Here is a 57,671-nt window from a genome sequence, read left to right as displayed (position 1 = left end):
CCTGTATTATACCGCTCCCGAAAAAATTCTGCTTACCTGGCAGGTTCGTAGTCCGCAATTAAACCTGGCAGAGTTTTTGGGATTTTTAAATCGCCGCCAACCCGCCGTGCAAATTAAATCGCCTGGCAAAAGAACCAATGTCAACAGCGCCCTGAGTACTGCTTTTGAAAAAGGGACGGCCGAGATTCACCTGAGGGTTGATAAAGTATATTACAAAAACTTTTTAGCTACAGATGCCACTGCCAATTTTTTAATGGCCGATAACATCATCAGGGTTAATAATGTAAGCGTGAAAAACGCCGGAGGTTCATTAAAATTAAATGGCAACCTGGTACAAAAAGGTAATGTAAATAACTTCACCATCAATACTAAGATTGACAATGTAAACACCAGTAATTTCTTTTACTCGTTCAATAATTTTGGCATGAAAAATTTTACGTCGAAAAACCTAACGGGTTTTCTATCGGCCCAGGCACACCTAACCGGCGGGATAAACAGCCGGGGAGATATAGTTCCCAGATCATTGAAAGGAGTGGTTACCGTTAACCTTAAAAAAGGGGCGCTGCTTAACTTTAGCCCCATTACCAGCGTAGGGAAGTTCGCGTTCCCTTTCCGCGATCTTAAAAACATCAGGTTTGCCAACATGGATATGAAGTTTGATATTGATGGAGATAAGATCAACATAAGCCCTATGCAAATCAATTCAAGCGCTATTAATATGGATGTTGCGGGGGTTTACTCATTATCAAAGGGAACCAGCATTGCTATGGATATCCCTTTGCGCAACCCAAAAAACGATAGTGCTATTGTTGATGTAACCAAACGCAATAAAAAACGCATGAAGGGTATAGTATTGCATATACTGGCCGCTGATGGCGACGATGGAAAAATAAAAATAAAATGGAACAAAAACAGAGATAAAAAAGATGATAAAGACAAAAAAGATAGGGACGAGAATGCACCCGACGAAAAAGGAACAGAATAGTTACAATAAATGCCTTTATATGCCTCATTTTAAGTACCAAATACTTGCATTTTTGACATAATAATAGCAATTGAATGCGTATCTTTGTGAATCCATTTAAGAGATATCACATTTGATTACACTTTTACCGGTCGCTGCACTTTATTTCAATATTTTAGATACCGCGCATCCTAATGCTATAATGTCAAAAGCCAACCCTCGTTTTGTAAATATTCCGGGTTTAGAAAAATTCATAGGAGCACCGTTTAATTCATGATATTTTTATACTGCAGGTTAACCAACCGTGTAAAATCTTATTGGACTTATAATTAGCTGAAAAAAAATCTATTCAAAAAAATGAGACAACTCAAAATATCCCAATCCATTACCAATCGTGAATCTCAATCGCTTGAAAAATACCTTCACGAGATAGGTAAAGTAGATTTAATAACCGCGCAGGAAGAAGTGATCCTGGCGCAGAAGATTCGTGAGGGCGACCAGGCTGCATTAGAAAGGTTGACAAAAACCAACCTGCGTTTTGTGGTATCGGTAGCAAAGCAATACCAAAACCAGGGCCTTACATTAGGCGACCTGATAAACGAAGGAAACTTAGGCTTAATTAAAGCGGCAAAACGTTTTGATGAAACAAAAGGCTTTAAATTTATTTCATATGCAGTATGGTGGATCCGTCAATCCATATTATCTGCCGTTGCCGAACAATCACGTATTGTACGTTTACCTTTGAACCAGATAGGTTCATTGAGTAAAATACACAAAGCTGCATCTAAATTAGAGCAGGAATTTGAAAGACAACCAACGCCGGAAGAACTGGCCGAAGACCTGGAAATATCTGTTGACAAAATTGCTGATTCATTAAGCAATGCCGGTCGCCAGGTATCAATGGACGCGCCATTTATACAAGGTGAAGAAAATACTTTGCTTGACGTTTTGCAAAGCACTGATGCAGCAACTGATACCGAACTGATGATGGATTCATTATCGCAGGAAATTAAACGCTCATTAGGCATCCTTGCCGAACGTGACCGCGAGGTTATTATCCTGTTTTTTGGTTTAGGTGGTTATGCCGCCCATTCTTTAGAAGAAATTGGCGAGAAATTTAACCTTACCCGCGAACGTGTACGCCAGTTAAAAGATAAAGCGTTGATGCGTTTACGTCACAACTCAAAATCAAATCTTTTACAGTCATACTTGAACTAAGAGATTAGCTGGATGTAACTACATCCAAACATATATTTGAAACGCGAATGGTAAAAATCATCCGCGTTTTTTTTTGTGTTGGATAAATATTATTATACCTATTTTTAAAGAATATCCATCTAATAAAACCAGTTTCTTTACCATTGATCTACAATTTTATGATTAGTATTTCTTCCGAACTTACCGACTATTGTTTACAGAAATTATCTTTCGATCAAACAACTAATGAAGAAAATTACTCCTGTTTACCTTTGTGTGTAATTGATTCAATATTTTCAATCGGGGTTAGATATGAAGGAGTTAGAAATGTGATTAAGAGAGTCTCATCAACTTTTCATATCCCTACATTCTTGGAAAATAAAACAATATTAAGTCAACGGGAAGAGTTTAGCACTTCTGATTTCTTAGAAAGAATAGAAAATAAAACTGCTGAAGATCTGACAAATACCATATTTAATAAACAACGTACATCATCAAAAAATGGTATTCTAAAAGTTGATGCTGTTTTGCAATTCTTGAAAGTGCTAAAAAATTATAACGTTGAGTTGCTCAAAGATGTAAATGAGATAGCTGATCGGAAAAGTTTCGAAACTTCAATTAAAAATATTACCGGGCAATCAAGTGGGATTTCGTTAAAGTATTTTTACATGCTAACAGGTAATGAAGATTTAATAAAACCTGATCGGATGATTCTCCGGTTTCTTAAAAACGCTACAGGCAAAGAAGTAAATCAAGATGAAGCACAGAAATTATTATTTGATACCGCTTTGGAAATAAGTAAAAAATTGAGCCGCAAAATTACTGCATCTCAGTTAGACAATATAATTTGGCAATATCAGCGTTATCTAAAATTAGACAATCTAACTACTTGCCTTCCCTGACATTTTGTAACTATTCATTACCATAAATCAATTAAAAATTCTGAATTCTTTAATTTTGAGATTCCGGTTCGGACAAATTTGCGTTAGGGACAATAATGGATACCGGCCTCGCGCCTAATGCCTTGTGCGCGTATGAATGGATGGCCCGGCCGCAGGCAACGCCCTTAGTATTGCCCATTTTCTACTTACTAAGCGGACTCGCATCGTTCGCGGTTGCCGCGCTGCGCTCACAATGACATAATTATAAGCATTCAAAAAAATATACCCACAAAAAAAAGCATCTGCCCATTGTGGAGCAGATGCTTGTACGATTCTTTATATAATAGTTAGTTTTAACCTACTTTTACATTTACCGCATTTAAGCCTTTTTTACCTTGTTCTACATCGTAGGTAACACTGTCGTTTTCACGGATTGTGTCGATAAGGCCTGAGGCGTGTACAAAAACTTCGGCACCACCATTTGTAGGTGTAATAAATCCGAAACCTTTGCTTTCATTGAAAAATTTTACTGTTCCTTGCATTATATTTTTATTTAATTAAGCAAATGTACGGTTAATAAACCAACAATCTATTATAAATAAGGCGATTAAGTTATTTTATTAAAAAGCCCGTCAATAATAAAGGCTCCGGAATACGCCCGAAGCCTTTATTATTAGCATGTTACCCTCGGTTAATGAGCCAAAGCAGTGCTGCTGTACACATGATATTCGCCAGGTGCAAGCGTTATTGAATAGCTTGGCGAGGCAACATTTATACTTGCACCGGTTAAAGCATCGGTATAAGTACCTGTAGCCGGGAAGGTGATATTTACTGTTTGCGATGCTACATCAAAATTACCCACCACTTCAACATTGGCACCGGCATCCTTTAGCTGAATTGTTTTAACAGCACCCGAAAGATTGTAAACATAATCTGTAGTTGCAAACACCGCGTTCTTTTTCCGCAGGTTTATCAATTGTGAATATATGCTGTACAAATGCCTCCGCAACGGATCAGCATTGTAATTCCACAGTATAGGTTTATTACCCGTGCGGCCGTTAAGGTCAATAGTTTTATCATAGCCAAGCTCGCCAAACTGCCATATCATTTTAGGGCCAGGTACTGATAACAGGAATGCGGCAGCCATTTCTTCGCGCTTTAAGCCGGTTGGTATTTCTTTTACACTATAACTGCCGGCTGCGTTGCCGTAGGCTTCATTTTTAAACATCAGGCGCTCCTCGTCGTGGCTTTCAAAATAGCCTACCAGCTGGTAAGGCAGGGTAAATGTATGCTGATCATAAAATATTCCCTGGAAATTTGAATTAGTTAACCAGCCCATAGTGGCTTCATTGGCATTATAATTTAAATTGTTCCACAACATCATCCCTTCCCCAGCCAGCTCCTTCTCTTCCTGGTTGGCGGCAAAGTGCTCCAGTATCACATAAAAGTTATTATTGTCGATGCTTTTAATGTAGTTATTGTACTCTTTCCAGATAGCCACCCGGCTGGCATCATACTGCCCCCAGGCACCAACAGCGGCATCGCTGGTGCCGTAATTAACCTGTGTAAAGCCTTTGGAAAGGTCGAAACGGAAGCCATCTATTTTATACTCCTGCATCCAGAACTTTATTACATTTTTTACAAAATATTTGGTGGGCGCACTCTCATGGTTAAACTGGTACCCTACGTTATAAGGATGCGTGGGATCAACATTATACCATGGGTTATTGGCAGCAGGTTTGCCGGCAGCTGTATTGAAATACATTTGTACCATTGGCGATTGCCCAAATGAATGATTAAGCACCATATCCTGGATAACCGCGATGCCTCGTGAATGGCACTCATCAATAAATGCCTTTAATGCATTCTTAGTACCGTAGTATTTATCGGGCGCAAAGTAAAACGATGGATTATATCCCCATGAAAGGTTACCTTCAAACTCGTTGATGGGCATCAGCTCAATGGCATTTACACCAAGGTTTGCCAGGTAGTTTAGGGTATCCTTTAAGGTTTGGTAATTGTGTTTATCGATAAAATCGCGCACAAGGAGTTCATAAATAACAAGTTTCTTTTTTTCGGGACGGGCGAAGGTTGTATTTTTCCAACTATAGGCTGGCTGGTTGGCCTGCAGCACGCTTACATTGCCGGTTGTTTTCCCGGTTGGATAAGCTTTTAAGCCCGGATAGGTATCGGCGGTTAAATATTTATCGTTATCCGGGTCGAGCACCTTTTCGGTATATGGATCGGCCACTTTAAGGCTGCCGTCAATTAAATACTGGTAAGCATATTCTGTATTGGCATCCAGGTTATCAACCTGTATCCACCAGCGCTTGCCATCCGGGGTATGGTTCATGGCATATTTGGCACTTGCCGCCCAATTGTTAAAATCGCCAATTACGCTTACTGATGTTTTTGATGGAGCATATAAATTAAAAATAACTGATTTACCGGAATTTATATAGGTAACTCCATCTACAGCCCCCGCCGGCAATGCCTTTCCACCGCTCACCACCGTATCACCGGGAACGTTCCCGGAACCTCCAGTAGAAGGAGATGTTTTTTTGCATGCAGTAAAACTGATCAGCAGCAAGCCAACCAGCAAAAAGTAAAAATTTTTGATTATCATATATGATGTGTTTATAAAATTGGTTCTATAAAAGTAGTCTGAATTTTTTATTTAAGTACAGAAATACTCAAAATAAAATTCCCAGGATGTTAGCACCTAAGCAGCGCCCTGCAGTTGAGCTATACCAACAAAAGCTTTAACGATGCAAATAACATTCAATATTGTTTTTGGGGTTAAGCTATAAATAAAATGGCCTCCTGATTATAGCGGGAGGCCATTTTTTAGTTATATTGATATTTATATCATTTAACATATTTTTTTACAACGTTTACCAGTTCTGTAAGATCGAACGGCTTCTTCAGGTATCCATCGGCATTACCTTCTTTTGTAATCTCTTCAATATTATTTACTGCCGATACAATAATCACCGGAATACCATTGGTAGCGGGATTACTTTTAAGTTCTTTACTCAGTTGTTGCCCGCTGGCATCACTTTTCCAGTCGGTAAGCCAATTATCCAGCAGGATCAGGTCGGGATCTATCTCGGTCAGTCTTTTCAGGATGCGGGCATTATCAGAAGCTATAACTTCGTAATCTTCTTCTTCCAGAACATACACAATGGTATCCCGAATATCCTTATCATCTTCGATCACTAAAATTTTCTTCGCCATAGCGTGCTCATAGTTAGGACCGAATATAAGCAATTTAATTAAAAATTATAAAATTTACCTATAATTCATAACCTAATTTCTATATCCGCTCAAAAGAATAACACACAAGGGATCACCTTTTGTTTTACCTGATTCATTTAATGAAGAAAAAAATTACGGAAATTAAAAATTAGCTGTTATAGCAAACACGGCACCGGGGTTCGTAACTTTCTTTTTCGCCCAATAATATTTTACTTTCATCGGGCACCAGGCGGTACGAGTATAAAGCCGGATTACCGCATTGAACGCATACGGCATGTAATTTGGTAACAGACTCGGCAATGGCCATTATCGCCGGCATAGGACCAAAAGGACGACCTTTAAAATCCATATCAAGCCCTGCCACAATAACACGGATACCCCTATTGGCCAGTATAGTACAAACATCGGGCAGTTGGTCGTCAAAAAACTGGGCCTCATCAATACCAATTACATGGGCATCATTGGCCAGCAGCAATATAGCCGAAGCGCTATCCACCGGGGTTGAAGAAAATTTGCTGGCGTTGTGCGAAATAATCGCTCCTTCGCCATAGCGGGTATCTGCTTTCGGGCTGAAGATCTCTACCTTTAACCTGGCAATACGGGCGCGATTAAGCCTCCTGATCAGTTCCTCGGTTTTACCCGAAAACATCGATCCGCAAATCAGTTCAATACTGCCGCCAAATTCACTCTTCCGCCTAAAAACATCCTCGTGGTATACCATTATATCAATAAACTCTAAAAATCAAATTATTAAACACTATATCCCGAATGCAAAATCGATGCTAATTCCCTGCCTGCATTTACGATAGGTAACTTATAACAAAACGTCAAATATCAGAATTTTATCCTATTTTTGATAAGCATTTTTCTAACATTGAAGCCATGAAGCAAATGGATGTATTTAAAAAGATCGGTGGCATTTTACAAGAGCTTAATGACCAATATGATTACCTTAAAGCCGACAGTAGCGACCTGAATGAACTTGAACTGGAGCTTTTTGTAGCCAACGCACATTTTTTAAAAGACCATGCCGAAATATTGCGTAAAATTCATGAACGCAATACACCGCCTGCCGAAAAACAGGAAGTTGTTGTAAAACCTGAACCTGTTATTGAAAAACCTCAACCGGCAACTACTCCCATATCCAAACAGGAACCCATACACGAACGCAGGTTTTTTGAGCCTGTTGTACAGCAGAAGCCTGTTGTTGAAGCTAAACTTGAGCTAAGCAATGAAGCTGAGTTACCTGTTCAACCGCCTTATAACCCTGTAAAACCCGAAATAGCCAACCTTATAACGGTTAAGGATGAGCCTGAGCCTGTAATTGATACTGAGTTAGAGAGCACAGCTGATTCATATACATTTGAACAGCGAGAACCCGAAAGCATTAGCGCCGAATTGGTAACAGCGGAAGTAAGCATCCCCCAGGAGGAAGCAAAGGTGGCCGAACCTGCGACAATAGTTGAACAGCAGGTGCAAGTGGCAACAGAGGAACCAATGGTTGAAAAAACAGAACCAGTAGCCCAGTCAGAACTATTTAAACCGATGATTGCGAAACCAGAAATTGCGAAAGCCGAAAGCGATCAGATACTTACCTTTAATCAAAAAATGTCGGCACAAAAAGCCGAGAGGGAAAATGGCTTGTCGGCACAGGTAAACGCCTTGCCTGTTACCGATCTTAAATCGGCCATTAACCTGAATGATAAGCTGCTTTATATTAAAGATCTTTTTAACGGCTACAGCCTTGCCTATAGCGAAGCTATTGAAATAGTGAACCGTTTTAACTCCTTTGAAGAAGCCGAACGCTTTTTAAAAACCAACTATGTTGCCAAAAACAACTGGGATGGCAAAGCCTCAACCGCCGAAAAGTTTTACGCTCTTTTAAGGAGACGATATCCTACGGTTTAGTCATTAGTCAACTAACTTCCTTAAAACGTCATTGCGAGGCACGAAGCAATCCCCTAAGTACAGAGCGGCTCTGTATAGTTGGGGATTGCTTCGTGCCTCGCAATGACGGATATTTTTAGTCCCATTTTATTTACAAGGTCGATCCCTGTTTCTTTCCTTCTGCAGCCTCACCGCCGGTAGCTACATTTCCTCCCCTGCCTTTAGGGTCAAAGGCACGGAACTTTATCTCTCCTCCTTTATAATCAACCGGTCCGGTGTAAACTTTGCTGCCGGCATCCGGGTCTTTGCCGTTGGTGGTATAACGTATGGTTAAACCGGGAAATTCCACATTACTTGAATATTTACCATCTTGCAGGCTGATACCAGGTTTTGGTACACGGTAGTTATAACCGCCGTTATAATAGCTCAAACGCGGCATTTCCCTTTTACCCAATACATTTAAAAAGGATGACCATGCCAACTGGTATTCCTGCTGAGCTTTTATAGGATCCTTCTCGGTAGCCCAGGCAGGGTCCTGTGCCCAGGCACGTTCGGCCAGGCCAAACAGGCGTGGAAAAATCATATAATCCATACGCGCGGGGCCTTTCACAGTTTCGGCCCATAGTGCGCCTTGCAAACCAATAATATTGCTTTTACCATAATCGGTAAGGCGTTGCTTGCCTAAAAATATGGCCCTGTTTATGGGTGCTCCATTTTTGTCTACATCGGCGTTTTTAAAGTAGTCATAAGGAATAAAAGAATAAAACTTATCAATCCCCAAAAACGCACCCCAATAATAGCCTGGCTCATCAAATGATTTATAGTTGGCCATATCAAAATATAAGTTGGTAACGCAGGTGAGCACTACTTTGTAGCCGCCGTTTGCAAGCTTGTAAGCCAGGTCCTCCTGGCCACCGCCCAAAACATTGTTCCATACATCGGCCTGCAGATGCTCGCCGGTAAAATCGGGGTTGGGCACATAGGTATCGTTACCATCAACCTTGGTTTTGCGCAGGGCCATTTCTTCCCAGCCGGATAGGCGGATGCCTTTAGCTTTCAATACCTGGTTAACGCGTGCGTAAAAATAATACCACAGATCACCGGTACTTTGTATTTCGGGATGTGTAGCCTTTAAGGCGATGTAAGCAGGCGATTTTTCCCATACATGCGGCGGCACTTCATCTCCACCAAAATGAATGGTTGGCAATGGTGCTCCGGCTTCTTTATAAATGCTGATAAGGTCATCAACAACCCTTTCAACAAAAGTATAAGTTGACGGCAACGACACATTAATCACGTTATCATTCCAATACTGAACAGAGCGGTATTCGGATTTATCATCCAGGTCGCGCAATAAATATTTAGTGGCTTCGTCTTTTTTACCCCCGGCCATCAGTCTGTCATAACGGGCATCCATAGCTTTGATAGCTGCACGGGCATGACCCGGAGTTTCTATTTCGGGGATTACGGTAATATGGCGATCTGTAGCGTATTTTAAAATTTCGATATACTCAGCCTTCGTATAAAAGCCGGTACCATAAGGATTATCCACATCCGGCCCCGAACCATGCGATGCCGGCAAATGATTTTTGCTATCCAAAGTATGCCCACGTTTTGACCCTACAGAAGTAAGTTCGGGTAACGATGGAATCTCTATTCTCCATCCTTCATCATCTGTTAAATGCAGGTGCAGTACATTCAGTTTATAAAGGCTCATCGCCTCCAGCAGTTTGATCACCTGCTTTTGGGTTTGAAAGTTACGGGCTACATCAAGCATCACCGCGCGATGCGGGAAGCGGGGGGCATCTTTTACATCAACACAAGCAATTTTGATACCTTTTTGAGCCTTAGTAATAGTTGGTGGAATCAATGTGTTTAAGGATTGTATTCCGTAAAAAACGCCCGCTGAAGTTGACGCATTAATAGTAACAGATTGGGGCGTTACTTTAAGTTCATATCCTTCGATGCTAATACCATCAACCTTTTTCAGGTAAATAGCCGGGCCCGGTGTATTTGTGGCAATTGTTAATGGTTTACCAACTAATGCGCCAATATTTGCAGATGTATAGTTTGCTTCTTTTGCAAATTCCTTATCTGTAATAACTGCTGTTTTTCCATCAATTGTAAAGGTTCCGCCTGTTTCCTTGTAACTTGCAGGGGTAGGCAAAATTTTAGGCAGCTGATCGGCCGGGATATCGGTAACGGTTTTATTCCTGTCGTAAACAATTTCGGGCGTAACTAAGCCTGCATAGGTAGGCTTATAGGGTTTTATATCAAAAGAGCCAATACTGTAACCCTTTTCGGGCTGTGCATCCCACACCAGGTAAATACCCTCGGGGGCATCAGTAATGTTTACCACGGGGTCGTCATTCACATATTCAATACGTGCAGATTCGCCGGCTTTTAGTTCTTTAAACCCGGTAGTCGGGGTAATGCTGTACAAGTCGCCGTTAACCTGGTTTATTTTAGCGTTACCACTTACCGCGTTCTCGGTAAACCCACGGCCCGAATTAAAGTAAAACTTCCATCCCCCGGCAGGCAATACATCTTTACCACTGTTGGTGATCACCAGCACGGTCAATGCTTCATTTTTACCCTGGTAGTTATCGTCCATTACTTCCCAGCTAATGCGCAAATCAGCGGCATTAAATTTTATTGCATCGGCAGTTTTAAAAGCGGTACCTATAAAAAATGCCCCGAGAAGCACCAGGTTAAAAATTTTACGCATATAATTTTAGTGTTTGATAATATTGGACACGTAAATATATGTAACTTTTTAAATAATTTTAATAAGTTGAAATTTTATTATCAGATTGATTTGTTTACAGCCATCGGGGCATAAAATTCGGGAACTCTGAAGGGGAGAATGACAAAGCGACGAGATTAGAAAGCTAAGTTAGGTAAGTACGATTGGCGGCAAACCTTACATGCCAAACTTAATCCATCCTTCACCCTCGTAGCCAAAGGCAAATTGTTTGGGACGGATGATTTCGGCCAGGATCTCGATAGAATCAACAATACGCGGACCGGGGCGGTTAAAGTATTGGTTGCCATCGGCAATGTATAACTGGTTATTTTTTACAGCTTTCATATCAGCAAAGCCGGGCAGCTGCATTAAAATATCTATTTCTTTTAAAGTACGCTCTATAGAGAAACCGCAGGGCATTACAACTATGATTTCGGGATTTTGCCCGCGAATATCGTCCCAGCTTACATAAGGTGAGTGCTCGCCCTCCCGGGCCAGGATAGGTGTACCACCGGCAATACTTACCAGGCCGGGCACCCAATTACCGGATACCATCATCGGATCGAGCCATTCGATACAGGCTACGGTTGGTCTGTTATCGGCAAATTTTAATTTGTGTTTGATGATATCCACCCGTTCGTTTAACAACTCCAGCAGATTGGCACCAGCCTGGGGCACATTCAAAGCGCTGGCTAAGGTGGCTATATCGTTAAAAATATCTTCCAGGCTGTTTGGCTGCAGGGAAATAATGCCGGCTTTTTTCTCCAGGTAATTATCCAAAGCAAGCATTACATCAGTTAGTGATACGGCACAAACTTCGCACCTATCCTGCGTAATCACTACATCGGGGGCCAGTTGCTTTATCTGTTCACGCTTTACCGTGTACACCGATAAAGCATCGGCAATAATTTCCTTTACTTTCACATCAATATCCGCGCTGCTTAAACCATCGGGAAAATTTGCCTCAGTACAAACCGGCAATTGTTTTATCGATTCGGGATAGTCGCACTCATGCGAACGCCCCACGAGGTTATCCTGGAGCCCCAGGGCGCATACTATTTCGGTGGCAGATGGTAGTAAGGAAATTATTTTATCAGCTGGCATGGTGGTGCAAATGTACGGAAGATTGATTTGAAGATTTGAAAATTAAAAAAGAAAGGCGCCCCATTTTCAAATCATCACATCTTCAAATTTCAAATTAACAACATATCTTTGCCGCAATGATATTTCTTACCTTTTTCATCGGGCTAATAGCCAACTTTATTGGTTACATACCTCCCGGCAACATCAACCTTACACTTGTACAGATCACTATAAACCGCGGCGTAAAAGAAGCATTGCGCTTTATCATCGCTTTTTCGTGTGTAGAGTTTTTCTTTACCTATTTTATTATGCATGCCGCAAGGTGGCTTTCGGGCCAAATGCACCTGGCTGTTGTTATTGATTGGGTAATGGTTATACTTTTTGGCGTATTAGGCGCTACTACCTGGATCCACCGGAATAAACCACCCCAAACCAGTTATTCTGAACATGCCAGCATCAAATATGGTATCGTGCTTGGTTTTTTAAACCCTATGCAGATACCTTTCTGGATGGTGACAGGTACATACCTCATTACCCACGAATGGATCCTCGACGGCAGATTAGCCTTAGTGATATTTAGCGTTGGTTCTGCAGCGGGTTCTTTTTTATGCTTGTTTTTGTATGCGGAGTTTGCCCGGTATATACAAAGTAAATTTGCCTTAAGCACCCGGTTGATTAATACCAGCATAGCAATTTTGTTTTTCTCCTTCGCTGCTTACCATGTTGTAAAGCAGGTGTATTTATCGTTTTTTAAGCAATGAGCTTCAAATGTGCAGATTTCAAATTACAGATGTGCAGATGATTTTAACTGGATTCAAAAGTTAGTAATTACAATTAGCTATCAAACGAATACAATAACAAAGGGCCTCAAAAATTGGGGCCCTTTATTAATATCTGCGTATATACAGCAGGTCGGCAAAAATCAAATAATTTAAGAAAAAAACACTTCAAATCCGCACATCTGAAATTTGAAATCTGCACATCTAAACTATGCTATCGCCAGCTTATTTTCCTTATAATATCCCGCTTTGAGTTTTTCGCCCATTTCGGTATAGGCATCAAGGGTGCGCTGTACATCGGCTAAGGTGTGGCTGGCGGTTGGTATCAGGCGCAGCAATATTAATCCTTTAGGGATAACCGGGTAGATTACTATTGAACAAAAAATACCGTAATTCTCGCGCAGGTCGCGGGTTAAGCTTGTGGCCTCGTAAAGGTCGCCCTCTAAAAATACAGGAGTAACCATAGTATTGGTAACACCCAGGTTAAAACCACGTTCTTTCAACCCGTTTTGCAGGGTCGACGAGATCTTCCACAGTTTTTCGCGTAGCTGTGGTTGTGAGGTTAGTAGCTCAAAACGTTTTTTTAATCCTAAAACCATCGGCATAGGTAACGCTTTGGCAAATGTTTGCGAACGCATGTTATACCGCAAAAAATGAACTATTTCTTCATCGGCTGCAACAAAAGCACCAATGCCTGCCATTGATTTGGCAAAGGTGGCAAAGTATACGTCTACCCCATCAATACAATCCTGCTCCTCGTGCGTACCGGCACCGGTTTTACCCATGGTACCAAAACCATGCGCATCATCAACCAGTAAGCGGAAATTGAATTTCTTTTTTAATTCAATCACCTCTTTAAGCTTACCCTGCGCTCCCGACATACCAAAAACACCTTCGGTGATCAGCAGAATGCCGCCGCCGGTTTGCTCGGTTAATTTGGTTGCGCGTTCCAGTTGCTTTTCGCAGCTTTCAATATCATTGTGCTGGTAAACAAAACGCTTACCCATATGCAGGCGCACGCCATCAATGATACACGCATGCGATTCGGCATCGTAAACAATTACATCATTCCGGTCAACCAGTGAATCTATAATGGATACCATACCCTGGTAACCGTAGTTAAGTAAAAACGCTGCTTGCTTACCCACAAATTCGGCCAGGTTATTTTCCAACTCTTCGTGGTGAATGGAGTTACCCGACATCATACGCGCACCCATAGGGTAGGCCATACCATAGTCGGCAGCGGCTTTAGCATCAGCTTCCCTTACTTCGGGATGATTGGCTAAACCCAGGTAATTATTAAGGCTCCAAACCAAATGTTCCTTGCCATTGAACTGCATGTGCGGCCCAATTTCCCCTTCCAGTTTAGGAAATGAAAAATAACCATGTGACCATTTTTGGTGCTGCCCCAGGGGCCCACCTAAGCTTTTTGTTATTTTATCAAATAAATCCAAAATAATTTACCTTTAATTAGTGAATAATTGCAAATATAGCCGTAAATACGGCTCAATCCAATAGCTATAACTTTTTAGAATAGGTTATAACCTTTACGGGAGTATCACGTAGTTAGTATCAAGTATCAAGATTTTTGCATTGCCGGATGGGTGATATTGTTAAAACTAAAAAAGCCGCTATAAAGTGTGTTTATACCTTTATAACGGCTTTCATATCTGTCTTGATACGTGATACTAACTACTTGATACTAATCCGCGTTATCGTGTAAAAACGAGTTGTTCTTGCGGATCTCGGTGTTACCTTCGTTATCGGGCATCAGGCTAAACCTGGAGATCTGGCTTTCGTCAGACTGCGGGGTATCCTGCAGGGCTATTTCTTTGCGCTTATAAGCAGGTACATTTTCCAGCTCCTGGATGTTGCCTGTACGCAGTTTCATGCTCAGGTCTTTTAAGCGCATAATCCGCTCGCGCGATTTTTTCAGCTGCTCCTCTATAGATTCATTTGTTTTATGATCATCAGCGCCGGCGGCATGGGTCGGCTCCGGCTCTGGTACAGGCTCTGGTTTGCGTTCTTCCTTTACCGGTGCATATGATTCAGGCTCGGCCATTTTGAAGGTAAAACCAGCCGTATCCGCTTCGCTTTCTTCATCCTCGTGACCATCTTCGGCAAGATTATACTTCACTACAGATTCCTGTTTTTCTTCCGGGCGGGCAAATATGTCAAACAAACCGGTTTGCTTTGGCTCTTCTTTATGATGTTTAATATAAGGCTCGGCAGTAGCATTGGCTTTAACCGGATTTATAAACTCATTAACAGGTTTTACCAAAGGCGCATTCTCCGGAACCAGCATCGATACTATCTTTTTGTTGCTGTGTTCTTTTTCACGCTCATCCTTAGTTTGGAAACCGGTTGCTATAATGGTTACCGATAGTTTATCTTCCAGGTTTTCGTCAACGCAATTACCCCATATCAGGTCGGCAGCCAAACCAGCTTCTTCCTGTATATAATCGGTAATGATGCTTACCTCATCCATGGTAACCTCTTTAAGACCCGAGCTGATATTAAGCAGGATATAACGTGCGCCTTCAATCTCATTATCTTTCAATAAAGGGGATGATAAAGCGCCTTCAACCGCTTTCAGCGCGCGGCCTTCACCTTCTGCTGTGCAGCTGCCCATTATACACACACCGCTGTCTTTCATTACGGTGCGCACATCCTTAAAGTCAACGTTGATATAGCCTGGTAAGGTTATAATCTCGGCAATACCTTTAGCGGCTGTGGTTAATATGTCGTCGGCCTGGCCAAAAGCCGAGCTCATGGTTAGGTTACCAAATATCTGGCGCAGCCTGTCGTTTGATATCACCAGGAACGAATCAACATATTTCCTTAACTCTTCCATCCCGGCATCGGCCTGCATTTTACGGCGTTTACCTTCAAAAGAGAATGGTGTGGTTATAATACCGACGGTTAATATATCCATTTCGCGGGCCGCTTTAGCTATAATAGGGCTTGCACCGGTACCGGTACCACCACCCATACCAGCCGTAATGAACAGCATTTTGGTATTAACACCCAACATCTGCTTAATATCGTCGATATTTTCAATAGCTGAATTTTTTCCAACTTCGGGTATCGAACCGGCTCCCATTCCTTCTGTAAGGCTGGCACCTAATTGCACCTTGTTTGGTATTGGGCTAAGCTCCAATGCCTGGGCATCGGTGTTGCAAATAATAAAGTCAACACCGGTAATTCCCTGCCGGTACATATGGTTCACCGCGTTACCACCGCCACCGCCAACACCAATTACCTTGATGATTGACGATTTTTCTTTTAACATCTCAAACTGCATAATCTTCGTTTTCAGCTATATGTGATTCAACCAATATTTAGATTTTACCATCGTAATAATAGGACTTTTTCAACAAGAGTTTTCCACAAATGTCTAAATGTGGAAAAACTTAACTATTGTGTATAATTATTTCAAAAAGTCCTCGTCGTTTATATCATCTTTAATAAATGTGATACTTTTTTTCAATAACCTGTCAAACAAGCCGCCTTCTTTTCCTTTAGTTTCAAACTTAGGCTTCAGCGCTTTTTCTGCAGGAATATCCACATTCATATACTCTGTTTTCTGTATTCCTTTTATCAGCAGGCCTATACCTGTTGCAAATGTTGGGCTTTGCAGCTCCTCGTATATGTTTTTAGGCAACACTTCATTTTTGGCCAGGTGCTCGGTTGGGTATCCAACACGGCAATCCAAACCGGTAACAAACTCCACCAGCTGGCGTAAGTGTTTCAGCTGTGCGCCACCCCCTGTTATTACAATGCCGGCAATCAATTTTTTCTCGTAGCCAGATGATTTAATCTCGTAATACACATGCTCAACAATCTCTTCCATACGGGCCTGGATAACGTAGGCCAGGTTTTTAACGCTGATCTCCTTTGGTTCGCGGCCGCGTAAACCAGGTACACAAACTATTTCGTTCTCTTTATTCTCGTCGGCTAACGCAGATCCGAACCTTACTTTCAATTGCTCGGCAATATTGCGCATTACCGAACAGCCTTCGCGTATATCCTCGGTAACGCTGTTACCACCAAAAGGAATCACCGCGGTATGGCGGATAATGCCTTCATGAAAAATAGCCACATCTGTAGTACCGCCACCAATATCAACCAATACCACACCTGCTTCTTTTTCCTCTTCGCTCAACACAGATTCAGAAGATGCCAGTGGCTCCAGTATCAGGTCCTGGCTATCCAGGTTGGCCTTGTTAACACATTTAACAATATTTTTAATGGCCGTAACCTGGCCCGATATAATATGGAAGTTGGCCTCAAGCCTAACACCTGCCATACCAATAGGATCTTTAATGCCCGGCTCATTATCCACGGTAAATTCCTGTGGCAATACATGGATAATGTCTTCGCCCGGAGGCATTACCAGGTTGTACATATCCTCTATCAGTTTATCAATATCCTTGCGGCTGATCTCTGATTGCAGATCACGGCGGGTTATTAAACCACGGTGCTGCAAGCTTTTAATGTGCTGACCTGCTATACCCACAAACACTACCTTTATATCAACATTTGATTGCGCGCCTGCAATTTCAACCGCCTGGGTAATACCCTGTACAGTCTTGTCTATGTTTGATACCATTCCGCGGGTTACGCCCGCAGATTCAGCTTTACCAATTCCTAATACCTCAATCTTTCCGTTCTTGCTCCTGCGACCAACGATGACGCATATTTTAGTAGTCCCGATATCCAATCCTACTACAATTGGTGAACTTTTTTCTTGTGTTGAGCTTTTGTCCATGTTACAATTTAATTTGAGAAGTCTCTTTTTTCATTCTTAGCGAATCCAGCTTAAGCGCTTTTGCTTTTGCCGAATCTGCTTTTGTCATTTCGTTTTTTATACCAATTACCTGGTTGGTATACTTAATATTTATTTTGCTGTATTTGTCCCACCCTACCTGTGGCAGCACCTGCTTGTAAAATGCCACCAGGTTTTTGAGCTTTACATTTAATGAATCGGCATTACCTATCAGGATCCTTTGGCTGCCCACCCGTGGGATCAACTCAATCTCGCGATCGGAATTTACATAGATCTGTGCTATCTGTGCATCCCATAACGAATCCTTGCGAATAAAATCGGCTGTTTTATACAGATCCTTTGCCAGGTGTGTATGTAACGAGTCGACATGGTTGGTAAACAACTCCTCAATATATCCATTAGCTACCAGTACCCTTGCAGTAAAGTTTGATGAAAGCGGAATTTTTAAACCATGCTGATCTATATAGAAGTCCATATCATAGTGGTTCATCACCCGCAATATGGGTTGGCGCTGGCTTACCTCAACTCTTAATATACCATCCATCTCGGTATAAACTTTGGCAAACTCGATAAATGGATTTGCCCTTAATTTATTTTCCAGTTCCTGAATATTTATGTTCTCCAGCTTTCGGCCTATTAGTGTATGGCTGCTTGTTTGCAAAATCTGGTCAACTTCCTGCTTATCTATAAAATACTGGCTACCCGGAATATTTACCTTTACAGCAGTGCATACTACCGAAGCTTTTTTGGCTTCAATAAAACTCATAAGCACCACAAGCCCCCCCAGGCATATTACCCAGGCAGATCCTGTTAAAAGGCGCTTCCAGATGAGTTTTCTATCCATGTTGAAGTATCTCATTTAAAGGGTGAACCAACGTATCAATATCCCCTGCGCCTACTGTTAACAGCAGTTCGGGTTTTTCATTTTCTACAGCATCCAATGCTTCCTGCTTGCTTAGCTTGCGCTTATTTGCCAGCTGCATTTTGTTCAACAGCATATCAGATGTTACCCCTTCAATAGGCAACTCCCGGGCCGGGTATATATCCAGCAATATAAGCTCATCAACCATATCCAGCACTTCGGCAAAGCCATCGGCAAAATCGCGGGTGCGGGTATACAGGTGTGGTTGAAAAATAGCAGTCAGCTTTTTATTGGGATATAATTTTTTTACTGATGATATGCAGGCCCGTAATTCTTCGGGATGATGGGCATAATCGTCAATATAAATATGTTCCGGTGTTTTCACAATATACTCAAACCTGCGCTTAACCCCCCTGAAAGATGCCAGCGCGCTTTTTATGGAACCGGCCGGAATATCAAGCCTTAAAACAGCCTCAATTGCAGCTACAGCGTTCTCGATATTATGCGTACCTGCAATACCCATTTTAATACCGGGAATGCTTAAATCGGCGTTTACAAAATCAAAATAAAAATCGCCGCCTTCTATGCGGATATTTGCTGCATGGGCATCGGCGGTTACATCATCAATAGCATAAGTGTAGCCGGTATCTAAAGGCAAACCTTTTTTGTGCACCAATGTACCACCCACCTTTATCTGCGAAGCAAACAGTTTAAATGAATCTGTTAAGTGCGCGTGATCGCCATAAATATCCAAATGATCGGCATCCATCGATGTGATAATGGCAACATCCGGGAACAGCGTTAAAAACGAGCGGTCGTACTCATCTGCCTCAACCACCATTACATTATTTTTACCATACAACACGTTGCTTTGGTAGTTGGATGAGATGCCGCCCAAAAACGCTGAGCAATCATTACCCGAAGCTTTAAGCAAATGTGCCACCATGGTTGAAGTGGTGGTTTTGCCATGTGTACCCGCAACTGCAATAGTAAAGGAACTTTTACTTATTAATCCCAAAACCTGTGAGCGCTTAAACAGCTCGAATCCTTTATTTTTAAAATAGTTCAGTATGACCGAATCCTTGGGGATAGCCGGTGTGTAAATTATAAGTGTATCATTACAAGGCTGCTGGAAACTCATCGGGATCCATTCGGCCTTGTCATCAAACACAACCTGGATACCTTCGTTATGCAGATCGTTGGTTAAATCCGTCGCCGTTTTATCATAACCGCAAACAATACAGCCTAAATGATGGAAATAGCGGGCCAGGCCGCTCATTCCGATGCCGCCGATACCCACCAGGTAAACCCTTTGTATGTCGCGTAGTTCCATGTTAATGTTTTTAAAAAAGGTCCTCCTCTTTTGGGAGAAGAGAACCATAATTTTAATTGTTATTTGTTAATTGTATAAGCTCTTTAGCTATCACCTCATCGGCATCCGGCATGGCCATTTTACCTATGTTGGTGCTTAGTTTCTTTTGCAATTGTTTATCATTCAGCAATTCAAGGGCCCTGTCAACCAGTTTGGCTTCGGCATCTCTGTCGGCTACAAAAATGGCCGCATCTTCTTGTACCAGTGCCAAAGCATTTTTAGTCTGGTGATCTTCGGCCACATTTGGCGAAGGCACCAGGATCACGGGCTTTTTAACCATACATAACTCGGCAATTGTACCAGCCCCCGCCCTTGATATAATGATATCGGCAGCGGCATAAGCCAGGTCCATACGGCTTAAAAATTCCGTTATTTTAACATCCGGATGATAACTATCACCCAGTTTTTCGATGATCGTTTTATAATAAAACTTACCGGTTTGCCAGATAATCTGCACATCTGCAGCTATCAGCTTATCCAAACCAGCCATGATACTATTATTCAAAGTACGCGCACCCAGGCTGCCCCCGGTTATCAGTATGGTTTTTTTAAACGTTGATAACTTAAACAACTCAAGCGCCTGCATGTGCTTGCGGGCAATGTTCACCGCATCCTTGCGGATAGGGTTGCCTGTTTTGATGATTTTACCAGCAGGAAAAAACTGCTCCATATTATCAAAAGCAACGCATATTTTTTTGGCGCCTTTACCCAGCCATTTATTAGTAATACCTGCATAGGAGTTTTGCTCCTGTATCAGGTACGGTATTTTTTTCATTGATGCGGCATACAACAGCGGACCGGAAGCATAGCCCCCAACACCCACAGCAGCATCGGGTTTAAAATCTTTAATGATCTGCAGGGCCTTGCGTACACTGTTTACCAGTTTAACCGGGAACATTACGTTTTTCCAGATAGAATCGCGCTGAATGCCCCGGATATCCAACCCAATGATCTTATACCCGGCTGCCGGAACCTTCTCCATTTCCATACGACCCAAAGCCCCCACAAACAAAATCTCGGTAGCCGGGTCTATCTTTTTTAAAGCATTGGCAATAGCAATAGCCGGGAAGATATGTCCTCCTGTTCCGCCACCACTGATGATAATTTTCTTTGCCATGTTTTTAAACGCTAAACTCTAATCTCTAAATCCTAAATTGACCCGCCATTTTCTTACTCACCACTCACCACTCACCACTCACCACTCACCACTCACCACTCACCACTCACCACTCACCACTCACCACCTAAGCCGTCCTTATCTCTCCTACTACTACCTTCTTCGGCTCTTCAATATCACGGCTTACCGATAGTATGATCCCAAACGCCACGCTTGTGAACAGTATAGAGGTACCACCCATACTCACAAATGGCAGCGGCACACCGGTTACCGGACCAAGACCTACGGCTACAGCCATATTTGCGAATGCCTGAATGGCTAAACTAAAGCTTAACCCACAAGCCAGTAAAGCCCCAAATGCCTTTGGCGCTTTTGTTACTATCTTAATGCACCTGTATAGTAAAAACAGGTATATACCTACCAGGGTAAAACCACCAACTAAACCATACTCTTCTACTATGATGGCATAGATCTCATCCGAGTATGACTCGGGCAGGTAATTCCTTTCAGTACTGTTACCCGGCCCCTTACCAAAAATACCGCCGCTGGCAATGGCTATTTTGGCATGGTCGGCCTGGAATGATTTATCCGTCTTGGTTGAATCGGGATGTAGAAAAGTACTAACCCGCGAAACATAAGTATGCCTTCTGGGTCCTAAAAAAATAACTCCTAATAATAATATAAACCCTGCCCCGCATACAATGGCTATCTGCTTTATGCTGATACGGCCGATAATCAACAGCAAAATGCTTACGCCAAACAACATCAGCGCGGTTGATAAGTTAGCCAGCGCTATCAGTATAAATACCAGGCAAACCGAACCCATTATCGGCAAAAACGATTCCTTTACATCCTTGATATTTTCCTGCTTACGCGATAGGGTACGAGCCAGGTACGTAATCAAAGCCAATTTGGCTAAATCGGATGTCTGGAAGCTTAGGCCTATTACCGGGATATTGATCCAGCGGCTTGCATTGTTAATATGGCTGCCAAATACCAGCGTATACAGCAGCAACGGGATAGTAACAATCATCATAATTTTCGACAGACCAGCGTAGTAGCGGTAATCCAGCTTATGCGAGATATACATCAGCATAATACCCCCTACCACCATAGCCAGGTGCTTCATTAATATCGACTCGACCCCTACACCCCGCTTATAAGCCAGCGTGCCGGTTGAACTATATACCGCCAACAAGGATATAACAGAAAGCAATATAACTATCAGCCATATCCACCGGTCGCCTTTTGTGTTTTCTAATATCCTATGCATTTTTTTATGATTCCACCGATTTAATTTAATCCCACCGATCCATTTTCAAATCTTCAAATACTCAAATTTTCAAATTCCCTATAATTCCCGCACCGCTGCTTTAAACTGGTTTCCCCTGTCTTCATAATTTTTAAACAGATCGAAACTTGCGCATGCCGGTGATAACAGTACAGTATCGCCTTTGGAAGCCAGATGGTATGCTACCTGGGCGGCTTCCTGGGCCGAAAACGTATTTACTATCACATGTACATCATCCTCAAATGCATCGTGGATGCGCTTGTTATCTTTACCTAAACACACTATCGATTTTACTTTGTGCTTAACCAGGTCTTTAAGCATACCGTAGTCGTTACCCTTATCAACGCCGCCTAATATCAGTACTACATCGCTACTCATGCTTTCTAAAGCGTACCAGGTTGAGTTAACGTTGGTAGCCTTTGAATCGTTAATGAAGCGGATACCAGAGATATTGGCAACAAACTCAAGCCTGTGTTCAATGGCCTTAAAGTTGCCCATGCTCTCCCTCATCGTTTCGTTGCGCAACTCCAGCACCCTGGCTACAATACCCGATGCCATGGAGTTGTAAATGTTGTGCTTACCCTGCAGGGCCAGTTCTTTAATTGACATTGTAAAATGTTCTTGATTTGTGTTTATGACAATATTGTCGTTTTCGAGATATGCTCCCGTTTCAATCTTTTTTTCAATGGAAAAGGGTAATAGCTGTGCCTCAAACTTCCTCCCGGCCATCCCTTTTATGGTTTCCGGGTCGTCGGCACAGTAAATAAAATAATCGGCAGCTGTTTGATTTTGCGTTACCCTGAATTTGGATGCTGCGTAATTTTCCAGCTTATAATCATACCTGTCTAAATGATCGGGTGTGATATTGAGCAAAACCGCTATATCTACCTTAAACTCAAACATATCATCAAGCATAAAGCTGCTCAGCTCAAGCACATATATATCAAACTTTTCGGTAGCCACCTGGTAAGCAAAGCTTTTACCTATGTTACCCGCCAGACCAACATTTAAACCCGCATCTTTTAAAATGTGGTATGTTAAGCTGCTGGTGGTAGTTTTACCGTTAGATCCTGTAATACCGATGATCTTCGCGTTGCAATACCTGCCTGCAAATTCTATCTCCGACACTACTGGAATCCCTTTCTCTTTCAACTTTTTAATAATCGGAGCTTTATCCGGGATCCCGGGGCTTTTAATCACTTCAACCGCTGTCAGGATCAATTCCTCCGTATGTTGTTTCTCCTCGAAGCTGATTTTCCAGTCTTCCAGTTGTTTTTTGTACTTATCTGCAATAGCTCCAAAATCAGACACAAACACATCATACCCCTGCTGTTTGGCCAGGTATGCCGCCCCCACACCACTTTCGCCGGCGCCAAGAACAACAAGGCGCACAGCCCCCCCCGCCCCCTGAAGGGGGTGCTTTTGATTGGGTATGTTGTTGTTCTGGTTCATTTTTTATTTTTTTATTCTAATATCAACTTTACTTTTTGCTCCCCCTTTAGGGGGTTGGGGGGCTTTATCTCAATTTCAACGTTATAATCGTTATTATCGCCAGCAATATCCCGATGATCCAAAACCGGGTAACGATTTTGGCTTCATGGAAGCCCTTCTTTTGGTAATGGTGGTGCAACGGCGCCATTAAAAACACCCGGCGTCCTTCTCCAAATTTCTTTTTGGTATACTTAAACCAGCCTACCTGCATAATAACCGATATATTCTCGACCAAAAACACGCCACATAATACCGGCAGCAATAATTCCTTTCGGATCACGATAGCGAAAACTGCAATGATACCACCTATCGCGAGGCTACCTGTGTCCCCCATAAACACTTGCGCCGGGTACGAGTTATACCATAAAAACCCAACGCAGGCCCCTACAAATGCCCCTGCAAAAATCACAAGCTCGCCCGAGTTGGGGATGAACATGATGTTAAGATAATCGGCTATCTCCACGTTACCGGATACATAGGCAAGTATAGCCAGCGTAATCCCGATGATGGCCGACGTTCCCGTCGCCAGGCCGTCAATACCATCGGTTATATTTGCCCCGTTGGAGATAAAGGTGATAATGATGATCACAAAAAACAGGAATACTACCAGTGCGTATTGCTCATAGTCGCTACCTATAAACTTAAGCACCTTGGCATAATCAAACTCGTTGTTTTTGTAAAAAGGCATAGTTGTTTTGGTCGACCGTACATCCTGGGTATAAACAGGTACATTACGCTTCAAATGAAAATCAACCGGAACATCAGCTTTCACTGGCAGCTTAACTTCCTGTCGTATCACAATGCTTGCATTAAAATACATCGTCCATCCGACAATAAGTGATAGCCCTACCTGACCAATGATCTTGAACTTTCCGGCTAAACCTTCTTTGTTTTTTTTGAAAACCTTTATATAATCATCCAGGAAGCCGATAGCGCCAAGCCAAACTGTAGTGATGATCATCAGTATAACATATACATTACCCAACTTGGCAAATAATAATGTGGGCACCAAAATACCCAGCAAAATAATAAGCCCACCCATTGTGGGTGTACCCGATTTTTGCATCTGGCCTTCCAGGCCAAGATTCCTTACTGTTTCGCCAACCTGTTTGAAACGCAGGTAATCAATTAACCGGCGACCGTAAACTGTGGTAACCAGCAGCGATGTTATAACAGCCAAAGCCGTACGGAACGTGATATACTGAAATACCCCGAATCCAGGAATGCTGTAGTTTTTATTTAAGTAAGTAAACAAATAATATAACATGCTCTTTTTTGATTACGCCGATTTTTTATATTGATTTCACCGATTAAAGTGATTTCCTGGATCTTGCTAATTCTTTAATTCTGTAAATTCTGATTCAGACTAACAGCTTAAATTGTTCCTCTAACTCCTCCATATCATCAAAGTGATTTTTCACTCCGTTTATATCCTGGTATTTTTCGTGGCCTTTGCCCGCTACTAAAATGATATCGCCCGGTTGAGCTAGCATGCAGGCAGTTTTAATGGCCTCCCTCCTGTCAACAATACTCACGGTATGCCTTTTAAAAGCAGGGTCGACACCTTCAATCATATCTTTGATGATCTGAGCCGGATCTTCCGACCGCGGATTATCTGAAGTAAGGATCACCTTGTCGCTCCATTCGCTGGCTACACGTGCCATGATGGGGCGTTTGGTTTTATCCCTGTCGCCGCCGCAGCCTATTACGGTTATCACCTTTTCGTTACCCTTGCGGATATCGTGTATCGTGCTCAATACATTTTGCACAGCATCGGGCGTATGGGCATAGTCAACTATGCCTATTACCTTATTTGGCGCAACTATATATTCAAAGCGACCTTCGGCACCTGTTAATTTGCTCAGGCTGGTGAGTACTTTGGCTTTATCCTGCTCCAACAGCATGGCGGTTGCATAAACGGCCAGCAGGTTGTACGCATTAAATGTACCTACCATTTTAAACCATACTTCTTCATTATCTATCTGTAGCAACAGACCGCCAAACTGATTTTCAAGCATACGGGCCTTGTAATCGGCCATGCTTTTTAAGCCATAGGCTTTTTTGTGAGCCGGCGTATTTTGCAGCATTACATTGCCGTTCTTATCATCGCTGTTGGTAAGGGCGAATGCGCTTTTTGGCAAACCGTCAAAAAATGTTTTTTTAGCTTTCAGGTAGCTATCAAAGGTTTTATGATAATCCAGGTGATCATGTGTAAGGTTGGTGAACACACCACCCGAAAATTGCAGGTTAGCTGTTCTATGCTGTGCAACCGCATGTGAGCTCACTTCCATAAAGCAATAATCGCAGCCCTGTGCTACCATCTCTTCAAGCAAGCGGTTAAGCTCGACAGGATCAGGTGTAGTATGGGTTGATGGGATCACCTGGCCGTTGATCTGGTTTTCGACGGTTGATAATAAGCCGCACTTATAACCCAGATCGCGAAACAACTGATACAATAGTGTAGCTATAGTAGTTTTACCATTGGTTCCGGTAATACCTACCAGTTTTAATTGTCCCGATGGATTATCATAAAAATTGGCCGCAACCAGGCTTAAGGCTTTGCCAGAATCGGCAACCATTAAAAAATCAACCTCAGCCGCAGTATGGGCAGGCAGATCTTCACATATAACCGCGATAGCTCCTTTTTTAATAGCCTGCTGAATATAATCGTGCCCGTCAACCAATGTCCCTTTTACGGCAACAAACAACGATCCTGGAATTACCTGCCGCGAATCAAAAGTTACCGAAGTAATTTCCACATCCGCACTACCCTGCAGTTCTGTAAAGGCTAATCCATCCAATAAATCACTTAAATATTTCATTGAAGCTCAATTGTTATGCGTGATCCCTTTGGTATTAAGCTGCCGCCCGTAACCGATTGCGTGGTTACCATGCCGCTGCCGCGTACCGTTACTTTATAACCTGCATTGCCCAAAACATACAAGGCATCGCTAAGGCCCATTCCTGTAACGCCTGGAACAGTACCTTCCTTATATCTTACTTCCTCAAACGGAATACCATTGCTGGTATCAACCCCATTATTTACGGCATTTGCCGATGCGTAAAGTGGTTTTACACCCAATTTACTGTACACATGTTTTAATGCTTTTAAATTACCCTGTTTTACTTTCGGCAATGATGTATTGCCAACAAAGCGTACGGGCGTTGGCTGGTTTATCTCCATATCGTTGGCGTAAACCATATCGGCAACCTGCCTAAAAACCGGGCCGGCAACTTTTGCAGCCAGGTAAGCGCCTCTTGTAGGGTTATTAATTACCACTATCATAGAGTATTTAGGATGATCGGCGGGGAAATACCCGCAAAAGGATGCCTGGTATCTTTTCATTTTATAACCCTTTATACCATCGGCTACCTGCGCGGTACCTGTTTTACCGGCCACGCTATACAGTTTGTTTTTGATTACATTTTTGCCGGTACCATTAAGCACAACCCCCTCGAGCATACCCCTTACTTTACCCAAAGTAACATCCGAGCATACTTTTTCATTAATAACCCTGGCGTTAAACTGTTCAATGGTATTACCCATCCTGCGGATTTCCCGTACAAAAATGGGGGCTATCATTTTGCCGTTATTAGCCACCGAATTGTAGAACGCGAGCATCTGTAGGGGCGTAATGTTCATTTCGTAACCGTAGGCCATTTCGGGAAGGGTATAATATTTGTTCCAGCTGCGGTTTGATGGATTTTTTATTACAGGCCTGCCTTCGCCGGGAATCTGCAATCCAAGCTTTTCATTTAAATGGTAGCTATACAGCTTATTGATAAACTGCCACGGGTTATCTTTATAATTACCATATACCAGCTTTGCAGCCGCCACGTTTGATGATTCCTCAAAAGCACGTTTAACACTCATTTCATAGTTATCATGCTCCGTATCCGTTATAGTTGGGCCCTTGGCAAATTTGTATCTCCCGCCTTCGGCATTTACAATGGTATTTGTATCCAGTTTATGCTGATCAAGCATGGTCATATATGATGCCAGCTTGAAGGTTGAACCCGGATCAATAGCATTGCTGATAGCGTAGTTCATTTTTTCCTGGTACAAACCATCTTTTGACCGCGTAAAGTTGGCAATGGCACGCACCTCGCCGGTTGCTACTTCCATTAACACCACGCAACCATGATCGGCCGCGCTTGAATCCAGTTGCTTCAAAAGTGCAGCTTGAGCCATCTCCTGGAAGTTTACATTGATGGTTGATATAATATCAGCTCCGTCTTTAGCAGCTATCTCATCTTCATCATTATTTACAGGCATCCAGGTACCACCGGGAATACGCTGCATTAAACGCCTGCCGTTTTCACCATTGATAAATGAGGAATAAGCACCTTCAAGACCTACCGGGTTTTTAACATTCTCGTTTTTATAGCCAATGGTACGGGCCGCTAATGAACGGAAGGGCAGGATACGCTTATTCTGCTGTAAAACAATAAGGCAGTTTTTGGTTTTACGGCTTTTAAATATCGGGAACTCGCGAATCTTTTTTAATTCCTGGTAAGTTACCCTGCGTCTTAATAACTGGTAACGCGAGCCTTCCCGGCGGGCATCGCGAAGCACCCTTGAATATTCGCGGGTTGTTCTGTCGCCATACATTTTGGATAGGTTTGCAGCCAGTACATCAACTTTATCATTAAAAACACTATCAGCAGCTATCCCCCCGGCCAGCATGTCCATATGCAGCTCGTACTCTGGTACCGATGTAGCCAGCAGGCTGCCATCTTCAGAAAAAATATTTCCGCGCGCTGCCTCAACATCCCTGAATTGTGCCGACATATTTACAGCCTTAGCTTTCCACTTTGCGCCTTGCACAAACTGTACCCGGCAAAGTTGTACAACAACCGCAAATGAAAAAAACACCACCAACCCAAAAGCGATGTATACCCGCAGTAGTATATTGGTTCTAATTTTCATCTTTATCCTCCTTCACTATTATCTTTTTTGGCGGCTCAACAGATTGCTTTATCCCTATGGTATCGGCACGTTTGGCCACTTCTGTTAATGTACTTTTAAAAGCCATTTCGGCTTTGGTGGTTTTAAAATCCCAGCCCCGCTCCTTTACTTCTTTTGTAAGATCATCAATATCACGGATAGTTTTTTCGGCCAGGTGCATGTTGCCAATGTATACCATACCCAAAAAAGCCAGGAACAGCACAAATGGCAACGCATTAGTAGCCTTCTCGCTACTAATAAAGCGTTTGGTGAAAAACTGCGTAAAAAAGTTGTCAGGAATTTCCCTTCGGGTTCTTTCCTCCACAACCAGTTCTTCCGCTTCTTCTTCCTCTTCCGGAATTTCTGTACGCAAACGATTGGTCATCTTTTTACAGCTATCCTTAATTTAGCGCTCCGTGCCCTGTTATTGTTACTTATCTCATCTGCCGATGCTGTGATTGCCCCGCGGCTTACAGCATCAAGCGGTTTATTATTGTTACCGTATAAATCTTTCTCTACTTCGCCGCTGAACTTGCCTTTGGCGATAAAATTCTTTACCAGCCTGTCTTCCAGCGAATGGTAGCTCATTACTACCAGCCTGCCACCAACAGCCAATACCTCTGCACTTTGTACCAAAAATTCCTTCAAGGCTTCCAACTCCTGGTTAACCTCAATACGCAGGGCCTGGAAAACCTGGGCCAGGTATTTATTTTCTTTTCCCTTCGGGATGCGTGCACTTATCGCGTTCTTCAAATCGGCTATGGTTACGATCGGGGCGTTAAGCCTTGCGGTAACAATAGTTTCGGCCAGCGATTTTGCATTTTGGATCTCGCCATAAATCCCAAAAATGCGATGCAGCTCGGCGCCGGTATAATTATTTACAACATCCTTAGCCGTTAGGTCGCCTAACTGGTTCATGCGCATATCCAGCTCGGCATCAAAACGGATAGAAAAACCGCGTTCGGCCTGGTCAAACTGGTATGATGATACACCCAGATCAGCCAGGATCCCATTAACCGGAATGGCGCCATGCAAACGACAAAAGTTTTTTAAATACCTAAAATTCTGATCTATAAAAACAAATCGCTCATCTTCAATTGCATTTTGCTGCGCATCAGCATCCTGATCAAAAGCAAGCAAAGTGCCTCCGGGCCCCAAATGCTTCATGATCTCGCGCGAATGCCCGCCGCCGCCAAACGTTACATCCACATAGGTGCCATCCTTTTTAATGTCAAGCCCTTCGATGCACTCCTGCAGCATTACCGGTGTATGGTACTCACTCATCTATCCTCCTTGCTTTACTACCCATTACCGCCTCCGCCAATTCGGCAAAATTATCAGGCTCATTATTTATCATTTCGGTATGGGCAGCCTTATCCCAAACCTCAATTTTGTTTAATACACAAGTTAAAACCACATCATTACCAATACCCGCAAAATCAAGCAGCCCTTTTGGCAACAACACCCTGCCGGCTGCATCAGGCATTAAAGCCGTGGCGCCACCGGTGAAATAGCGTATAAAACGCAGGTTTTGTCGGTCGTATTCGTTAAGTTTGCTTAATTCGTCCAGTCTTTTATCCCATTCGGATTTCGTGTAAATAACAAGATACTTCTCCAGGCCGCGATTGATCATAAGGCCCTCGCCGTCAGCTTCAGGAAGCTGCTTTTTGAGGCCCGCAGGGATCATCATCCGCCCTTTGGCATCCAGTTTACATTCAAATTCTCCGGTTAAATGCGGCATTATCAGACTATGGCTTAATTTAATAGGTAAAAGTAGTTCTCTTTTACCACAAATTACCACTTTTTACCACCAAAAGTTTTCAACATTTTTGGCGGGTTTTGGGCTATGCGCCTAAATTCAAAATCTCCGTTGGGATCGGGTTTAAAATCAGAATCAGGGTATTTAATGCGAGTTGGCTCAACAAAATAAATATGCTTAGTTCTGCATATAAATATCCCCGGCAAGCCCAACCCACCACAGGCATCCCGCGATAGAAAATTCACAAAGCCGGGAAACATTTATTATCATTTTTAAACCCCCATTAATTACCAAAAGTTTATTGTAAATTGCTATACCATTATAAAACAATTATTTATGATACAAGAACCCCCTCCTCCGGTTCAATTAATGCAATTGCTTTTTGGCTTTGCTGTATCACGTGCAATTAGTGTATGCGCAGAATTGCGCATTGCCGATCTTTTAAAAGACGGAGCAAAAACACCGGAAGAATTAGCACAGCAAACAGGTGTTCATGCCCGTTCTCTTTACCGGGTAATGCGGGCGTGTGCCGGCGCCGGCGTATTTTCAGAAGATGCTGAAAAACGATTTTCCCTTACACCTTTAGCCGAGCCTTTACGTAGCGATGCCCAGGGCAGTTTACGGGCTTTTGCAGAAATGATTACTACCGACTGGCAGTTTCAAACCTGGGCCGAATTACCCTATAGCGTAAAAACCGGGAAGCCTTCTTTTGAAAAAGTGCACGGCATACCTGCCTTTGATTATTTTTGGAGCAATGAGAAAGCTGGCAGGGTATTTAATGATGCCATGACAAGCAATAGCGCTTTTTCAAGTGTTGCCGTAGTGAATGGCTATGATTTTTCTTCCATTTCGGTATTGGCAGATGTAGGCGGCGGACACGGTTTTTTACTGGCATCCATCCTTGCCAAATATGGTACGGTAAAAGGTGTATTATACGATATGCCGGCTATTGTTGCTGAAGCGGCAAAGCTGTTAACGGCACATGGCGTATCAGACAGGTGTGAGCTGTTAGGGGGTAATTTTTTTAAAAGTGTGCCGAAAGGCTGCGATGCCTATATTATGAAGCATATTATTCACGACTGGAATGATGAGCAATGTATTACTTTGCTCCAAAATTGCCGTAAAGCAATGACATACGGTGGCAAGGTACTGGTAGTAGAAATGGTAGTACCCGAAGGAAATGAACCATCGCCTGCAAAACTACTTGATTTACAGATGTTGCAATACCTGCCTGGCTGCGAACGAACAGAAAAGGAATACAGGCAATTGTTTGACAATGCCGGCCTTAAGTTAACCAGGGTAATACCAACAATGTCGCCTTTTAGTATCCTGGAAGGAGTAAGTAAATAGCATGTTAAGCCTATAGTTGTGTTTCTCAAGCTAAAATTATTTGCTTTGCTGAACCGCATACTGTATATTTACAATATACAAATTGTCGGTTTAGAGGATGATAAAATCTGTACAGCATAAAGGTTTGAAATTGTTTTGGACAAAAGGAGATTCCAGTAAACTGCAATCCGAATATGTACATAAAATCAACAAGATTTTAAACATTATTGAATATTTAGAAAAAGTACCACAAGACTTAGAAACTTTTAAACATTTACGGCCACATCCACTAAAAGGTGATTTAAATGGTTTTTGGTCACTCGATATTTCGGGAAATTGGAGAATTATTTTTCGCTTTGAAGATGGACACGCTTTTGATTTAGATTATTTAGATACACATTAAATTTATTAAAAATGGAAAGAGCATATAACACAAATATCCATCCGGGTATAATTTTAAAGGAGGATGTCATAGAAGCAAATGGATTAAGTATTAGCAAGGCTGCTGATTTATTGGATGTATCCCGGTTAACCCTATCCAAAATTGCCAATGGCAAAGGCTCTATTACACCCAACATAGCTTTGCGAATTGAGAAGGTTTTTGGAGGCAATGCAGATTTCTGGTTAAAAATGCAGAGGGGATACGATCTTATTGAAGAAAAAATTAAGTTTCTTAATAACCCACCTAAATTAACGCATTTTGAATTTGTTTAAGTGGTTTTTCGCGCTTCCGGTTTTTTCTCGCAGAGACTCAAAATGATTTACTTATTTTCTTAACGTCTTTACCCGAAAACCTTTTAATCAGGTTGTTGGTGTCCTCACAAACAACTATTTCAAGAACCATAAAACACTTACACCAATTGCAGCTTACCTGCCGGTTTTTTCTTTTTCCGTGTGCGGTTAAGCCACATCATTACCCCGGTTACCGGGAATATGAGCGATAGTAAACAAACTACAAAACTGACAACCTTGGTAGGTAAACCGTATACCGAACCGGTGTGTACGGGCTTCACCAATGCTCTTACACGCTGACCTAAGCTTTTAGCAGCAAACATTTGCGCACCGGCCAAACTGCCGCTGTACTGATCTACATAATAAGTATCGGCCGTGTTTTCCAATGCACCTTTGGGTAAAATATTGATGCTATAGGTCCCGGTTGAATCTCCCGGAACACGCACAGTATAGTATTCGGCAACCTTGGTTTTAGCTGCTACATTTTGCAATGCGGCATCAACAGTTAAAATCTCAGAACCCGTCTGGTATTTTGATTGCGGCGATTTTGGCTGCCCTTTTACAAGTTTTGAACCTGTTATGGCAAACAATGCCTGGTTGGCCCATTCAAACGACATAACTAACCCGGTTAAAACAATTACTATCAAAAAAACCGAGGTATAAAAGCCGGTAACTATGTGCAGATCATGCACCAGCCGTTTGGTGCTGCCATCCCACTTTATTTTTAGCCGCTGCCGCATAATGTTTTTTGTTTTTGGCCACCAGAGTATTACTCCTGTTATCAGTATGAACAGGAAAAGCAGGGTTGAGATCCCAACTATCCAATCGCCCACGCTATCCTTCCCGGCTAACAAAAACCGGTGAAACATCTCCACTGAAAACAAGAACGATTGCCTGCGGTTATACTCGCCCGTTACCTGGCCGGTATATGGATTTACAAAAACGGTTAAATTTGGCTTTCCGCCTTCCTTGGCGCCTTTATCGGTTTTACCCTGCGCAGCTGCTGCAGGTTTACTTTTCCCGGTTTGGGCCGATTTTTCTTTTTTGTCTTTTTTCTCGGGCACCATCACACCAATCTCCACGGTTCTACCGGCATCGCTATAAACCATGGCCGAAGCAAATTTTGCTTTGGGCGCTTGTTTCAGCGCGGCTTTTATCAGCTGTGCCAATGGCATCCGCGTTTGCTGCGGCTCTACATAGTAACGTTTAGGGTGCAGGCTATGCTCAATCTCTTTTTCAAACACCAGCACAGTGCCCGTAACACACGAACAAAAAATGACAATACCCGCCGCAAGGCTCAGGTAAAGGTGAATGGTGCGGAAAAATACTTTCATCATTTTTAATTATAAAAACCGGGTGCGCCAAAGCGCATCCCGGTGTATTCTCTTTTATATCTTAACCATAACGATGGGTTTGAAACCCATCGTTACTATGCATGGTTCTTATACAGCTTTATGCCTTAAAAACTATAAGCCAGGGTAGTTAAAAACTGCCTTGGTGGTATTGGGTTGATACTGTAATTTTCGTGGACGTTATAATTTAATATGTTACCGATATTGGAGATCTTACCAATAATAGAAATCTTTTTATAGGTATACCCTACCGATGCATCAACCGTGGTAAAGCCCGGTACGTTAACCAGTCTTGATATAGTTTGTGTTTGTCCAACTGTATTAGCATTACCGGCAATACGGTCGCCCAGGTAATATACCGATGCACCCACTTTGAAACCTTTAAGGCTACCATCATAAAAATTATAGAAAGCACTGGCATTTGCTGTATGCTTTGGCACATTCAATAAGGGCTGCCCTGCTATGTTACTCGCAAATGATTGAGGGGTTTTGCTATACCTTGCATTAGTATAACTATAACCGGCTAACAGATCAAGCCCTTTTACAGGATGCCCTGCTATATCAAGCTCCACACCATCGCTTTTTGTTTGCCCTATTAATTGTTTAATATTACCATTGATATTTGCACTTCCATCTGCCAAAAAAGGTGCAGTTTGGGCAAGGTTATTATTGATGATACGATATGCTGTGAAGTTCACTGATAGGTTACCATTCAGGAAATCGTTTTTTATACCAGCCTCATATTGGTCAACTATTGATGGATCAAGTGGGTTACCATTAACATCTGAACCAGTATTGGTTATAAAAGAGTTGGAGTAGCTGGCAAACAACGCAGTATTGGTTAACGGCTTGTAAACTATACCCACTCTTGGAGAAAATGCTTTGTCGGTTTTGCTCTTTGCAGGCGTAGCCAATGGCGGAGTCGTATTGTAATAGTTGGCTACTACTGTTGGCGCTATGTATTGGTATGACCAGCGAATACCTGCAAGCACTTTAACTTTATCAGAAATACTGATCAGGTCATTAAAATAAGCACCGAAACGATTAGTTTTTGTTAATATTCTATACAAGGGATTCATCACAGGTTTGTCTGTACGCAAATTATATTTATCTACATTAAAAATATTAATTGAATCGTAAACCACAGGTTTTATAGCAGTACCCTGATCCCAATAACTCGACACTTTATCAATGTTAGCCACATAAGTATAAGCAGTATTGTTGTACCTATCCGCATCAACACCTACTAAAATATTGTGTTTAATGGAACCTGTATTGAACTGGCCGGTAACATTAAGCTGCCCGGTGTAATAATCTTCCAGTGTTTTTGCCCGGTTCAGGGTACGGCCCCAGTCGCCGCTTGCATCTGGCAGCACGCGCTCGGTTGTTTGGTATTGCCTGTTAAAGTGCTGGTAAGAGATCCCTCCGCTTATTTGCCATAAACTATTTATCTGGTGATTAATGGTAGCGGTAGCCGTACTTTGTTTGGTATTACCGGTTGACCATGATGCGCCCAGGTATCGGTTACGCGGTATATTGGCAATTACATTATTGATTTGCCCGGTACCAAAATCGGGGGTAAAATCATAGTTCAGGTAATCACCTTCAACAATAATGGTTGTTTTATCGCTTACTTTATACAGGAACGAAGGGTTGATGTACTCCCTTTCGGATTTTACATTATCGCGGAAACTGTTTGCTTTTTCATAAGTGCCGTTTAAGCGGTAAGCTAATTTGGAAGATATAGGGCCGTAAACATCAAACGATGGGCGGTACAAATCATAGCTGCCATAGGTCATGGATACTTTGCCGCCTTGCTCAAATAATGGCTTTTTGGTAACCATATTCAGGATACCACCGGGTGCAACATTACCGTATAATAAAGCCGCGCTGCCTTTTAAAATCTCAACCCGCTCCAAAGAACTGATCTCGGGTACCACTCCGGAGTTTACCCTGAAGCCGTTTTTGAACATGTTGGTGCTCGAAAAACTATATCCCCTGGAAGCAAACGTTTCCTGGGTATTACCGCGGGCGCTGTACAGGTAAACACCATTAACATTCCTGATCACATCGCTTAAACGTAAAGATTGCTGCTGATCCAATACATCGCGGCCAATTACAGTAACGCTTTGAGGCAGATCCATAGGTGCAACATTCATTTTGCCCACGCTCAGTTTTTTGCGGTTAATGGTTTTTGTAGATGATATCACTACTTCATTAAGCTGTGCGGCACTTTCGCGCAGTGTGAAATTAACACGGGTAGTTTGATTTGCATTAACAGTAACAGTTTGTTCTTCACTTTTGGTACCAACATAACTGGTAACCAACGTATAGGTACCTGGTTTAACATTAACAATGGTAAATGATCCGTCATCAACGGTTGTTGTACTTTTATTCAGGCCTTTTATCGCAACAACAACATATGAGGCAGCCTTGCCATCGCTGGTTTTAACAAAACCGGTTATTTTACCGTTATTGCCTTCATCGTCGGCTTTTAAAACCAGGATATTTATAAATATAAATAGAATTAAGAGTGTAAATTTTTTAATGTAATTGTAGAGGTTATTTGCCATGCTATTTATACTAAGTCTAATTAAGGGGCAAAAATAATAAGACATTTCTAATTCGCAACTTTTATTTAGAATTAGTTTAAATAAGATATCAAACCAACCTATTGCCATAACTATTTCGTTACAAGGCCAAAAGCCTTGCAGATGTAATTATATTAGCTTCATAAACCTGTTGTTATGAAAAAATTGCTGCTTACTTTCTTGGTTATACTGCCATTTACAAGCTATTTAAGCGCCCAGCCCGGCAAAACGGAGATCACCCGTTGGCAACATGATCGCCATGGCGCGGTTTCCATTACCTGGGATGACGGCTCTATCAACCAGTTTAAAATAGCCCTGCCTATTATGAATAAACTTCATATAAAAGGCACTTTTTTCATCATCACCGGCCAGATCCCGGGTTCGCAGTATCATGGTAAATTTATTGGCCGGCCGGTAAAAAAGATCATAACCGAAACAGCCACTATCCCCACCAATAAAAGCAATTTTTATGAGCGGGCTTCGGCAGCCGGTTATTTAGGACTGGTGGGCGCACTTGATTATCACTACAAAGCCGGATCGTTAATAGATGATAACAAACCCGAAGCCGCCTATAAAGTGATAGATGAACTTTACAGCAAAGTACGCCACGGCGATTTTAAGCCGGGCATAGCGCATAATACTGAGTATAACGATGCGCACGGTACTACATGGACCGAGATCAAAAAGTACGCCGTCCAGGGTCATGAGTTTGCCAGCCATATGATAACCCATCCCCGCCTGGCCGCGCTTGATGAACCAAACATCATGTATGAAATGGAGAAAAGCCGGCTGGATATTTTAAATCATTTAGGTGTGCGTTATACCTTTAGCGCCGAGGGCCCGTTTGGTACAGAGAATGACCGTGTAGTAGAATACTTAAGCAAGGTTTACCCTGCCCTGCGTAACCGTATGCCCGAACCATGGCTTAAAGAGATTAGCCGAGGCAGTAAGGATACGCCGGGCAACACCGATAAAGAGTATGTACAGTACCAGCGCGGGGCAACCACCAAAACACCGCTGTCCCTAATGAAAGCCTGGGTTGATACTACCATGAACCGCCACGATACCTGGCTGGTGCTTACTCACCATGGTGTGGAAGGCATAGGCTGGGAAGCCCTGCCAGCTACCGAATTGAATGAATATTTTACCTACATCAAAAACCACCAGGATAAGCTTTGGGTGGCCACCTTTGCCGATGTTACCAAATACATGCGCGAAAGGCAAAGCGCGAAAGTACAATCGAATTTAAAAAATGGGCACATAGCGGTAAGCGTAAGCCATCCCTTAAATAAAGGTTTTTATAATATACCATTCACGATGAAAACGTATGTGCCTACCGAATGGAAGAAAGTTAGTGTGACCCAGAACGGTAAAAAACACATGGTAAAGACAATGAATGACAACGGGAGCAACTATGTATTGTACCAGGTGAATGCCAATGGTTCGCCGGTACTTTTAGCACGAATGTAAGGGGTATCAGATCAAGATGATTTTTTTCAGTTTTGAGGTGCAGATACATTCGCCAACAGGGAAATCGCTTTTAAATATCTATAATATTTTTTGGCTAAAGCCCCAACTCATTTCTGCCAATTTAACCGTTGGCTGAAGCCCAACGGCAATGATTTAAGGACTGACCCCGTTTATAGTAGCTAAAAGTTCATTGCCGTCCCATTTATGGGGCGGTAGCAAAGGAACAAAAAGCGGCTTCAGCCAAAATTTGCCATGCAGGTATTTTAAACGCGATTTCCCTGAATTCGCCAATTAAGAGTGGATTTTATTGGATATTTTTTGTAAATTTGCGTATACAAAGAGGTTTGCGCCAAACTTGTGAAATAGTCATCCCGATTGTTTCAAAAAACAAAATCCCGGAAAACAATTAAGTTTAATTCAATTTACTGTATATCAGTACACTACATACAATAAGGAAGCATAAAAAGGCATTCAAATGGTGTTTGAAAGGTGTGCAAAAGGTGCCGGTAAAGTAACCCCAGGGGTGATAAAAGGAGTGTCAAAGGCGCATGAACGGGATAACATCTCCGCATCAAACAGCAATTTAAAAAGTTCTGTTTCAGCAGGTAATTCTTAATCAAAAACTACCGTATCCGGTCCGGAAATTTTGCTGATGTGGCACGCGCATCCACCCGCTATTTTTACGGTGGCGGTTTTGGTTTGGTCGGTGGTTGGATTGGTTGCCGAGACCCTTACATCATCGCCCCCGGTTGAAAATTCTTCCAAGTTATTATCAGTTGCAATTGCTTTAAATCCAGGCGAAAAACCCGGGTCGATACCGCTACCTGCAACAATCAATGAATCGCTTCTTAAGTTTTTGGCTGTAAAATTTGTTACCGTTACAGCACCACCTGCTTTATTTACAAAACGTATGCCTACGCTTGCAAATTCCTGGGTACATACACTTATGGAACAGCCTGGTTTTTGATGGGTCTTTTTACATGATAAGCAAACTGTAACAAGCAGCAGCAATAATATCTTCCTGGTCATAACGGTGGTTTTATACTATTACGGCTTACGTGGGAGAAATGCTACAGACTACACCGCCTTTTTGTCATCCTGAACGGAGTGAAGGATCTACTCTCCACCATGCTTCTTCGCCCTGTACAGTCTGCGAATAGATCCTTCACTCCGTTCAGGATGACAAACCTTTTAAAGTATCATTTCTCCGGCAAAGTTCCGCGGAATTTCACTGCTCAGTATGCTTCGTTATTATTTAAATAATCTATTCCATCACCCTAACTTTCAAAAAGCTCGGTTCATTTTTGGAGGTGTATACCTTGTGGGTGGCCTTTTTAAAGTCGTTGTCTTTAGCTTTCATAATGTCCTGGAACTGTTGGGTATTCCGATCAATAAGTGGAAACCAGGTGCTTTGTACCTGTACCATTAGCCTATGCCCTTTTTTGAATGTATGCAGCACATCCTGCAGCTCAAAGTTAACCGGGGTTATTTTGCCCGGCACAAATGGCTCTGGTTTATCAAAACCGTTGCGGAACTTACCGCGCATAGCCTCGCTACGTACCATTTGCTGGTAGCCAGACAGGTAAACTTCCTTACCTGTAAACTTATTGTTTTTGGTTGAATCGGGGTATACGTCAATAACCTTAACCACCCAATCAGCATCGGTACCCGTGGTTGATACTTTAAGGTTGGCCCAGATGTTTCCGGCAAGGGTAAGGTCCTTGTCCAATATGTCTGTTTCGTAGGTTAAAACATCCGGTCTTTGCGAAGCAAAACGCTGGTCGCCCGTCATGTATTCGCGTTTCATGCCGTTATCAATGGTATTGATGAATGGTACCGGTTTATTGGGGTCTGATACAAATTCGGCAAAGCTTTCACCTGTGGCAGGAGAATCAAATGATAATTTGCCACCGGGCAGCAGGTATAAATTCTTTTCACGGGCCTCTTTTGGTGGCCATGTTTTATAGGTTCGCCATTGGTTAACACCGGTTTCAAATGTTGATATTGGCTCCAGGTTCAAATCAGTCCCTTTTAAATAATGACTAAAAAAAGCGAACTCAATTTTTTCACGGTAGAACGGACCGGTCGGGCCGCCAAAACTAACATCGCCTAAATGGTCGCCATCACCACGTGCCCAGCCGCCATGTACCCAGGGGCCCATGGTAAAGTAAACCGGGGTTTTAGGGTTTTCCTTAACCAACGTTTTGTAGGTATTGATTGCGCCGTACAGGTCCTCGGCATCGTACCATCCTCCGGTAACCAGTACCGCGGTTTTAATATCGTGCAGGTGATAAAGTACATTTCGGTCCTTCCAATGCTGGTCATAATTGGGATGATCAAGCATCTCGTTCCATAAACGGATGGTATCTTTATAATATTTATCGTTTGAGTTTTTTACCGAACCCATCCGCAGGAAAAAATCGTAGCCATCTTCGGTACCGGCATCAAATCGCGATCCGCGACGCTGGGTTGGCTTATCATCCTGCCTGTTGGTAAAGCCCGGGTAAAAGCCAAAATTGGCCACCAGCATAAATGCGCCATTATGGAAAGCGTCATCCCGGTAAAGATCGGCAATAGGCGCCTGCGGAGATGCGGCCACCAATGCAGGGTGACGGCTCAGCAACGCTGTTGTTGTATAAAAACCGGGATATGAAATACCCCATACACCAACCTTACCATTATTGTTCGGCACATTTTTTAGCAGCCAATTGATGGTATCGTAGGTATCGGTACCTTCATCCACATCATTGTTGGTTTTATGTACTTCTTTTTCAGGTGTCATTTCTTCGTAGATGCCCTCGCTCATCCAACGACCGCGCACATCCTGGTAAACAAAAATATAACCATCGTGAGCAAACAACGATGACGGGCCTAAACTACCTTTATAAGCATCAGCACCATAAGGGGCAACGCTATAGGGCGTTCTATCCATCATGACAGGGTATTTTTTGGTTTGATCTTTTGGTACATATACCGATGTGAACAGCTTTTTGCCATCGCGCATGGGTACCTGGTACTCATATTTACTGTAATTGGCTTTTATATAATCAGCATCAGGCCCTTTAGGCTGAGCCTGCACACAGCAAACTGAAAGTAAAAAGCAAACAGCTATAAGTAGAAGTTTTTTCATATTAAATGATTATTGTTTAAAAGTAATTGAATAAAATAAAAAGGACAAACCGCCATTAACGGATTTATGAAAACCCTCTATTTTGTTACAAAACCTATGATCTATACTTTCAAAATAAACTATTGATATATTTTTTATTAATCAATATTTATTTTATAAATAATAATTAACTTGTGAGCAAGTACCCAATTGAGTTTCTGTCACCTTATAAACCAATATCCCCCATATACAGAACCCCCAATGTATATGGCTGCGTAAATACCATAATTAAAAAACAATACTATGCCACTAACCATGTTATGGCCCTGGCTTGCCCTCTTTTATAGTTACCTCAGTATTAATAACCAATTTAAAAACATGCCTATGAATCAACCGAATGCTAAACAAGCTTCTACATTTTTATTTGTCAAATTAAAAACAACCAAAAACTATGAGAACAAATTTTGATTTACTGCTAAACAAAACGTTAACCGCCTTATTTGGCTTACTGCTACTTATTACATCGGCCTGTAAAAAAGAAAGCGCTCCCGCTCCTGCCGAATCGATCAAATCAAACTCCACCTCAAAACTCAATACTAATGCTATTGGTGTAAGCGGACCAAAGGGTGTTTGCTATGTGGAGGTGAATAATAATGATATCCGTAACGTAGGCAATTACTACCTTTCAACCGGTGAGCAGTTGTTTGATATTGCCATTATATTTGCCGCTAATATCAATTACAATACCACAACCCAAAAAGCCGAACTATTTTTTAATACACAGGTAACCAATGTACTAAGCAATAAGGCAACCTATATACAACCCTTACAGGCTAAAGGCATTAAAGTACTGCTATCAATTTTAGGTAACCACCAGGGTGCCGGCATTTGTAACTTTCCCGATCAGGCATCCGCTACCGCATATGCACAATTACTGAGCGACGCGGTTACAACTTACGGACTGGATGGAATTGACTTTGATGATGAATACGCTGATTACGGCAACAACGGAACCGGGCAACCTAATTCAAGCTCGTTTGTTTATTTGGTTACGGCACTACGCCAGTTGATGCCTACAAAGATTATTTCATTTTACTTTTACGGACCAGCGGCATCTCGTTTAAGCTTTAATGGTGTAACCGTAGGCTCAAAGGTTGATTACAGCTGGAACGCCATTTATGGCACCTACTCAGTACCGGCAGTACCGGGGCTTGCAGCAAGTAACCTTGGGCCGGCAGCTATTAATATTCAAAGTACAAGCTCATCAACTGCCGCATCACTGGCTACACAAACTGTAAATAATAATTATGGCATTTACCTGTACTACAACCTGCCAAATGCCGACACGCATACTTACTTAAGCAGTATATCAAATGCGCTTTATGGTAAGGCTACCACTTTTAATACGGGAACGCCTACTGCAGGGGTTAATTTTTACCAAAATATTAATTATGCCGGTACAGCAACAGGGAACATACCAAAGGGCAATTACACCCTGGCTCAGCTACAGGCTTATGGCTTTGTTGACAACTGGGCGTCCTCAATGAAAGTACCGGCCGGATGGACAGTGACCATGTACAGCAGCAATAACTTTGGCGGTACTTCGTGGATACGTACATCAAACACCTCAAACTTTACTACCCTATTGCCAAACGCGAACGATGTGGTATCATCGGTTAAAATAAACTAAATCTAAAAAGGACTTTTCGGGCAGCTATCAACTACTTGAAAAGTCCTTTTTTAATATGATAAATAAAACAAGTGGATACCTATATACCACTAAGGTATAATCCATTTGAGCACTAAATGGTTATACTCACTAACTCGTTATGATCATTTAGTCGTTAATAGCCTTCACACCCGGTAATTCCTTGCCTTCCATATACTCCAGCAGTGCGCCACCACCGGTTGATACATAGCTAACCTCATCAGTAAGGTTAAATTTAGCAACCGCAGCCGCAGAATCACCACCACCAATTAGCGAGAATGCTCCGTTTTCGGTTGCTTTTACTACAGCCTCGGCAATAGCTTTGGTGCCAACCAAAAATGTTTCCATTTCAAATACGCCCATTGGGCCATTCCATAAAATGGTTTTTGATTCTTCAACTACTTTGCTGAATAATTTTACCGTTTCAGGACCAATATCCAATCCCATCCAATTGTCTGGAATTTGACCGGTTTTTGCAACATCGGTTTTTGCTTCGTTTGAAAAAGCATCGGCGACCACGTTATCTACAGGCAGATAGAGTTTTACACCCTTATCTTTAGCTTTTTGTACCAGGCTTGTGGCAAGATCAAGTTTGTCGGCTTCAACAAGCGAAGTACCAATGCTACCTCCGTCTGCTTTAGCAAAGGTGTAAGCCATGCCGCCACCGATAATCAGGTTATCTACTTTATCCAGCAATCTTTCTATCAATTGGATCTTGTCAGAAACCTTAGACCCACCCATAATAGCAGTAAAAGGTTTTGCAGCTCCGTTCAAGATCTTTTCGGCATTAGCCAGTTCGGCTGCCATCAGGTATCCAAAATATTTGGCATCAGGAAAAAACTGTGCTATAATTGCCGTTGAAGCGTGCGCGCGGTGAGCAGTACCAAATGCGTCGTTTACGTATATATCACCTAATTTCGATAGTTTTTCTGCAAAGGCTACATCGCCTTTTTCTTCCTCCTTGTAAAAACGAAGATTTTCTAATAACAACACTTCGCCGTTACCCAAATTCTTAGCTTTTTCAACTGCTTGCACGCCAATACAATCATCAGCAAACTCAACCTGCTGCCCCAACAGATCGGATAGATGAGGCACAACATGTTTTAATGAAAATTCTTCTGTAGGCCCGCTTTTCGGTCTGCCCAGGTGCGACATCAGGATAACTTTGCCGCCATCTTTTAAAATCTTTTTTATAGTTGGCAGCGCCGCCGTCATCCGGTTATCATCAGTAATTTTATAGTTTTTATCCAGGGGCACATTAAAATCAACCCTGATTAGGGCTTTTTTGCCTGCGAAACTAATTTGATCTACAGTTTTCATATGATTATATGGGTCATTATATGTGAGGGCTGCAAATTCAGCATTTTATTCTAAATTCTTAATGAAAAAGTAAAAAAGGTGTTCTTTTTCGCCTAAAACTTCATCTTAACTTAACATACATCACATAATGTGGCCCAATTCCGGGCACTTCAAATTCGGCCGAGACGATCTCGAAACCAGTATTATGATAAAATGGGACAGCTTTTTTGCGGGCATTACACCAAGCATAATTTACCTTTTGGCCACGCAGGTAGGTAAGTGCGAAATTTACCAGTTGATTACCGAAACCAAGCCCCCTGTATTTTTCAATGGTTGCCATGCCACGCAACTGGTAACCCATTCCTGTAAATTCGCCATAAGTTTGGGGATGGAATGATAATATGCATGCCAGTTCATCATCTTTATAAAACCCTAAATGGAAGGCGCCTTCTATTTTATCGGTAGGGAAACGGCATTCATTTAAAGTAAGTCTGCCCTCGCGTAATACTTCGTTGCGAATGGCTAAAAGATCCTCAACCTCAATAAATTTTATCATGTAGTTTAGCTAATAAAATTGAACTATTTAAGCCAAAGCACTTTTTAGTTTGGCAATTCTCTCAACCAGATCGGCAAGGCGGCTGCTATACCCCATTTCATTGTCATACCAACCTACAACTTTAACCAAACCGCCTACTATTGAGGTAAGCTGGGCATCAAAAATACAACTGTGAGGGTTGTCCAGTATATCGGTTGACACTATGGGATCTTCGGTATATTCCAGTACATGTTTCATGGGGCCGCAGGCAGCCTGTTTAAATGCAAAGTTAATCTCGTTAATAGTTGGTAGCTTTTTAAGGCTGCAGGTAAAATCGGTTAGTGAGCCGTTAAGCACGGGAACACGAATGCCTGCTCCACCCAGTCTGCCATCGAGATGAGGAAATATTGCTGTAATAGCTTTGGCGGCCCCGGTGGTTGTAGGAATAATGGACGCCGATGCCGCTCTTGCACGCCTCAAATCCTTATGTGGTGCATCATGCAGGCTTTGATCGCCCGTCATTGAATGCACAGTGGTGATATAACCATCAATGATACCCCAGTTTTCGTCAAGTATCTTTACCATAGCAGCCACATTATTTGTAGTGCAGGACGCATTAGATAATATTGGCGATTGAAGGTCAACCAGCCCATCATTAACGGCCAGCACTACTGTTGGCACACTTTTATCAGTTGATGGGGCGGATATGATCACCTGTTTTGCTCCGGCCGTTAAATGTAGTTGAGCACCCTGCCTTGAGGTAAACTTCCCGGTAGATTCTATCACCAGATCAATGTCCAGGTCTTTCCATGGCAGGGCCAACGGATCACGTTGGGCCAATACTTTTATTTTTTGCCCGTTAATGAACAGGCTTTCCGCATCAAAACTTACCTCGCCTTTAAACCCCCGGTGTACAGAATCATATTTAAACAGATGAGCGAGGGTTTGAGTATCTGTAAGGTCGTTAATTGCTACTACCTGTATACCAGGGCGTGATAATATATTTCTTAAAAATATGCGCCCGATGCGGCCGAATCCATTTATGGCAATCTTCATCATTGTTTTATAAGGGCAGCAAAGTTAATGAAGATGGATGGCTATTTATAGTTGCCTAAATTTAGTGACTTTAAAACTACTTAAAGTACCGTCATTGAATATGGATTAATTTACGCCCAAAAATTGCGCAATGCCAGGCTTTCACGCTCTTTTGAGCGCAGGCAAAAAGTGATGATCCAGTTAGAGGCTACCGAAAATAACAAGATGATAACAATTAGCAGTGAATTACTTAAGCCACTAAACATAAATACAATACCTATTGATAATAAATTAATTACTGACAAGCACAGGGTAGTTTGTAGGTGATTGAGCCCAAGCCTTAATATACGGTGATGATTGTGGTTCCGATCGGCATCAAATGGCGATTTTCCGCTAACTATCCTTAGTGTAAACATTCTTAATGTATCAAAAACCGGCCCTATCAATACAGCAATTGTTAATGCAGGCGCAAAGCTTATAGCGGGGATGCCAGCGCCCGAAATTTTACTCATCTCGATAAATTTAATGGCCATAACTGCCGATACAAGGCCAATTAACAATGCACCGGTATCGCCCATGAATATTTTGGCGGGCGTAATATTATACTTCAAAAAGCCAATAATAGCGCCTGCTATAGCAAATGAAATAGCCGCAAGCTCATATTGCTTTATGTACATAAATAATAAAGCAAATGTGCAGTTTGCAATAATTCCTGTTGTAGCTGCCAATCCGTCAACGCCATCAATTAAATTGAAGGAATTAACGATAAGCATGATAAGCAGTATAGAGAGCATGGCGCTTGGGATATAAGGAAGCTGGAAAATACCAAATACGCCATACATGCTGGTTAAGCGAATATCGCCAAACAGCACCAATATAGCTGCAACCGCAAACTGGATAAGGAACTTTGTACTTGAATTTACTCCGGATAGATCATCCTTTAAACCCATAATAAAAAGAATTATACAGGCTAAAAGCAGGTAACTGATAGGTAATGCCTTATCAATGATGCTAAACAACAAAATTGTAATGGTAAAGCTTACAAAAATAGCCACCCCTCCTAAACGCGGAATACCGTGATCATGCTGTTTTCTGAAATGGCCCACATCATCATAAAGGTGCCTCGAGCGCGCAACGTGTAAAATGGATGGAATGGATAGCAAGGTAATCAGAGTTGAGAACAATACTATTAAAATGTTGTAAATAAAATGATGCGAATGTAAAAGTTCAATCATAGTACGAGGGGCTTTTGGATCAATTCATTTTTATAGTCAGGCTGTTATACGCAGTTAGCAAAGCAAAGGTTTAACTTCAAATTAAAAATATTGAAAGATTTTCCGGATTGGCTTTAAAGCTAACGTAAGCACAGGGAACATGATACCATTGTTCCGCATAGCTTTTAAATCAAAGCCCCAGGCTTTGAGCCGGTTTTTAAAACTCTTGTTACTTACCCCCCCAGTCAGCATGGTAACCATTATCCTGTTTATATAAAAAAAATTTATTTTATGCAGATGCATAAACCTTACCATTAATTCGTAATCGGCCGCCGAGCCATACTCGAGGCTATAAAATCCTAATTTTTTAAATAAATCACGTTTGCAATAAAATGTAGGGTGCGGGGGCATAAATCCCCGGTTAAAGGAATTAGCTCTACACTGTTTTGAAACCCACTTTCGGGTTATTTTTCCAATCATATCAACAAAATTCAAATTTCCGTAAACGGCATCAATATCCTGTTGCGTAAATGCTTGTGCTACTGCCGATATAACCTGGTCATCGGCCAGGCGATCGTCGGCATTAAGAGTGCCAACAATCTGGCCGGTCGCTTTCTTAATACCTTTATTTATGGCATCATATATGCCTTTGTCTGGTTCAGAAACAAAAAAATTAATTGATGAACGGTACTGATCAATTATTTGAAGGGTGTTATCCGTTGATCCGCCATCAATAACAATGTACTCTATATCGGGATGTTTTTGACTGATAACGGATTGAATACATTGGGCTATAGTATCCTGGGCATTATAAACAACCGTTACCAATGAAATCTTCAAACCTATAAATTGGAAAAATACAAATCGTTAATCCCCGCAAATTATGTAATTTTGGAATTATTGCATAATAAATAAACACATTAAGCAGAAGTTTTCGTCCTCATGCGCATAATAACGTCTATTTTCCCTGTTTTTTTAATGGTTTTAGTTTTGTCCTCCTGCTCAGGCAGGCAGTACCAAACTCTTTTTGAACAAAAGACTGTCAAAACAGATACACTCTCGCAAAAAAACAATAACGTTTTAAGCAGTTACCATATTAAACCACAGGATATGTTGCAAATACGGAACCTGCAAAACATTAAATATGTGGTTGATGAAGCTCCTTCATCCAACACATTGGGCGGTGGGAATGCCGGTGCCGGTCAAACCTACCAGGTTGATGAAGAGGGAACTGTAGCATTGCCGGTTATTGGCCATGTCACTGTAGCAGGGCTTACACGCGCCCAGGCTGCAAAACTTATTGAGGAGCTTTACCGTAAAAACCTTTTAAAAGATCCTATAATTGAATTAAAAATTACAAACCTGAAGGTTACTTTCCTTGGCGAAATTAAGGCACAGGGAAATTTCCCTCTGGTAAGAGATAATACTACTTTGGTTGAAATGATTGGTGAAGCGGGGGGCCTTACGGATAAGGCCAATGAAACAAACATTAAGATTATACGCGGCGATCAAAAAAACCCGCAGGTGACCTATATCAACCTGAGAGATATACAATCCATAAACGATCCGCGGGCCTTACTTCAAAACGGAGATATTGTGTATATATCGCAGAACAAACGCGCTGTTCGCAATGATAATTTACAAAATGTATCAACCCTTACACAGCCGATATTGCTTTTGCTTAATACGGCTTTAATTGTTTTATCGCTTTCGCGCCGCTAATGGAAGAGACAGAAAAATTCCAAAGAAAACTGCCTAACCAGGAGATCGATTATTTCAAGATAGGTAAAATTCTGGTGAGCCGCTGGTATTGGATCGCTGCATCGGTGAGTTTGGCAGTAATTATATCATATGTTTATTTATGGTACACGCCAAAAACCTACGCAACAGGGGGCACACTAAAAATTGAAGAAAAAAAGTCGGAGGTTTCTGACCTTATAAGTGTAATGACAGTCCCCGACCGCGGGCCATCAAAAATTCAGAGCATAACATCGGTATTACAAAGCAGAAATGTGATACTTAGTGCCATTAAAGATATGGATTACCGGATAAGCTTCTTTATATCGGGCCGAGTACGTACCACCGAAGCATATCCCTCAAAACCATTAAATATTCAACTGATAAAGTTTGATAGCTTAAACTTTTATCATAATGTTATAAGTTATAAACCTGTTAACAAGCAAACCTTTAGCCTCAGTTACAAAATAGGCGAAAAAGAAATTAAAAACAATTACAGCTATAATACGCCGGTAACTATTGGTAATACAAGTTTTACAATAAAATACACCGGTGCCATTGATAACAGCGCTATATATCTTTTTAATTTTAATATCCCTGAAGATTATATAGGCCGGGTACAAGGTGGTTTAAGGGCTGGAGAAACTGGAAAGAACACCAACATCATCGCGTTACAGGAAACCGACTCAAACCCGCAGTTTGCCGCCGATGTGCTTAACAACATCATGAAGGAGTATGTGATTTTTGACAGGAATCAAAAAGCACAATCGGCATCGCAAATGATCGATTTTATCGACAGCCAGTTATCATTCCTTTCCAACGAGGTAAAAGGATCGGAAAGCTCAATAGAAAAATATAAAAACAAAACCAAGATACTTGATGTAAATTCAGCATCAACTACATCTGGTGCAAAGGCGGCCGAAATTGAAACAAACAGATCACTGTTAAAAATTCAGATGATAGCGCTTGATCAACTAAGGGATCAAATAACCAGGGAAAAAGATAATGTCACTTTGAATTTTACCACAGGGGGAAACGATTTACCTGCGTTAAATGCTTTAATAGGTAAGTTAGATGTACTAATATCCGAACGATCATCGTTATTAAAAACCTATACTCCAAATTCGCAGCCTCTGCAGGATATTAATCAGCAAATATTACAAACCAAACTTACAGCCTTAAATAATATAAAGGGGATCCGCGGCGCTGTAGAAAAAAATATAGCGTATTTGGATAACCAGTTATCGCAGGTTAACCAAACTTTAATGGCATTGCCATCAGCCCAGCGCGACCTGGTAAGTTTGCAAAGAGATTTCGAGATAAATGATAAGGTATACTCCTTTTTATCAGAGAAAAAGCTGGAAGCACAAATAAGCAGGGCAGGTATTTTACCGGGGGCTACGGTTATTGAATTTGCTCAGCCCAATTTCAACGCGGTATCACCCAACGAGCATGATATCCACCGGTCGGCCATTATTTTTGGCCTGGCTATAGGCCTTGGCCTTATTATTTTAATCAGGGTACTTAATCCTTATATTTATGATAAGGAAACCATAGAAAGCCTTACCGCAATGCCTATACTTGGGGTTATCAGAAAATACCCCGAACCTATTGATGAAAACAGCCGGCAGGTTTTAGCCCTGAGCAAACCCAAGTCAATATTTGCCGAATCGGTCCGCTCGGTGCGTACCAATCTGAGTTTCCTGGCATCAGAAAAAGCCAGCAAAATTATTTGCATAACTTCAGAAGTTGCCGGTGAGGGCAAGTCATTTGTGGCAGTAAATTTATCAAGTACGCTATCGCTCATTGATAAAAAGGTTATACTTATAGGTGCCGATTTAAGACGCTCAAAACTGCATAAAACTTTTCATGTACCTAATGACAAGGGCTTAAGCAACTATCTTGCCCACCAAAGTTCATTGGATGAAATAATAGTTCACTCCGAGCAGGAAAATCTCGATTTTATAGTTTCAGGCCCTGTACCCCCAAATCCATCAGAATTGCTGCACAGCAGCAGAATGCTTGCTTTAATTGCCGCTTTAAAATTAAAGTATGATATTATAATGATTGATACAGCCCCTATTGGCCTGGTATCAGATGCTATTCCACTGATCAGGATAAGTGATATCAATGTTTTTGTTATCCGATCAGGCAAATCTAAATTTTATGCGGCTACCGTTCCTCAACGCATAGCGCAGGAGTATCATCTTGATAATACGGTGATTGTACTTAATGCTTTTGAAGAAGACCTTTTACATTCAAGATATTATACCACCAAATTTACCGGCGACACTACAGGTGCAAGATATTACTATTATTCTGACTATAGCGGATACTCCGGATCTGGCTATTATGTAGATGAGGACAAAAAGAAATGGTGGGATATAAGGCGATGGTTTAAATAAAATGCACCGATTCAAAATATGGATTTAAAGGCAAGTGCAATAACAAAAAAGTGGTATCCTGTTTATACAAACCCACGTGCCGAAAAAAAAGCATACCAGGCATTAATAAATAAAGGCGTTGAAGCTTACCTGCCACTGCATCGCCAGCTAAAGCAATGGAGTGACCGCAAAAGATGGGTAGAAGAACCCTTTATTAAATCGTACGTATTTGTTAACATTACAGAACATGAACAGGCTAATATATTGATGACAAAAGGGATATCCCGTTTTCTGTATTTCATGGGCAAGCCTGCTTCAATGCCCAACCGCCAGATAACTGAGTTAAAGTTATTAATGGCCAGCCCTTATGAATTAGAGATTACCGAAGAAGACCTGCAGCCCGGAGAAAAGATTATACTTAAAGCTGGGCCATTAAAAGGAATGACCGGAGAAGTGGTATCCCAACGTTCGCAAAAGCAATTGATATTAAGGCTCGAAAGCATAGGGTGCTCAATAATTGTACATGTTGCAGCATCATATATTGAAAGATTTTAATTGAAATTGTTATTTTAACTAAAGGACAGTTATAACCGATTCGGATCGGGAATAATTAATAAAAACAGACTTATATTAAAAAAATAAGCCGTTGTTATATAATAAGTTACAATTTAAAATGTGACTTACGGGGCGAAGCTGTGAATATTTATATAGAGTATGTGCCGGATTGCGGGAATAATTAATAACCAGTTACAACCTCAACTTATTCAAGAAGGGGTGAAAGCCATGTGCAAGGCACTGCAACATGGCGGCCCCGATGACGAAGGCATTTTTTATGACGAAAAAAAACACCTGGCATTTGGACATCGCAGGCTATCAATAATTGATTTGAGCCGTAACGGGCATCAGCCAATGGCCGATGCGGGGCAAAAAGTTTGGATAACCTTCAACGGCGAAATCTATAATTACCGGGAATTAAGGGATGAGCTGTTAAAGTATGGTGCCAAATTCAATTCGGTAACAGATACAGAAGTAATAATTGCAGCCTATTTACAATGGGGCATCGCCGCCTTCGCCAAATTTAGGGGAATGTTTGCGTTCGCTTTGTTTGATAGCCTTAAAGGCCTTACCTACCTGGTACGTGATGCAGCGGGTATAAAACCGGTATATTATTTAGCCGAAGATGGCCAGCTAAGTTTTGCATCGGAAACCAGGGCTTTTACAGCAGCGGGCATGTGTATAGAAAAAGAAACCAACTGGCCCATAAGGCTTTTGGCTTTTGGCCATATACCAGAGCCCTATACCACATTAAAAAATGTTTACAGCTTACCCAAAGGTCATTATTTATGCTGGAATCATGCCTCATCAACCCATGTGATCAATTCTTACAAACAAACAGTATTAAAAAATCAGATCACCAACATTGATGAAGCACGGCAATTGATAAAAAATACCTTAATAAAAGCCGTAAACCGCCAGCTCATTGCAGATGCGCCATTAGGTGTATTTTTAAGCGGAGGTATAGATTCAAGCCTTATTACGTTATTGGCTGATAAAGAAAAAAAGGAGCAGCTTAAAACCATATCTATTTTTTTTAACGAAAAAAATTACGACGAGCAGGCATATCAACGCTTGGTTTTAGATAAGGTAAGCGGTCAAAATTTCTCGCACTTAGTAAAGCAGCAGGATTTTGAAACCTTCTTTCCGCAAATTATTAACGCTATGGATATGCCCACTACCGATGGTATTAATAGCTGGTTCATAAGTAAATATGCGCACGATGATGGCTTAAAAGCGGTATTATCGGGCGTAGGCGCCGATGAGTATTTTGGTGGCTACCCCTCATTTAACCGGATACGTTACCTTGGCTATTTGAGAAAACTCCCCCCTTTCCTGTTTTCGGCAATTAAGGGATTATTACCCGATCAATATAAAAAGCTTACATTTTTAGCTAATGACCATTCAATAGCCGATTATCTTTTATTAAGAGGATTATTTTCGCCGGCTGATATTGCGAGAGCGCTTGATGCTGATGATAAACAAGTTCGGGATGTTCTTTTTAATAGTTTTGATATTCCTGATTTGGGGCCATATGATCATGAGCGTGCCTCATGGTTTGAAGCAAACCTTTATATGCAAAATCAGTTACTTAGGGATACCGATGTAATGAGCATGAATCATGGTTTAGAAGTTAGGGTCCCTTTTTTAGACGAAGACTTTACAGGCACTGTTGAAAGTATAGCACCAGAAATAAGGTTCAATAACCGGCAACCAAAAAAACTCCTGATTGATAGTTTCAATGACCTGCTGCCCTCAGCTATTTGGAACAGGCCTAAAATGGGCTTTTCGTTTCCATTACAGCAGTGGATGAGGCAATACAACCCGATAAGCAGTAGTAGTTTATATCGCGGTAAAATGGCGCAAAACACCATTAAAAAGTTCAAAAACAACCAAATTCATTGGTCAAAGGCCTTTGCACTTTACCAAATACAAGCGCATGTGTAAAAAAATAATTCTTTTTACGTTACAAACATTTTCTACCACCGGTGGCATTCAGAAAATGACCCGAACATTGGGGCATTCACTATACACGCTGGCACAAACCAATAAATGGAATTTTGAACTATGGTCTGCCTACGATAAGCAAGACGACCTGATGCCGCAATACCTGCCTGCAAATGGGTTTAAAGGCTTTGGCGTTAACAGGATCAGCTTTGTTTTAAAAGCCATAAGCAAATCAGCAATGCCTGATGTTATTATTTTAAGCCACATAAACCTGGCAGTTATAGGCTTGTTTACAAAATTAGTTAATCCTAAATGTAAGGTATGGCTTATTGCCCATGGCATCGAAGTTTGGCGGCCCCTTTCATTCCTTAAAAGATATCTTTTAAACCGATGCGATAAGGTAATATGTGTAAGCAATTTTACCAGAGAGCAAATGATAATTAAGCACAACGTAAATGCGGATATTTGCAGAGTGTTAAATAACGCAATAGATTCTTTTATGAAGCTGCCTGCAGGTTTCGAAAAACCACCACATCTTGTTGCACGTTATAAATTAAAAACAGATCAACCTATTATATTTACTTTAACACGTCTTGCATCAACAGAACAATACAAAGGCTATGAACATGTAATTGAAGTTATAAGTAATATAAAAAACCGTTTTCCAGGTATTAAATATATTTTATCGGGTAAATACGATGCAAAAGAAGAGCTCAGGATAAAAAAACTTATAGCACAGTATAACGTAGCCGAACAGGTAATATTAACCGGGTTTATTGAAGAAGATGAACTTGTTGATCATTTTTTACTGGCAGACCTGTTTGTTTTGCCGAGTAAAAAAGAGGGCTTTGGCATTGTATTCATTGAAGCCCTTGCCTGTGGGTTACCTGTTGTTTGCGGCAATGCCGATGGCAGTATAGATGCCATCAGGAACGGCGAACTGGGGCACGCGATTAATGCAGACGATCCCGCCGAGCTAAATGAATACATAACAGAATATTTTGAAGCACCATTAACAAACCTTAAACGCAAACACCTACAGGAACAATGTTTATTACATTTTAATGAAACGGATTACATGCAAAAATTACAACTACTTTTAAACGAATGAGTACGCCAACCGAAGAAAAGTGGGACATGGAGTTAACTCCACACAGCAGCTTATTTGATTTAAAACTTAATGATGTATGGCACTACCGCGATTTGCTGATGTTATTGGTAAGGCGCGATTTTGTTTCGTTTTATAAACAAACCATATTAGGGCCGCTATGGTTTTTTATTCAGCCATTATTCACTACAATTATTTACACATTTGTATTTGGTAACCTTGCAGCTATAAAAACCGATGGCTTACCGCAACCCTTGTTTTACCTGGCAGGTATTACCGCCTGGAATTATTTTGCAGACTGCCTTACAAAAACATCATCTGTTTTTACTGTAAATGCAGGCCTTTTTGGTAAAGTGTATTTCCCCCGCCTTATCGTTCCGTTAAGTATCGTAGTATCAAATTTAATCCGCTTTGCCGTTCAAATGGCCCTGTTTTTCCTGATGATGGGCATTTATATTGTTAAAGGCGCTAATGTTCATCCAAACGCCTACCTGTTGTTGTTTCCTTTTTTATTGCTATTAATGGCAATGTTAGGTTTAGGCCTTGGCATGATCATATCAGCCATGACTACAAAATACCGCGACCTGAGTTTCCTTATCACCTTTGGTATTCAGCTAATGATGTATTTAACTACGGTTATTTACCCTTTATCAGTTGTAAAAGAAAAATACCCCCATTATCAGTGGATGGTTGAATATAACCCGATGACGCCAATAATAGAAGCTTTCAGGTACGGTTTCCTTGGCCAGGGAACCTTTACCATGCTATCTTTAGGCATCACCGCGGTAATAACTACTGTGATACTTTTAGTTGGAATTATAATTTTTAACCGCGTTGAGCGCACCTTTATAGATACTGTATAAATATATGCCCGCCGTAATTAAAGTAGAAAATCTTTCGAAAGCTTACCAGCTGGGAGAAATAGGAACCGGAACCTTATCACGTGACCTGGAACGCTACTGGGCCAAAATACGCGGTAAGGAAGACCCTTTTTTAAAGATAGGTGAAGTTAACGACCGCTCAAAAAAAGGCGAAAGTGATGTTGTTTGGAGCTTAAAGGATATCAATTTTGATATAGAACAGGGCGATGCCGTTGGCATAATAGGCCGTAATGGCGCTGGTAAAAGCACTTTGCTTAAAATTTTAAGCAGAGTTACCGCCCCTACCACCGGTTCGGTTAAAGTAAAAGGCCGGATTGCCAGCTTACTGGAAGTGGGGACAGGCTTTCACCCTGAACTGAGCGGGAGAGAAAATATCTACCTTAACGGAGCTATCCTGGGCATGCGTAAAGCCGAAATAAAACGAAAATTTGATGAAATAGTTGATTTCTCCGGCGTTGAAAGATACGTTGATACCCCTGTAAAACGATATTCATCGGGTATGTATGTACGCCTGGCATTTGCCGTTGCAGCCCACCTTGAATCAGAAATTTTGATAGTTGATGAAGTATTGGCTGTTGGCGATGCTGAATTCCAGAAAAAGTGCCTGGGTAAGATGGGCGATGTAAGTAAGGGAGAAGGGCGAACAATTTTATTTGTGAGCCATAACATGAGCGCCATAAAAAAGCTATGCAGTACGGCTATTTTGCTAAATAATGGCAATATTGAATTAAATGATAAAGTAGAACCGGTAATTGAAAAATATTTTAAATCACAAAAATCGTCCTTCAAAAAAATCAACAAAAATTCTATCAGGGAAGGCTCAGGTGATGTGCAATTTTCCGGAATGGAAGTCCTGAATAGTAAATACGAAACTATAAATTCAATCGAAACAGGGCAAGACGTTATTTTCAAATTTGCACTTGATGTAAGAGTTAAAAGTCGAAATATAGATCTGGGTTTTTCTATACATGATGAAGAAGACAATATGCATTCTGTTTTGTATAGCAGCTATCAGGGAAAAGTTTATGATTTTGACATCGGACAGCATAATGTGTATGTCACATTGCCCAACAATTACTTAAGTAATAGAACCTATATTATTCGTGGGCTTATAAAGGCAAACAATAGTATTTCAGATGCACCGTTGAACCCGCTTTATGAATTGCCTGTTGAAATTGGCAACTTCTTTAACACTAATAGCTTTGGTCATCAATCCTCTAAAATAACATTTTTATTAAAAGGAAAATGGGATTAAAAAATACCGTTCTTAACGCAGCGGTGACAATTCTGCCGAAATCAATAAAAAGGCGTATCATTAATAAAGCACAACAATCTGGAGTACAAATATATTCACAGGAGGGAGAAGACAGATTACTTGAAAGATTTGTTGGCACCAAGAATTACGGAATATATGTAGATGTTGGGGCACATCACGCCACCTTATTAAGTAACACCTATTATTTTTACCTGAAGGGCTGGCGCGGAATTAATATTGATGCCATGCCTGGATCAATGAAATCATTTAACGAATTAAGGCCGTATGATATTAACATCGAAAAACCTATTTCTGATAAGGATAACCAATGTGTTTTTTATATGTTTTCAACTCCGGAGTTAAATACATTTGACGACAGTAAAATTGAAGAATTTTTAAGGTTTCCAAATGTTACTTTATTAAATAAGATCGCATTGCAAACCACAACCCTGGAAACAATATTAGATGTACAATTAAATAAACTGGGCGTTAATCCTGAGATTGATTTTCTGACGGTTGACGTTGAAGGCTTTGATCTGAAAGTATTAAAATCAAACAATTGGCTTAAATATCGGCCAAAAATTGTTTTGGCCGAGGATTTATTTTCAGACATTAAGGAATCTTACAATGGAGAATTAAATAGTTTTATGGAATCCGTTGGCTACCATATGGTAGCAAAAACATTTAATACCATTTTTTTCAGAAGAAATGTGTGAAATTTCGGTCGTCATGCCAGCCTACAACGCTGCCGGATACATTGCCGAAAGTATAGAAAGCGTAATTACCCAAACCTATAAAAATTGGGAATTGATAATTATTGATGATGGCTCCACAGATAACACTGCGGCTATTATAAATCAGTTTAACGCTGAGCCAAGGATCAGGTACATATTTCAGAAAAATGGCAGACAAGGACAAGCGAGGAACCTTGGCATTAGGAATAGTTTGGGTAAATACATTGCTTTTTTAGATGCTGATGATAAATGGACGCCAAATAAGCTATCAC

49 protein-coding genes (1 of these 49 running past the window's edge) are annotated in these 57,671 nt (G+C 41.5%); 19 read left to right on the top strand and 30 right to left on the bottom strand.

What is annotated here, in order from left to right:
* The 3 genes from AC1DO4_RS23125 to AC1DO4_RS23115 form a co-directional block, all read left to right on the top strand.
* A protein-coding gene (locus AC1DO4_RS23125; protein WP_477419930.1) for an AsmA family protein crosses the window boundary here: on the top strand, window positions 1-985 show its final stretch. 1,505 nt of this gene lie to the left of the window's left edge; only the last 985 of its 2,490 coding nucleotides appear in the window; its start codon lies off the left edge, out of view; the stop codon is at window positions 983-985.
* A gap of 336 nt (window positions 986-1,321) precedes the next feature.
* Window positions 1,322-2,182, top strand: a complete 861-nt coding sequence (locus AC1DO4_RS23120; protein ID WP_477419929.1) for a sigma-70 family RNA polymerase sigma factor — start codon at window positions 1,322-1,324, stop codon at window positions 2,180-2,182.
* A 158-nt stretch (window positions 2,183-2,340) separates the two neighbouring features.
* Window positions 2,341-3,063: a hypothetical protein gene (locus AC1DO4_RS23115; protein ID WP_477419928.1), complete on the top strand. Its 723-nt coding sequence runs from the start codon at window positions 2,341-2,343 to the stop codon at window positions 3,061-3,063.
* A 332-nt stretch (window positions 3,064-3,395) separates the two neighbouring features.
* Here AC1DO4_RS23115 and AC1DO4_RS23110 read toward each other — a convergent pair whose 3' ends face one another.
* The 4 genes from AC1DO4_RS23110 to AC1DO4_RS23095 all read right to left on the bottom strand — a co-directional run bounded on the left by AC1DO4_RS23110 (window position 3,396) and on the right by AC1DO4_RS23095 (window position 7,021).
* The gene (locus AC1DO4_RS23110) at window positions 3,396-3,587 is read right to left on the bottom strand and encodes a cold-shock protein (protein ID WP_091145844.1); all 192 of its coding nucleotides are present in this window, start codon (window positions 3,585-3,587) and stop codon (window positions 3,396-3,398) included.
* Between the two features lie 146 nt (window positions 3,588-3,733).
* On the bottom strand, window positions 3,734-5,668 hold the full coding sequence (locus AC1DO4_RS23105; protein ID WP_477419927.1) for an alpha-amylase family glycosyl hydrolase: 1,935 nt from the start codon (window positions 5,666-5,668) through the stop codon (window positions 3,734-3,736).
* Window positions 5,669-5,910: 242 nt separating this feature from the next.
* Complete coding sequence (locus AC1DO4_RS23100; protein WP_477405146.1) at window positions 5,911-6,279, bottom strand: response regulator; 369 nt, start codon at window positions 6,277-6,279, stop codon at window positions 5,911-5,913.
* Window positions 6,280-6,448: 169 nt separating this feature from the next.
* Complete coding sequence (locus tag AC1DO4_RS23095; protein WP_477405144.1) at window positions 6,449-7,021, bottom strand: thymidine kinase; 573 nt, start codon at window positions 7,019-7,021, stop codon at window positions 6,449-6,451.
* A gap of 161 nt (window positions 7,022-7,182) precedes the next feature.
* On the opposite strand from AC1DO4_RS23095, the gene AC1DO4_RS23090 reads away from it, so the two are divergent.
* Entirely contained in the window at window positions 7,183-8,208 is a 1,026-nt protein-coding gene (locus tag AC1DO4_RS23090) for a hypothetical protein (RefSeq protein ID WP_477419926.1), read from the top strand.
* Window positions 8,209-8,338: 130 nt separating this feature from the next.
* Here the strand turns inward: AC1DO4_RS23090 and AC1DO4_RS23085 are convergent, their stop codons facing one another.
* Together AC1DO4_RS23085 and AC1DO4_RS23080 are read right to left on the bottom strand one after the other, a co-directional pair.
* Window positions 8,339-10,915: a family 20 glycosylhydrolase gene (locus AC1DO4_RS23085; protein ID WP_477419925.1), complete on the bottom strand. Its 2,577-nt coding sequence runs from the start codon at window positions 10,913-10,915 to the stop codon at window positions 8,339-8,341.
* A gap of 195 nt (window positions 10,916-11,110) precedes the next feature.
* On the bottom strand, window positions 11,111-12,037 hold the full coding sequence (locus AC1DO4_RS23080; protein WP_477419924.1) for a cobalamin-binding protein: 927 nt from the start codon (window positions 12,035-12,037) through the stop codon (window positions 11,111-11,113).
* A gap of 116 nt (window positions 12,038-12,153) precedes the next feature.
* Here AC1DO4_RS23080 and AC1DO4_RS23075 point away from each other — a divergent pair, with 116 nt between their 5' ends.
* The gene (locus tag AC1DO4_RS23075; protein WP_477419923.1) at window positions 12,154-12,777 is read left to right on the top strand and encodes a LysE family transporter; all 624 of its coding nucleotides are present in this window, start codon (window positions 12,154-12,156) and stop codon (window positions 12,775-12,777) included.
* Between the two features lie 227 nt (window positions 12,778-13,004).
* Here the strand turns inward: AC1DO4_RS23075 and AC1DO4_RS23070 are convergent, their stop codons facing one another.
* The 15 genes from AC1DO4_RS23070 to AC1DO4_RS23000 form a co-directional block, all read right to left on the bottom strand.
* A complete protein-coding gene (locus AC1DO4_RS23070; protein ID WP_477419922.1) occupies window positions 13,005-14,249 on the bottom strand; it encodes an aminotransferase class I/II-fold pyridoxal phosphate-dependent enzyme in 1,245 nt (414 codons plus the stop codon).
* A gap of 248 nt (window positions 14,250-14,497) precedes the next feature.
* A complete protein-coding gene (gene ftsZ / locus AC1DO4_RS23065) occupies window positions 14,498-16,099 on the bottom strand; it encodes a cell division protein FtsZ (protein ID WP_477419921.1) in 1,602 nt (533 codons plus the stop codon).
* Between the two features lie 126 nt (window positions 16,100-16,225).
* On the bottom strand, window positions 16,226-17,566 hold the full coding sequence (gene ftsA, locus AC1DO4_RS23060) for a cell division protein FtsA (RefSeq protein WP_477419920.1): 1,341 nt from the start codon (window positions 17,564-17,566) through the stop codon (window positions 16,226-16,228).
* A 1-nt stretch (window position 17,567) separates the two neighbouring features.
* On the bottom strand, window positions 17,568-18,428 hold the full coding sequence (locus AC1DO4_RS23055; protein ID WP_477419919.1) for a cell division protein FtsQ/DivIB: 861 nt from the start codon (window positions 18,426-18,428) through the stop codon (window positions 17,568-17,570).
* On the bottom strand, window positions 18,421-19,779 hold the full coding sequence (gene murC, locus AC1DO4_RS23050; protein ID WP_477419918.1) for a UDP-N-acetylmuramate--L-alanine ligase: 1,359 nt from the start codon (window positions 19,777-19,779) through the stop codon (window positions 18,421-18,423). Before murC ends, AC1DO4_RS23055 begins: the two co-directional genes overlap by 8 nt.
* A 52-nt stretch (window positions 19,780-19,831) precedes the next feature.
* On the bottom strand, window positions 19,832-20,935 hold the full coding sequence (gene murG / locus AC1DO4_RS23045; protein ID WP_477419917.1) for an undecaprenyldiphospho-muramoylpentapeptide beta-N-acetylglucosaminyltransferase: 1,104 nt from the start codon (window positions 20,933-20,935) through the stop codon (window positions 19,832-19,834).
* A 127-nt stretch (window positions 20,936-21,062) separates the two neighbouring features.
* Window positions 21,063-22,208: an FtsW/RodA/SpoVE family cell cycle protein gene (locus tag AC1DO4_RS23040; RefSeq protein WP_477419916.1), complete on the bottom strand. Its 1,146-nt coding sequence runs from the start codon at window positions 22,206-22,208 to the stop codon at window positions 21,063-21,065.
* Between the two features lie 78 nt (window positions 22,209-22,286).
* Window positions 22,287-23,678 (bottom strand): UDP-N-acetylmuramoyl-L-alanine--D-glutamate ligase, encoded by a 1,392-nt coding sequence (murD, locus tag AC1DO4_RS23035; RefSeq protein WP_477419915.1) that lies wholly within the window; start codon window positions 23,676-23,678, stop codon window positions 22,287-22,289.
* Window positions 23,679-23,742: 64 nt separating this feature from the next.
* Complete coding sequence (gene mraY / locus AC1DO4_RS23030) at window positions 23,743-24,984, bottom strand: phospho-N-acetylmuramoyl-pentapeptide-transferase (protein WP_477403474.1); 1,242 nt, start codon at window positions 24,982-24,984, stop codon at window positions 23,743-23,745.
* A 94-nt stretch (window positions 24,985-25,078) separates the two neighbouring features.
* Entirely contained in the window at window positions 25,079-26,539 is a 1,461-nt protein-coding gene (locus AC1DO4_RS23025) for a UDP-N-acetylmuramoyl-L-alanyl-D-glutamate--2,6-diaminopimelate ligase (RefSeq protein ID WP_477419914.1), read from the bottom strand.
* Window positions 26,536-28,647: a penicillin-binding protein gene (locus AC1DO4_RS23020; RefSeq protein ID WP_477419913.1), complete on the bottom strand. Its 2,112-nt coding sequence runs from the start codon at window positions 28,645-28,647 to the stop codon at window positions 26,536-26,538. The genes AC1DO4_RS23025 and AC1DO4_RS23020 overlap by 4 nt, the downstream gene beginning before the upstream one ends.
* Complete coding sequence (locus AC1DO4_RS23015; protein ID WP_477403468.1) at window positions 28,637-29,050, bottom strand: FtsL-like putative cell division protein; 414 nt, start codon at window positions 29,048-29,050, stop codon at window positions 28,637-28,639. Before AC1DO4_RS23015 ends, AC1DO4_RS23020 begins: the two co-directional genes overlap by 11 nt.
* Complete coding sequence (gene rsmH, locus AC1DO4_RS23010) at window positions 29,047-29,949, bottom strand: 16S rRNA (cytosine(1402)-N(4))-methyltransferase RsmH (RefSeq protein WP_477403466.1); 903 nt, start codon at window positions 29,947-29,949, stop codon at window positions 29,047-29,049. The genes AC1DO4_RS23015 and rsmH overlap by 4 nt, the downstream gene beginning before the upstream one ends.
* A complete protein-coding gene (gene mraZ / locus AC1DO4_RS23005) occupies window positions 29,942-30,406 on the bottom strand; it encodes a division/cell wall cluster transcriptional repressor MraZ (protein WP_477419912.1) in 465 nt (154 codons plus the stop codon). The genes rsmH and mraZ overlap by 8 nt, the downstream gene beginning before the upstream one ends.
* 53 nt (window positions 30,407-30,459) lie before the next feature.
* Window positions 30,460-30,684 (bottom strand): hypothetical protein, encoded by a 225-nt coding sequence (locus AC1DO4_RS23000; RefSeq protein ID WP_477419911.1) that lies wholly within the window; start codon window positions 30,682-30,684, stop codon window positions 30,460-30,462.
* Between the two features lie 76 nt (window positions 30,685-30,760).
* Here AC1DO4_RS23000 and AC1DO4_RS22995 point away from each other — a divergent pair, with 76 nt between their 5' ends.
* The 3 genes from AC1DO4_RS22995 to AC1DO4_RS22985 all read left to right on the top strand — a co-directional run bounded on the left by AC1DO4_RS22995 (window position 30,761) and on the right by AC1DO4_RS22985 (window position 32,467).
* Window positions 30,761-31,774, top strand: coding sequence for a methyltransferase (locus AC1DO4_RS22995; protein ID WP_477419910.1), 1,014 nt, complete (start codon window positions 30,761-30,763; stop codon window positions 31,772-31,774).
* A gap of 97 nt (window positions 31,775-31,871) precedes the next feature.
* The gene (locus tag AC1DO4_RS22990) at window positions 31,872-32,156 is read left to right on the top strand and encodes a type II toxin-antitoxin system RelE/ParE family toxin (RefSeq protein ID WP_477419909.1); all 285 of its coding nucleotides are present in this window, start codon (window positions 31,872-31,874) and stop codon (window positions 32,154-32,156) included.
* 11 nt (window positions 32,157-32,167) lie between these two features.
* Complete coding sequence (locus AC1DO4_RS22985; protein ID WP_477419908.1) at window positions 32,168-32,467, top strand: HigA family addiction module antitoxin; 300 nt, start codon at window positions 32,168-32,170, stop codon at window positions 32,465-32,467.
* A gap of 137 nt (window positions 32,468-32,604) precedes the next feature.
* Here the strand turns inward: AC1DO4_RS22985 and AC1DO4_RS22980 are convergent, their stop codons facing one another.
* Both AC1DO4_RS22980 and AC1DO4_RS22975 read right to left on the bottom strand, forming a co-directional pair.
* Window positions 32,605-33,822, bottom strand: coding sequence for a PepSY-associated TM helix domain-containing protein (locus tag AC1DO4_RS22980; protein WP_477419907.1), 1,218 nt, complete (start codon window positions 33,820-33,822; stop codon window positions 32,605-32,607).
* Window positions 33,823-33,944: 122 nt separating this feature from the next.
* Window positions 33,945-36,410: a TonB-dependent siderophore receptor gene (locus AC1DO4_RS22975; RefSeq protein ID WP_477419906.1), complete on the bottom strand. Its 2,466-nt coding sequence runs from the start codon at window positions 36,408-36,410 to the stop codon at window positions 33,945-33,947.
* A gap of 174 nt (window positions 36,411-36,584) precedes the next feature.
* Between AC1DO4_RS22975 and AC1DO4_RS22970 the strand changes: the two genes are divergently transcribed.
* Entirely contained in the window at window positions 36,585-37,898 is a 1,314-nt protein-coding gene (locus tag AC1DO4_RS22970) for a polysaccharide deacetylase family protein (RefSeq protein ID WP_477419905.1), read from the top strand.
* 612 nt (window positions 37,899-38,510) lie between these two features.
* On the opposite strand, the gene AC1DO4_RS22965 is transcribed toward AC1DO4_RS22970, so the two are convergent.
* Both AC1DO4_RS22965 and AC1DO4_RS22960 read right to left on the bottom strand, forming a co-directional pair.
* Complete coding sequence (locus tag AC1DO4_RS22965; protein ID WP_477419904.1) at window positions 38,511-38,927, bottom strand: hypothetical protein; 417 nt, start codon at window positions 38,925-38,927, stop codon at window positions 38,511-38,513.
* Window positions 38,928-39,162: 235 nt separating this feature from the next.
* Window positions 39,163-41,028, bottom strand: coding sequence for a CocE/NonD family hydrolase (locus AC1DO4_RS22960; RefSeq protein WP_477419903.1), 1,866 nt, complete (start codon window positions 41,026-41,028; stop codon window positions 39,163-39,165).
* 430 nt (window positions 41,029-41,458) lie between these two features.
* Here AC1DO4_RS22960 and AC1DO4_RS22955 point away from each other — a divergent pair, with 430 nt between their 5' ends.
* Window positions 41,459-42,697 (top strand): endo-beta-N-acetylglucosaminidase H, encoded by a 1,239-nt coding sequence (locus AC1DO4_RS22955; RefSeq protein ID WP_477419902.1) that lies wholly within the window; start codon window positions 41,459-41,461, stop codon window positions 42,695-42,697.
* 147 nt (window positions 42,698-42,844) lie between these two features.
* On the opposite strand, the gene AC1DO4_RS22950 is transcribed toward AC1DO4_RS22955, so the two are convergent.
* The 5 genes from AC1DO4_RS22950 to AC1DO4_RS22930 form a co-directional block, all read right to left on the bottom strand.
* Window positions 42,845-44,035 carry a phosphoglycerate kinase gene (locus AC1DO4_RS22950; protein WP_477419901.1) on the bottom strand — a complete coding sequence of 397 codons (1,191 nt, stop codon included), beginning with the start codon at window positions 44,033-44,035 and terminating at the stop codon, window positions 42,845-42,847.
* A gap of 100 nt (window positions 44,036-44,135) precedes the next feature.
* Window positions 44,136-44,570 carry a GNAT family N-acetyltransferase gene (locus AC1DO4_RS22945; protein WP_477419900.1) on the bottom strand — a complete coding sequence of 145 codons (435 nt, stop codon included), beginning with the start codon at window positions 44,568-44,570 and terminating at the stop codon, window positions 44,136-44,138.
* 27 nt (window positions 44,571-44,597) lie between these two features.
* Window positions 44,598-45,605 (bottom strand): type I glyceraldehyde-3-phosphate dehydrogenase, encoded by a 1,008-nt coding sequence (gene gap, locus AC1DO4_RS22940; protein WP_477419979.1) that lies wholly within the window; start codon window positions 45,603-45,605, stop codon window positions 44,598-44,600.
* A gap of 110 nt (window positions 45,606-45,715) precedes the next feature.
* On the bottom strand, window positions 45,716-46,819 hold the full coding sequence (locus tag AC1DO4_RS22935) for an MraY family glycosyltransferase (protein ID WP_477419899.1): 1,104 nt from the start codon (window positions 46,817-46,819) through the stop codon (window positions 45,716-45,718).
* A gap of 81 nt (window positions 46,820-46,900) precedes the next feature.
* On the bottom strand, window positions 46,901-47,638 hold the full coding sequence (locus AC1DO4_RS22930; protein WP_477419898.1) for a glycosyltransferase family 2 protein: 738 nt from the start codon (window positions 47,636-47,638) through the stop codon (window positions 46,901-46,903).
* A gap of 102 nt (window positions 47,639-47,740) precedes the next feature.
* Here AC1DO4_RS22930 and AC1DO4_RS22925 point away from each other — a divergent pair, with 102 nt between their 5' ends.
* The 9 genes from AC1DO4_RS22925 to AC1DO4_RS22885 form a co-directional block, all read left to right on the top strand.
* Window positions 47,741-48,520: a polysaccharide biosynthesis/export family protein gene (locus AC1DO4_RS22925; protein ID WP_477419897.1), complete on the top strand. Its 780-nt coding sequence runs from the start codon at window positions 47,741-47,743 to the stop codon at window positions 48,518-48,520.
* Window positions 48,520-50,940: a GumC family protein gene (locus tag AC1DO4_RS22920; protein WP_477419896.1), complete on the top strand. Its 2,421-nt coding sequence runs from the start codon at window positions 48,520-48,522 to the stop codon at window positions 50,938-50,940. Before AC1DO4_RS22925 ends, AC1DO4_RS22920 begins: the two co-directional genes overlap by 1 nt.
* Window positions 50,941-50,958: 18 nt before the next feature.
* On the top strand, window positions 50,959-51,474 hold the full coding sequence (locus AC1DO4_RS22915) for a UpxY family transcription antiterminator (RefSeq protein WP_477419895.1): 516 nt from the start codon (window positions 50,959-50,961) through the stop codon (window positions 51,472-51,474).
* Between the two features lie 159 nt (window positions 51,475-51,633).
* Window positions 51,634-53,421, top strand: a complete 1,788-nt coding sequence (gene asnB / locus AC1DO4_RS22910; RefSeq protein WP_477419894.1) for an asparagine synthase (glutamine-hydrolyzing) — start codon at window positions 51,634-51,636, stop codon at window positions 53,419-53,421.
* A complete protein-coding gene (locus AC1DO4_RS22905; protein ID WP_477419893.1) occupies window positions 53,414-54,532 on the top strand; it encodes a glycosyltransferase family 4 protein in 1,119 nt (372 codons plus the stop codon). Before asnB ends, AC1DO4_RS22905 begins: the two co-directional genes overlap by 8 nt.
* Window positions 54,529-55,392 (top strand): ABC transporter permease, encoded by an 864-nt coding sequence (locus AC1DO4_RS22900; protein WP_477419892.1) that lies wholly within the window; start codon window positions 54,529-54,531, stop codon window positions 55,390-55,392. Before AC1DO4_RS22905 ends, AC1DO4_RS22900 begins: the two co-directional genes overlap by 4 nt.
* 4 nt (window positions 55,393-55,396) lie before the next feature.
* A complete protein-coding gene (locus AC1DO4_RS22895) occupies window positions 55,397-56,665 on the top strand; it encodes an ABC transporter ATP-binding protein (protein WP_477419891.1) in 1,269 nt (422 codons plus the stop codon).
* Complete coding sequence (locus AC1DO4_RS22890; RefSeq protein ID WP_477419890.1) at window positions 56,656-57,381, top strand: FkbM family methyltransferase; 726 nt, start codon at window positions 56,656-56,658, stop codon at window positions 57,379-57,381. Before AC1DO4_RS22895 ends, AC1DO4_RS22890 begins: the two co-directional genes overlap by 10 nt.
* Window positions 57,382-57,394: 13 nt before the next feature.
* On the top strand, window positions 57,395-57,671 hold a 277-nt coding region (locus AC1DO4_RS22885; protein WP_477419889.1), incomplete at its 3' end, for a glycosyltransferase family 2 protein.

This window comes from Mucilaginibacter sp. P5_A6 (genome assembly GCF_056400585.1).
Note: the sequence above shows the minus strand (reverse complement) of the source record. Positions and strands in the feature narration are given on the sequence as shown.

Bases quoted from the DNA above. Each gene is read 5' to 3' on its own strand.
- ftsZ (WP_477419921.1), bottom strand. From the start codon at position 16,099: ATGCAGTTTGAGATGTTAAAAGAAAAATCGTCAATCATCAAGGTAATT.
- AC1DO4_RS23075 (WP_477419923.1), top strand. From the start codon at position 12,154: ATGATATTTCTTACCTTTTTCATCGGGCTAATAGCCAACTTTATTGGT.
- AC1DO4_RS22955 (WP_477419902.1), top strand. From the start codon at position 41,459: ATGAGAACAAATTTTGATTTACTGCTAAACAAAACGTTAACCGCCTTA.
- AC1DO4_RS22925 (WP_477419897.1), top strand. From the start codon at position 47,741: ATGCGCATAATAACGTCTATTTTCCCTGTTTTTTTAATGGTTTTAGTT.
- gap (WP_477419979.1), bottom strand. From the start codon at position 45,605: ATGAAGATTGCCATAAATGGATTCGGCCGCATCGGGCGCATATTTTTA.
- AC1DO4_RS22890 (WP_477419890.1), top strand. From the start codon at position 56,656: ATGGGATTAAAAAATACCGTTCTTAACGCAGCGGTGACAATTCTGCCG.
- asnB (WP_477419894.1), top strand. From the start codon at position 51,634: ATGTGCCGGATTGCGGGAATAATTAATAACCAGTTACAACCTCAACTT.
- AC1DO4_RS22920 (WP_477419896.1), top strand. From the start codon at position 48,520: ATGGAAGAGACAGAAAAATTCCAAAGAAAACTGCCTAACCAGGAGATC.
- murD (WP_477419915.1), bottom strand. From the start codon at position 23,678: ATGAACCAGAACAACAACATACCCAATCAAAAGCACCCCCTTCAGGGG.
- AC1DO4_RS22995 (WP_477419910.1), top strand. From the start codon at position 30,761: ATGATACAAGAACCCCCTCCTCCGGTTCAATTAATGCAATTGCTTTTT.
- AC1DO4_RS22950 (WP_477419901.1), bottom strand. From the start codon at position 44,035: ATGAAAACTGTAGATCAAATTAGTTTCGCAGGCAAAAAAGCCCTAATC.
- AC1DO4_RS23120 (WP_477419929.1), top strand. From the start codon at position 1,322: ATGAGACAACTCAAAATATCCCAATCCATTACCAATCGTGAATCTCAA.
- AC1DO4_RS23115 (WP_477419928.1), top strand. From the start codon at position 2,341: ATGATTAGTATTTCTTCCGAACTTACCGACTATTGTTTACAGAAATTA.
- mraY (WP_477403474.1), bottom strand. From the start codon at position 24,984: ATGTTATATTATTTGTTTACTTACTTAAATAAAAACTACAGCATTCCT.
- AC1DO4_RS22895 (WP_477419891.1), top strand. From the start codon at position 55,397: ATGCCCGCCGTAATTAAAGTAGAAAATCTTTCGAAAGCTTACCAGCTG.
- AC1DO4_RS23090 (WP_477419926.1), top strand. From the start codon at position 7,183: ATGAAGCAAATGGATGTATTTAAAAAGATCGGTGGCATTTTACAAGAG.
- murC (WP_477419918.1), bottom strand. From the start codon at position 19,779: ATGGAACTACGCGACATACAAAGGGTTTACCTGGTGGGTATCGGCGGC.
- AC1DO4_RS22975 (WP_477419906.1), bottom strand. From the start codon at position 36,410: ATGGCAAATAACCTCTACAATTACATTAAAAAATTTACACTCTTAATT.
- murG (WP_477419917.1), bottom strand. From the start codon at position 20,935: ATGGCAAAGAAAATTATCATCAGTGGTGGCGGAACAGGAGGACATATC.
- AC1DO4_RS22900 (WP_477419892.1), top strand. From the start codon at position 54,529: ATGAGTACGCCAACCGAAGAAAAGTGGGACATGGAGTTAACTCCACAC.
- rsmH (WP_477403466.1), bottom strand. From the start codon at position 29,949: ATGAGTGAGTACCATACACCGGTAATGCTGCAGGAGTGCATCGAAGGG.
- AC1DO4_RS22915 (WP_477419895.1), top strand. From the start codon at position 50,959: ATGGATTTAAAGGCAAGTGCAATAACAAAAAAGTGGTATCCTGTTTAT.
- AC1DO4_RS23105 (WP_477419927.1), bottom strand. From the start codon at position 5,668: ATGATAATCAAAAATTTTTACTTTTTGCTGGTTGGCTTGCTGCTGATC.
- AC1DO4_RS22970 (WP_477419905.1), top strand. From the start codon at position 36,585: ATGAAAAAATTGCTGCTTACTTTCTTGGTTATACTGCCATTTACAAGC.
- AC1DO4_RS23085 (WP_477419925.1), bottom strand. From the start codon at position 10,915: ATGCGTAAAATTTTTAACCTGGTGCTTCTCGGGGCATTTTTTATAGGT.
- AC1DO4_RS22905 (WP_477419893.1), top strand. From the start codon at position 53,414: ATGTGTAAAAAAATAATTCTTTTTACGTTACAAACATTTTCTACCACC.
- AC1DO4_RS23080 (WP_477419924.1), bottom strand. From the start codon at position 12,037: ATGCCAGCTGATAAAATAATTTCCTTACTACCATCTGCCACCGAAATA.
- AC1DO4_RS23055 (WP_477419919.1), bottom strand. From the start codon at position 18,428: ATGGATAGAAAACTCATCTGGAAGCGCCTTTTAACAGGATCTGCCTGG.
- AC1DO4_RS23100 (WP_477405146.1), bottom strand. From the start codon at position 6,279: ATGGCGAAGAAAATTTTAGTGATCGAAGATGATAAGGATATTCGGGAT.
- AC1DO4_RS22965 (WP_477419904.1), bottom strand. From the start codon at position 38,927: ATGACCAGGAAGATATTATTGCTGCTGCTTGTTACAGTTTGCTTATCA.
- AC1DO4_RS22945 (WP_477419900.1), bottom strand. From the start codon at position 44,570: ATGATAAAATTTATTGAGGTTGAGGATCTTTTAGCCATTCGCAACGAA.
- AC1DO4_RS22935 (WP_477419899.1), bottom strand. From the start codon at position 46,819: ATGATTGAACTTTTACATTCGCATCATTTTATTTACAACATTTTAATA.
- mraZ (WP_477419912.1), bottom strand. From the start codon at position 30,406: ATGCCGCATTTAACCGGAGAATTTGAATGTAAACTGGATGCCAAAGGG.
- AC1DO4_RS22960 (WP_477419903.1), bottom strand. From the start codon at position 41,028: ATGAAAAAACTTCTACTTATAGCTGTTTGCTTTTTACTTTCAGTTTGC.
- AC1DO4_RS23000 (WP_477419911.1), bottom strand. From the start codon at position 30,684: ATGTTTCCCGGCTTTGTGAATTTTCTATCGCGGGATGCCTGTGGTGGG.
- AC1DO4_RS22980 (WP_477419907.1), bottom strand. From the start codon at position 33,822: ATGATGAAAGTATTTTTCCGCACCATTCACCTTTACCTGAGCCTTGCG.
- AC1DO4_RS23095 (WP_477405144.1), bottom strand. From the start codon at position 7,021: ATGGTATACCACGAGGATGTTTTTAGGCGGAAGAGTGAATTTGGCGGC.
- AC1DO4_RS23020 (WP_477419913.1), bottom strand. From the start codon at position 28,647: ATGAAAATTAGAACCAATATACTACTGCGGGTATACATCGCTTTTGGG.
- AC1DO4_RS22985 (WP_477419908.1), top strand. From the start codon at position 32,168: ATGGAAAGAGCATATAACACAAATATCCATCCGGGTATAATTTTAAAG.
- AC1DO4_RS22990 (WP_477419909.1), top strand. From the start codon at position 31,872: ATGATAAAATCTGTACAGCATAAAGGTTTGAAATTGTTTTGGACAAAA.
- AC1DO4_RS23040 (WP_477419916.1), bottom strand. From the start codon at position 22,208: ATGCATAGGATATTAGAAAACACAAAAGGCGACCGGTGGATATGGCTG.
- ftsA (WP_477419920.1), bottom strand. From the start codon at position 17,566: ATGGACAAAAGCTCAACACAAGAAAAAAGTTCACCAATTGTAGTAGGA.
- AC1DO4_RS23025 (WP_477419914.1), bottom strand. From the start codon at position 26,539: ATGAAATATTTAAGTGATTTATTGGATGGATTAGCCTTTACAGAACTG.
- AC1DO4_RS23015 (WP_477403468.1), bottom strand. From the start codon at position 29,050: ATGACCAATCGTTTGCGTACAGAAATTCCGGAAGAGGAAGAAGAAGCG.